58 protein-coding genes, 1 tRNA gene and 1 pseudogene (2 of these 60 only partly in view) are annotated in these 56,285 nt (G+C 67.1%); 30 read left to right on the forward strand and 30 right to left on the reverse strand.

Features of this window, described 5'->3' with window-relative positions; translation table 11 throughout:
* Positions 1-442, forward strand: the 3' portion of a protein-coding gene (locus PYV00_RS09460; protein WP_275228019.1) for an alpha/beta hydrolase. Its footprint begins 215 nt before the window's first position; the window shows 442 of its 657 coding nt (coding positions 216-657); its start codon lies beyond the left edge, outside the window; it ends in the stop codon at positions 440-442.
* Positions 443-477: 35 nt separating this feature from the next.
* Here the strand turns inward: PYV00_RS09460 and PYV00_RS09465 are convergent, their stop codons facing one another.
* From PYV00_RS09465 to PYV00_RS09500, 8 genes are all read right to left on the reverse strand, one after another.
* The gene (locus PYV00_RS09465) at positions 478-885 is read right to left on the reverse strand and encodes an META domain-containing protein (RefSeq protein WP_275228020.1); all 408 of its coding nucleotides are present in this window, start codon (positions 883-885) and stop codon (positions 478-480) included.
* 46 nt (positions 886-931) lie between these two features.
* Complete coding sequence (locus PYV00_RS09470; RefSeq protein WP_275228021.1) at positions 932-1,741, reverse strand: TrmH family RNA methyltransferase; 810 nt, start codon at positions 1,739-1,741, stop codon at positions 932-934.
* A gap of 4 nt (positions 1,742-1,745) precedes the next feature.
* Entirely contained in the window at positions 1,746-2,018 is a 273-nt protein-coding gene (locus PYV00_RS09475; RefSeq protein WP_275228022.1) for an HPr family phosphocarrier protein, read from the reverse strand.
* A gap of 3 nt (positions 2,019-2,021) precedes the next feature.
* Complete coding sequence (locus PYV00_RS09480) at positions 2,022-2,426, reverse strand: PTS sugar transporter subunit IIA (RefSeq protein ID WP_275228023.1); 405 nt, start codon at positions 2,424-2,426, stop codon at positions 2,022-2,024.
* Positions 2,427-2,474: 48 nt separating this feature from the next.
* Positions 2,475-3,449, reverse strand: a complete 975-nt coding sequence (rapZ, locus tag PYV00_RS09485) for an RNase adapter RapZ (protein ID WP_275228024.1) — start codon at positions 3,447-3,449, stop codon at positions 2,475-2,477.
* Between the two features lie 92 nt (positions 3,450-3,541).
* Complete coding sequence (locus PYV00_RS09490) at positions 3,542-3,961, reverse strand: HPr kinase/phosphorylase (protein ID WP_275228025.1); 420 nt, start codon at positions 3,959-3,961, stop codon at positions 3,542-3,544.
* Positions 3,961-5,526: a HAMP domain-containing sensor histidine kinase gene (locus PYV00_RS09495; protein WP_275228026.1), complete on the reverse strand. Its 1,566-nt coding sequence runs from the start codon at positions 5,524-5,526 to the stop codon at positions 3,961-3,963. The genes PYV00_RS09490 and PYV00_RS09495 overlap by 1 nt, the downstream gene beginning before the upstream one ends.
* On the reverse strand, positions 5,519-6,280 hold the full coding sequence (locus tag PYV00_RS09500; protein ID WP_275228027.1) for a response regulator transcription factor: 762 nt from the start codon (positions 6,278-6,280) through the stop codon (positions 5,519-5,521). The genes PYV00_RS09495 and PYV00_RS09500 overlap by 8 nt, the downstream gene beginning before the upstream one ends.
* A 248-nt stretch (positions 6,281-6,528) precedes the next feature.
* Here PYV00_RS09500 and PYV00_RS09505 point away from each other — a divergent pair, with 248 nt between their 5' ends.
* Positions 6,529-8,145, forward strand: a complete 1,617-nt coding sequence (locus tag PYV00_RS09505) for a phosphoenolpyruvate carboxykinase (protein ID WP_275228243.1) — start codon at positions 6,529-6,531, stop codon at positions 8,143-8,145.
* Between the two features lie 84 nt (positions 8,146-8,229).
* Positions 8,230-8,580: a hypothetical protein gene (locus tag PYV00_RS09510; RefSeq protein WP_275228028.1), complete on the forward strand. Its 351-nt coding sequence runs from the start codon at positions 8,230-8,232 to the stop codon at positions 8,578-8,580.
* Positions 8,581-8,645: 65 nt separating this feature from the next.
* Here the strand turns inward: PYV00_RS09510 and PYV00_RS09515 are convergent, their stop codons facing one another.
* Entirely contained in the window at positions 8,646-9,038 is a 393-nt protein-coding gene (locus tag PYV00_RS09515; protein WP_275228029.1) for a DUF3597 domain-containing protein, read from the reverse strand.
* Positions 9,039-9,162: 124 nt separating this feature from the next.
* Positions 9,163-10,998, reverse strand: a complete 1,836-nt coding sequence (locus PYV00_RS09520; RefSeq protein WP_275228030.1) for a DUF885 domain-containing protein — start codon at positions 10,996-10,998, stop codon at positions 9,163-9,165.
* Positions 10,999-11,107: 109 nt separating this feature from the next.
* On the opposite strand from PYV00_RS09520, the gene PYV00_RS09525 reads away from it, so the two are divergent.
* On the forward strand, positions 11,108-11,305 hold the full coding sequence (locus PYV00_RS09525) for a hypothetical protein (protein ID WP_275228031.1): 198 nt from the start codon (positions 11,108-11,110) through the stop codon (positions 11,303-11,305).
* A gap of 4 nt (positions 11,306-11,309) precedes the next feature.
* Here the strand turns inward: PYV00_RS09525 and PYV00_RS09530 are convergent, their stop codons facing one another.
* The 4 genes from PYV00_RS09530 to recR all read right to left on the reverse strand — a co-directional run bounded on the left by PYV00_RS09530 (position 11,310) and on the right by recR (position 14,833).
* A complete protein-coding gene (locus PYV00_RS09530; protein WP_275228032.1) occupies positions 11,310-12,020 on the reverse strand; it encodes a hypothetical protein in 711 nt (236 codons plus the stop codon).
* A gap of 35 nt (positions 12,021-12,055) precedes the next feature.
* Positions 12,056-13,522, reverse strand: coding sequence for a DNA recombination protein RmuC (rmuC, locus tag PYV00_RS09535; RefSeq protein ID WP_275228033.1), 1,467 nt, complete (start codon positions 13,520-13,522; stop codon positions 12,056-12,058).
* A gap of 71 nt (positions 13,523-13,593) precedes the next feature.
* A complete protein-coding gene (gene def, locus PYV00_RS09540; RefSeq protein WP_275228034.1) occupies positions 13,594-14,163 on the reverse strand; it encodes a peptide deformylase in 570 nt (189 codons plus the stop codon).
* Positions 14,164-14,236: 73 nt separating this feature from the next.
* Positions 14,237-14,833, reverse strand: a complete 597-nt coding sequence (gene recR / locus PYV00_RS09545; RefSeq protein ID WP_275228036.1) for a recombination mediator RecR — start codon at positions 14,831-14,833, stop codon at positions 14,237-14,239.
* A 47-nt stretch (positions 14,834-14,880) separates the two neighbouring features.
* Here recR and fmt point away from each other — a divergent pair, with 47 nt between their 5' ends.
* The 3 genes from fmt to PYV00_RS09560 are packed head-to-tail and all read left to right on the forward strand — an operon-like array spanning position 14,881 to position 19,037.
* Complete coding sequence (gene fmt, locus PYV00_RS09550) at positions 14,881-15,801, forward strand: methionyl-tRNA formyltransferase (RefSeq protein WP_275228037.1); 921 nt, start codon at positions 14,881-14,883, stop codon at positions 15,799-15,801.
* Complete coding sequence (gene truA / locus PYV00_RS09555; protein ID WP_275228038.1) at positions 15,798-16,547, forward strand: tRNA pseudouridine(38-40) synthase TruA; 750 nt, start codon at positions 15,798-15,800, stop codon at positions 16,545-16,547. The genes fmt and truA overlap by 4 nt, the downstream gene beginning before the upstream one ends.
* Before the next feature lie 54 nt (positions 16,548-16,601).
* On the forward strand, positions 16,602-19,037 hold the full coding sequence (locus PYV00_RS09560) for a putative bifunctional diguanylate cyclase/phosphodiesterase (protein ID WP_275228039.1): 2,436 nt from the start codon (positions 16,602-16,604) through the stop codon (positions 19,035-19,037).
* Positions 19,038-19,102: 65 nt separating this feature from the next.
* On the opposite strand, the gene cobS is transcribed toward PYV00_RS09560, so the two are convergent.
* Together cobS and PYV00_RS09570 are read right to left on the reverse strand one after the other, a co-directional pair.
* Entirely contained in the window at positions 19,103-20,095 is a 993-nt protein-coding gene (gene cobS, locus PYV00_RS09565) for a cobaltochelatase subunit CobS (RefSeq protein ID WP_275228040.1), read from the reverse strand.
* A 56-nt stretch (positions 20,096-20,151) separates the two neighbouring features.
* Positions 20,152-20,862 carry a winged helix-turn-helix transcriptional regulator gene (locus PYV00_RS09570; RefSeq protein WP_275228041.1) on the reverse strand — a complete coding sequence of 237 codons (711 nt, stop codon included), beginning with the start codon at positions 20,860-20,862 and terminating at the stop codon, positions 20,152-20,154.
* A gap of 91 nt (positions 20,863-20,953) precedes the next feature.
* On the opposite strand from PYV00_RS09570, the gene PYV00_RS09575 reads away from it, so the two are divergent.
* The 9 genes and pseudogenes from PYV00_RS09575 (at position 20,954) to PYV00_RS09615 (ending at position 26,050) form a co-directional block, all read left to right on the forward strand.
* Entirely contained in the window at positions 20,954-21,382 is a 429-nt protein-coding gene (locus tag PYV00_RS09575; RefSeq protein WP_275228042.1) for a VOC family protein, read from the forward strand.
* A gap of 16 nt (positions 21,383-21,398) precedes the next feature.
* Entirely contained in the window at positions 21,399-22,079 is a 681-nt protein-coding gene (locus tag PYV00_RS09580; protein WP_275228043.1) for a glutathione S-transferase family protein, read from the forward strand.
* A gap of 4 nt (positions 22,080-22,083) precedes the next feature.
* Positions 22,084-22,449, forward strand: a pseudogene (locus tag PYV00_RS09585) (DUF1428 domain-containing protein); the annotation flags it as partial.
* The gene (locus PYV00_RS09590; RefSeq protein ID WP_275228244.1) at positions 22,438-22,824 is read left to right on the forward strand and encodes a DUF1428 domain-containing protein; all 387 of its coding nucleotides are present in this window, start codon (positions 22,438-22,440) and stop codon (positions 22,822-22,824) included. The pseudogene PYV00_RS09585 and the gene PYV00_RS09590, both read left to right, overlap by 12 nt.
* Before the next feature lie 2 nt (positions 22,825-22,826).
* The gene (locus PYV00_RS09595; protein ID WP_275228044.1) at positions 22,827-23,627 is read left to right on the forward strand and encodes a VOC family protein; all 801 of its coding nucleotides are present in this window, start codon (positions 22,827-22,829) and stop codon (positions 23,625-23,627) included.
* Between the two features lie 59 nt (positions 23,628-23,686).
* A complete protein-coding gene (locus PYV00_RS09600; protein WP_275228045.1) occupies positions 23,687-24,313 on the forward strand; it encodes a glutathione S-transferase family protein in 627 nt (208 codons plus the stop codon).
* Complete coding sequence (locus PYV00_RS09605) at positions 24,310-24,801, forward strand: VOC family protein (protein WP_275228046.1); 492 nt, start codon at positions 24,310-24,312, stop codon at positions 24,799-24,801. The genes PYV00_RS09600 and PYV00_RS09605 overlap by 4 nt, the downstream gene beginning before the upstream one ends.
* Positions 24,802-24,910: 109 nt before the next feature.
* The gene (locus PYV00_RS09610) at positions 24,911-25,576 is read left to right on the forward strand and encodes a glutathione S-transferase family protein (protein ID WP_275228047.1); all 666 of its coding nucleotides are present in this window, start codon (positions 24,911-24,913) and stop codon (positions 25,574-25,576) included.
* Between the two features lie 12 nt (positions 25,577-25,588).
* Positions 25,589-26,050 (forward strand): SRPBCC domain-containing protein, encoded by a 462-nt coding sequence (locus tag PYV00_RS09615; protein WP_275228048.1) that lies wholly within the window; start codon positions 25,589-25,591, stop codon positions 26,048-26,050.
* A 3-nt stretch (positions 26,051-26,053) separates the two neighbouring features.
* On the opposite strand, the gene PYV00_RS09620 is transcribed toward PYV00_RS09615, so the two are convergent.
* Positions 26,054-26,644: a J domain-containing protein gene (locus tag PYV00_RS09620; RefSeq protein WP_275228049.1), complete on the reverse strand. Its 591-nt coding sequence runs from the start codon at positions 26,642-26,644 to the stop codon at positions 26,054-26,056.
* Positions 26,645-26,683: 39 nt separating this feature from the next.
* Here PYV00_RS09620 and PYV00_RS09625 point away from each other — a divergent pair, with 39 nt between their 5' ends.
* Complete coding sequence (locus tag PYV00_RS09625; RefSeq protein WP_275228245.1) at positions 26,684-26,956, forward strand: BolA family protein; 273 nt, start codon at positions 26,684-26,686, stop codon at positions 26,954-26,956.
* A gap of 81 nt (positions 26,957-27,037) precedes the next feature.
* On the opposite strand, the gene PYV00_RS09630 is transcribed toward PYV00_RS09625, so the two are convergent.
* Positions 27,038-28,099, reverse strand: a complete 1,062-nt coding sequence (locus tag PYV00_RS09630; protein ID WP_275228050.1) for a DUF2332 domain-containing protein — start codon at positions 28,097-28,099, stop codon at positions 27,038-27,040.
* 56 nt (positions 28,100-28,155) lie between these two features.
* Here PYV00_RS09630 and hisG point away from each other — a divergent pair, with 56 nt between their 5' ends.
* The 7 genes from hisG (at position 28,156) to PYV00_RS09665 (ending at position 35,912) form a co-directional block, all read left to right on the forward strand.
* Positions 28,156-28,812 carry an ATP phosphoribosyltransferase gene (gene hisG / locus PYV00_RS09635; protein WP_275228051.1) on the forward strand — a complete coding sequence of 219 codons (657 nt, stop codon included), beginning with the start codon at positions 28,156-28,158 and terminating at the stop codon, positions 28,810-28,812.
* Entirely contained in the window at positions 28,812-30,104 is a 1,293-nt protein-coding gene (gene hisD, locus PYV00_RS09640; protein ID WP_275228052.1) for a histidinol dehydrogenase, read from the forward strand. Before hisG ends, hisD begins: the two co-directional genes overlap by 1 nt.
* Positions 30,101-30,544 (forward strand): transcription antitermination factor NusB, encoded by a 444-nt coding sequence (gene nusB / locus PYV00_RS09645; RefSeq protein WP_275228053.1) that lies wholly within the window; start codon positions 30,101-30,103, stop codon positions 30,542-30,544. Before hisD ends, nusB begins: the two co-directional genes overlap by 4 nt.
* Positions 30,545-30,570: 26 nt before the next feature.
* Positions 30,571-31,413 carry a thiamine-phosphate kinase gene (gene thiL, locus PYV00_RS09650; protein WP_275228054.1) on the forward strand — a complete coding sequence of 281 codons (843 nt, stop codon included), beginning with the start codon at positions 30,571-30,573 and terminating at the stop codon, positions 31,411-31,413.
* Positions 31,414-31,595: 182 nt separating this feature from the next.
* Positions 31,596-33,758 (forward strand): sodium-translocating pyrophosphatase, encoded by a 2,163-nt coding sequence (locus PYV00_RS09655; protein WP_275228055.1) that lies wholly within the window; start codon positions 31,596-31,598, stop codon positions 33,756-33,758.
* Positions 33,759-33,906: 148 nt separating this feature from the next.
* Positions 33,907-35,076 (forward strand): GNAT family N-acetyltransferase, encoded by a 1,170-nt coding sequence (locus PYV00_RS09660; RefSeq protein ID WP_275228056.1) that lies wholly within the window; start codon positions 33,907-33,909, stop codon positions 35,074-35,076.
* Entirely contained in the window at positions 35,073-35,912 is an 840-nt protein-coding gene (locus PYV00_RS09665; protein WP_275228057.1) for a transcriptional regulator, read from the forward strand. The genes PYV00_RS09660 and PYV00_RS09665 overlap by 4 nt, the downstream gene beginning before the upstream one ends.
* Positions 35,913-35,922: 10 nt before the next feature.
* On the opposite strand, the gene uvrC is transcribed toward PYV00_RS09665, so the two are convergent.
* Both uvrC and PYV00_RS09675 read right to left on the reverse strand, forming a co-directional pair.
* Complete coding sequence (gene uvrC, locus PYV00_RS09670; protein ID WP_275228058.1) at positions 35,923-37,866, reverse strand: excinuclease ABC subunit UvrC; 1,944 nt, start codon at positions 37,864-37,866, stop codon at positions 35,923-35,925.
* A gap of 53 nt (positions 37,867-37,919) precedes the next feature.
* Entirely contained in the window at positions 37,920-40,391 is a 2,472-nt protein-coding gene (locus tag PYV00_RS09675) for a TonB-dependent receptor domain-containing protein (RefSeq protein WP_275228059.1), read from the reverse strand.
* Between the two features lie 206 nt (positions 40,392-40,597).
* On the opposite strand from PYV00_RS09675, the gene infA reads away from it, so the two are divergent.
* The 5 genes from infA to PYV00_RS09700 all read left to right on the forward strand — a co-directional run bounded on the left by infA (position 40,598) and on the right by PYV00_RS09700 (position 42,747).
* Positions 40,598-40,843 (forward strand): translation initiation factor IF-1, encoded by a 246-nt coding sequence (gene infA / locus PYV00_RS09680; protein ID WP_058735963.1) that lies wholly within the window; start codon positions 40,598-40,600, stop codon positions 40,841-40,843.
* 52 nt (positions 40,844-40,895) lie between these two features.
* Positions 40,896-41,456, forward strand: a complete 561-nt coding sequence (locus tag PYV00_RS09685; protein ID WP_342803802.1) for a Maf family protein — start codon at positions 40,896-40,898, stop codon at positions 41,454-41,456.
* Positions 41,449-42,423 (forward strand): ribonuclease, encoded by a 975-nt coding sequence (locus tag PYV00_RS09690; protein WP_275228061.1) that lies wholly within the window; start codon positions 41,449-41,451, stop codon positions 42,421-42,423. The genes PYV00_RS09685 and PYV00_RS09690 overlap by 8 nt, the downstream gene beginning before the upstream one ends.
* Complete coding sequence (gene yacG, locus PYV00_RS09695; protein ID WP_275228062.1) at positions 42,420-42,587, forward strand: DNA gyrase inhibitor YacG; 168 nt, start codon at positions 42,420-42,422, stop codon at positions 42,585-42,587. Before PYV00_RS09690 ends, yacG begins: the two co-directional genes overlap by 4 nt.
* An 84-nt stretch (positions 42,588-42,671) precedes the next feature.
* A tRNA-Phe gene (locus PYV00_RS09700) sits at positions 42,672-42,747 on the forward strand.
* Between the two features lie 131 nt (positions 42,748-42,878).
* Here PYV00_RS09700 and PYV00_RS09705 read toward each other — a convergent pair.
* The gene (locus PYV00_RS09705) at positions 42,879-43,880 is read right to left on the reverse strand and encodes an alpha/beta hydrolase fold domain-containing protein (protein WP_275228063.1); all 1,002 of its coding nucleotides are present in this window, start codon (positions 43,878-43,880) and stop codon (positions 42,879-42,881) included.
* Between the two features lie 351 nt (positions 43,881-44,231).
* Between PYV00_RS09705 and PYV00_RS09710 the strand changes: the two genes are divergently transcribed.
* A complete protein-coding gene (locus tag PYV00_RS09710) occupies positions 44,232-45,929 on the forward strand; it encodes an FAD-binding protein (RefSeq protein ID WP_275228064.1) in 1,698 nt (565 codons plus the stop codon).
* Positions 45,930-45,951: 22 nt separating this feature from the next.
* Here PYV00_RS09710 and PYV00_RS09715 read toward each other — a convergent pair whose 3' ends face one another.
* From PYV00_RS09715 to PYV00_RS09755, 9 genes are all read right to left on the reverse strand, one after another.
* Positions 45,952-47,229, reverse strand: a complete 1,278-nt coding sequence (locus tag PYV00_RS09715; protein ID WP_275228065.1) for an MFS transporter — start codon at positions 47,227-47,229, stop codon at positions 45,952-45,954.
* 112 nt (positions 47,230-47,341) lie between these two features.
* Positions 47,342-49,933: a TonB-dependent receptor gene (locus PYV00_RS09720; RefSeq protein ID WP_275228066.1), complete on the reverse strand. Its 2,592-nt coding sequence runs from the start codon at positions 49,931-49,933 to the stop codon at positions 47,342-47,344.
* A gap of 82 nt (positions 49,934-50,015) precedes the next feature.
* Positions 50,016-51,455 (reverse strand): acyl-CoA reductase, encoded by a 1,440-nt coding sequence (locus PYV00_RS09725; protein WP_275228067.1) that lies wholly within the window; start codon positions 51,453-51,455, stop codon positions 50,016-50,018.
* Positions 51,452-52,825: a hypothetical protein gene (locus PYV00_RS09730; protein ID WP_275228068.1), complete on the reverse strand. Its 1,374-nt coding sequence runs from the start codon at positions 52,823-52,825 to the stop codon at positions 51,452-51,454. Before PYV00_RS09730 ends, PYV00_RS09725 begins: the two co-directional genes overlap by 4 nt.
* Before the next feature lie 195 nt (positions 52,826-53,020).
* Entirely contained in the window at positions 53,021-53,626 is a 606-nt protein-coding gene (locus tag PYV00_RS09735; RefSeq protein WP_275228069.1) for a TetR/AcrR family transcriptional regulator, read from the reverse strand.
* A gap of 141 nt (positions 53,627-53,767) precedes the next feature.
* Entirely contained in the window at positions 53,768-54,133 is a 366-nt protein-coding gene (locus tag PYV00_RS09740) for a hypothetical protein (RefSeq protein WP_275228070.1), read from the reverse strand.
* A 12-nt stretch (positions 54,134-54,145) separates the two neighbouring features.
* A complete protein-coding gene (locus tag PYV00_RS09745) occupies positions 54,146-55,399 on the reverse strand; it encodes an aromatic ring-hydroxylating oxygenase subunit alpha (RefSeq protein WP_275228071.1) in 1,254 nt (417 codons plus the stop codon).
* A 40-nt stretch (positions 55,400-55,439) separates the two neighbouring features.
* On the reverse strand, positions 55,440-55,925 hold the full coding sequence (locus PYV00_RS09750; RefSeq protein WP_275228072.1) for a nuclear transport factor 2 family protein: 486 nt from the start codon (positions 55,923-55,925) through the stop codon (positions 55,440-55,442).
* A gap of 56 nt (positions 55,926-55,981) precedes the next feature.
* Positions 55,982-56,285, reverse strand: partial view of a TonB-dependent receptor gene (locus PYV00_RS09755; RefSeq protein WP_275228073.1) — the 3' portion only. 2,135 nt of this gene lie beyond the right edge of the window; 304 of the gene's 2,439 nt are visible here — the last part of the coding sequence; its start codon lies beyond the right edge, outside the window; the stop codon is at positions 55,982-55,984.

Genomic DNA, 56,285 nt, shown 5'->3' on the forward strand with positions numbered 1-56,285 from the left:
GGGCAGCTTCGACAACGGCGTGGGCGAGCTTTCGGACGCCGCCGCCGCGCTCGACTGGGTGCAAACGATCCATCCCGAAGCGACCACAACCTGGATCGCCGGCTACAGCTTCGGCGCGCTGATCGGAATGCAGTTGCTGATGCGCCGCCCGGAAATCCGGGGCTTCATCTCGGTCGCCCCGCCAGCAAACATGTATGATTTCAGCTTCCTGGCGCCCTGCCCGGCCTCGGGCATCATCGTCCAGGGCACGGCCGATACGGTGGTGACGCCGAACGCGGTGCAGAAGCTGGTCGACAAGCTGCGCACGCAAAAGCACATCACGATCCACCATGACGAGATCCCGCGCGCCAACCACTTCTTCGAGAACGAGATGCCGGACCTGATGCGCTCGGTCGACAACTACCTCGACATGCGCCTCTCGCCCGATTGCCCGATCAAGTAAGCACCGGATAAGGCCGCCCGCGAAAGCCGGCGGCCTTATCCTTCGCCGGGGCCGCCCTTGCGGCGCAGCTCGGCGGTATGGCCGTTCGATTTCAACACCATGGTATCGCCCCGGATCGCAAAGCGCGGCGCGGCGACCAGCAGCGCGCCGACGGCCTTTTCCTGACCCCAGACCCGGCCATCGCAGAACGTCGCGCCTTTTTCGAGCGGCCCGGCGATCAGGCGATCGTTCTCGATCCGCCAGGGTCCGCCCATGCCGTTGCAGCCGACATTGGCGCCAAGTAGCGCGCCATCGAACACCAGTTGCGCGTCCCGCGCGGCGGGCCGCGCCCCGTCGATCTCGGTAAAGCGCCAGGTGCTGTCGGCAAGGTCGGTCGCTTCGTGCTGCGCGGTGCAGGCGCCAAGGGCCATGACGGACAGGAGAGCGACACATCCCTGTTTCATGATGACAAGTATACCAGATGCGCCTTGTTTGCGGATGAACGGCCGCTCAGGTTTTCCCCAGTTGCGCGAGCGCTTCGTAAGCCAGCACCGCCCCGGCGACGGCCGCGTTCAGGCTGTCGGCCCGGCCCAGCATCGGGATCGTCACCCTGAGATCGCATTGTGCCTCGTAAGCCTCTGGCAAGCCTTGCGATTCGTTGCCCACCAGCAAGAAGCACGGCGCCGCGTATGGCGCCGCGCGATAATCCATCGGATCGCGCAACGAGGCGGCAACAAGCTGGCCGGGGCCACTCCGCAGCCAGGCGATGAACTCATCCCAGCGGGCCATGGCCAGCTTCTGGGTGAAGATCGCGCCCATGCTGGCGCGCACTGCCTCGACCGAGAAGGGATCGGCGCAATCGTCGATCAGGATCAGCCCGCCCGCGCCCACGGCATCGCCAGTGCGCAGCATCGTGCCGAGATTGCCCGGATCGCGCAGCGCCTGCGCCACCAGCCAGATCGGCGCAGCGGCGCGATCAAGGCCGGCCAGACGCGTGTCGAACTCGGCGAAGACACCCGCGACGGCTTGCGGATTGTCCTTGCCGGTGACTTTGGCGAGGATATCCAGATCCATCTCGACCACGTCGCCGCCCGCCGCCGCCACGGCGTCTTCCAGCGTATCGAGCAGCGGATGCGCCTCACGCCCGGTGGCCATGACCAGGATTTCGGGCAGCACGCCGCATTCGCGTGCGTCGGTCAGCAGGCGCAGCCCTTCGGCCAGGAACCGCGCTTCGCGCTTGCGGTGCTTCTTGTCGCGCAGCGAGCGGAGGAACTTGACCAGCGGATTGGAAAAGCCGGTGATGGTGCGGCGTGCCGCCACGCGCTCACTCCTCGCCGAAGCCGTCCCGCACGAGATCGGCCAGCTTGGCCAGCGCCGCGTCCGCGTCATCGCCCGCGACGCTGATCTCGATGGTGTCACCCTTGGCGGCGCCCAGCATCATCAGGCCCAGGATCGACCCGCCCGCCGCCTCAACCCCGTCCTTGCACACGCGCACCGCCACGGTTCCGGGCAATTCGCTGACATAGCTGACGAACTTGGCGCTGGCGCGGGCGTGCAACCCGCGCTGGTTCACGATCGTCACCAGTTCGCTGCCCATGCCTCAGGCTTCCTGCCCGAGATATTCCGAGGCGATCGTGATGTAGTTGCGCCCGGCATCGCGCGCGGCGGCCACCGCCTCGCGCACGCCCATGCAATCGCGCGCCTTGGCCAGACGGATCAGCATCGGCAGGTTGATGCCGGCGATCACTTCCACCTTGCCCGCCTGCATCAGCGAGATCGCCAGGTTCGATGGCGTGCCACCGAACAGGTCGGTCAGGATGATGACGCCTTCGCCGCTGTCGACCGCCTTGATCGCGTCGGCAATCTCGCCGCGACGGCGTTCCATGTCGTCATTGGGGCCGATGCACACCGTCGCCACCGCCTCCTGATCGCCCACGACATGCTCCATGGCATGGACGAATTCCTCGGCGAGGTTGCCGTGGGTGACCAGGATCATACCGATCATGCTGGAAGTAAGCTCCGAAAATCCTGCGACAGCTCCCGGAGCGAATTGCTATTTTTCACGGTGGAGACCTCCCTCGGGAAGATCAGCGGCCCGTGAGCCCAGGTTGCGGTGCAGCAATGTGGGGGAAAATCCCGAATCGCGCAAGGCCGCTGCGATCTGTTCGGCCATGAAAACCGAACGATGGCGCCCGCCGGTACAGCCAAAAGCGATGTGAACATAAGCCTTTCCCTGCTCCCGATAGCGCGGAAGCAGGAACAGCACGAGATCGCGGATCCGCGTGAAAGCCTCGGCAAAGGCCGGGTCCGCGCGGATATGCTCACCCACCGGCGCATCCAGCCCGGTGAGCGGACGCAGCACGGGGTTCCAGTGTGGATTGTCGAGAAAGCGCATGTCGAACACCAGATCGGCCACGGGCGGCATCCCGCGCGAAAAGCCGAAGCTGGAGACGGTGATGGTCAATTCCTCGCCCACCGAAGACGCGAACTTCTCGCGAATCACCTTCTGCAGATCGTTGGTGGAATATTCGGTGGTGTCGATCAGCATGTCGGCCCAGCGCCGCAGCGGCGCGAGCAACTCGCGCTCGGCCCGGATGCCGGTGGCCGCAGGCGTGCCGGCGGCAAGCGGATGGCGCCGCCGCGTCTCGTTATAGCGCCGCTCCAGCTCGCGGCTGGCGCAATCGAGGAACAGCGTGGTGATCTGCAGGTCGCCGCGTTCGCTAAGCTGCTTCACCCGCTTGATGATGCGGTGCGGATCGAACCCGCGCGTGCGCGAATCGAAGCCGATGGCCAGCGGGCCGCGCGGCCCGCCATCCTTGGCATCGGGCGTTTCGATCAGCCGATCGAGCAGGCGGACGGGGAAATTGTCGATGATCTCCCAGCCCAGGTCCTCCAGCACGCGCAGCGCCGTGGTCTTGCCCGCGCCCAGCATCCCGGTGACGAGCAGCAATTGCTGTCGGTCGCCGGCCTCGCCGTCGCCGGCCGCCTTGTCGCCGATAGGGCCCGCCTGATCCGATTCCTCTTGCATGAACGCGCTGTTTGCGCCCGCCGCCGGGGAAAGGGAAGAGGGCATACGGCCCCTTGCCCCCTGCCCCGTCCCCATGTCCCAGAAGGGACCGTTCAGGCGGTCAGGCCATAATGGGCCAGCGCCAGTTCGGCCTTGAGCGGCAGGATGAAGCTGTCCGGGCGAAGGCGGATGCGGGGCAGCACGATGTCCGCGATGGTCAGTGGTTCGGGCGCCTCGATGAAGCGCGGCGCGGCCTCATCCAGCAGGATCGCCAGGCACAGCGGCACGGCATCGGCCACCGGCAGCGGCAGCAGGCCCAGGTTGCGCACCTCGATCAGCCCGCGCGTGTTGGGATGAGGGCCGGCGATCAGGCGGCCGTCGCGCGGTTCCAGCACCAGTCCGTCATCGCCGATCAGCATCGCGCCGCGATCGACCAGCGCCAGCGCCAGCGCCGACTTGCCCGAGCCCACCGGCCCCTCGATCATCACCCCGCGCCCGCCGATGGCCACGCCGGTCGCCTGCCGCGCGACCATCAATAAGCCTCCCAGGCGGGCAGCGTGACGACGAGCCGGGCCCCCGGCGCGCCATCCTTGCGGTCGGTCGCGGTGAGCTGGCCGAAATGCGCATTGATGATAGTGCGCGCGATCGCCAGGCCAAGGCCGCTGTGCTTGCCGAATTCCTCGCTGTCCGGCCGCAGCGAATGGAATCGCTCGAACACCTTCTCGCGTGCGTCGAGTGCGATCCCCGGCCCGTGATCGGATACCGCCACCGCGACTTGCCCGCCATCGTGCGACAGCTCGATCTCGATGCCCGCGCCATCGGGCGAGAACGAGACGGCGTTGTCGATCAGGTTGTGGAACACGCGTTCGAGCCGGGGCGGCGAGCCGGCGACGATCATGTCCTCGCTCCCCTGCCGCGAGACGATCACCCGGCAATCGCCGTTGACCCCGCGCTGGTCGCGCTCGGCGGCCAGCGCCATCACCAGCTTGAACATGTCCACCGGCTCGAACGTGGCGCGGCTCAGTTCCGCGTCGATCCGGCTGGCGTCGGCGATCTCGGTGACGAGGAAGTCCACCCGGCGCACGTCCTCCTTGGCGATGCCCAGAAGCTGGCCGCGCACTACCGGATCATCGACCCGCTCGATCGTTTCCAGCGCGCTGCGCAGCGAAGTGAGCGGGTTCTTCAGCTCGTGCGCGACATCGGCGGCGAAGCTTTCCACCGCGTCCATCCGCTCGCGCAGCGCGCCGGTCATGTCGGAGATGGCGCGGGCGAGCAGGCCGATCTCGTCACCGCGCTCGGGCAGGCGCGGGACGACCACTTGCCGGTCGCGCCCCAGCCGCACCCGCACCGCCGCGCGCACCAGGTTGCGCAGCGGCTCGACGATGGTGCGCGCCAGGAACAGCGAAAGCAGGATCGAGACGATCAGCGCGGTGCCCACGATGATCGCCAGCGTCTGGCGCGCATCGCGCACGTTCTGCGTGATGTCGCGGGCATTGCGCGTGACCAGCAGCGCCTCGCCCTTCTCGCCCACCGGCGTCGCCGAAGTGATCACCGGCGTGCGATCGGGCGCGTTGCGCTGGCGGATCACGGTGGTACCGGTGGCGAGCGCTTCGGCGATCTCGGGCCAGGCGGAGGCATCGGGCTTTTCCGGGTCGGCATAGTCGGGGATCGGCGGGGTGCCCAGGGCCAGGTCCATGCCCTGGTCCAGCCGGCGAGCGGCCTGCTGGTACCAGGGCTCGGTCACGGGATCGAGCAGGGTATAGGAGGGTTCGGCCAGCTCGAAGCTGTCGGCCACCATCTCGCCGTCCTTGCCATAGAGCCGCAGCCGCAACTCCAGCCCGGTGCCGATCTGGACCATGAGATCGCGCCGCTTCTTGCGCGTCAGCTTGTCGAGCGCGTGCGCGGTGATCTCGCCTTCGGACACGGCCAGGCGGAACCGCTCGGCCAGCAGTTCCTTGCGATAGCTGTCGATGTAGAACAGGCTGCCGGCCAGGAGCGCGAGCGCGATGATGTTGACCGCCAGGATACGGGTGGTGAGCGAAACGCGCCAGGGCCACCCATACTCATCGGCGGGCAGGCCGGCAGGCAGTTCATCCATCGGCAAAGCAATAGCCCGCGCCGTAAAGCGTATCGATGGCGGAAAATTCGGGATCGAGCGCGCGAAACTTGCGGCGCAGGCGCTTGATGTGGCTGTCGATCGTGCGATCGTCGACGAAGATGTCCTCGCTATAGGCCGCGTCCATCAACTGGTTGCGGCTCTTCACCACGCCGGGGCGAATCGCCATGGCTTCGAGGATGAGGAATTCGGTGACGGTGAGCGAGACCGGCTCGCCGTTCCAGGTGACGCGGTGGCGCGCGGGATCGAGCGCCAGCCGGCCGCGCACGATCGGCTCGGGCAGGCCCTCGGGCACCGCCTCGTCGGGCTCGGCGCGCACCAGTTCGGTCCGCCGCAGGATAGCGCGGATGCGCGCGATCAGCAGCCGCTGGCTGAACGGCTTGGTGATATAGTCGTCCGCGCCGAGCGCGAGGCCCAGCGCCTCGTCCGGCTCCTCGTCCTTGGAGGTCAGGAAGATCACCGGCAGGCTCGATTGCTCGCGCAGCAATTGCAGCAGGCGCAGCCCGTCCATGCGCGGCATCTTGATATCGAAGATCGCCAGATCCGGCGGATTTTCCAGCAACGCGCGCAGCGCCGCCTCGCCATCGGTATAGACCCGCGTAGCGAAACCTTCGGCCTGCAGCCCGATCGAGACGGTGGTCAGGATATGGCGATCATCATCGACCAGGGCGATGCATTGCCGCCTGCCGGAACCGGACGCGGGATCGGCGTCGGGACGGATGGGCGCTTCGGCCATGGGCGGACGGCTCTCTGTTACGGGGCGGTATCGGGCGAACGGCTGTTCGCTGACTAGCCGCTTGACCGGCGCCTGACAACGCGTGGCGCGGCAAGGCGTGCAGTCGCGCGCGGTTCGTGCTAAAATACTGAAATCGGAATCGGCAATTTGACGGAGATCAGGGCCTCGATTATGCGCCCGGCGTATCTTGCGCAGGAATTCCCCAGGTTGCCGTGCAGTTGCTTGCTGCGCTCACCTTACAGATGGAGATGACTTTGACTGCTTCCCTCAGCTATCCGCTTGACCGCCAGGGCATCGCCACGAAGGCAACCATCTTCGCGAACCTGAGCACCGCGCCTCTGGTCGAGCACGCGGTGCGCAACGGTGAGGGACTGCTGGCCGCCGAAGGGCCGTTCGTCGTCGCCACGGGGAAGCACACCGGCCGTTCGGCGCAGGACAAGTTCATCGTCCGCGATGGCGAGACCGAGGACACCGTGTGGTGGGGCGATGTCAATCGCGGCATGACGCCCGAGCATTTCGCCGCGCTCAAGGCCGATTTCCTCGCCGCCGTCGCCGACCAGGAAAAGCTCTACGTGGCTGACCTGTTCGGCGGTTCGCAGCCCGAGCATCGCGTCAAGGTGCGCGTCATCAGCGAGCTTGCCTGGCACAGTCTGTTCGTCCGCACGCTGCTGGTACGCCCCGAGGCGAGCGAGCTGGAAGGCTTCGTGCCTGACTACACGATCATCGACCTGCCGAGCTTCCGCGCCGATCCCGCGCGCCACGGCTGCCGCACCGAAACGGTGATCGCGGTCAACTTCACCGAGAAGCTGATCCTGATCGGCGGCACCGCCTATGCCGGCGAAATGAAGAAGGGCGTCTTCGGCATCCTCAACTACCTGCTGCCGACCGAAGGCGTGATGCCGATGCACTGCTCGGCCAATATCGGGCCCGACGGCCGCACCGCCGTGTTCTTCGGCCTTTCGGGCACGGGCAAGACCACGCTCTCGGCCGATGCCAGCCGCACGCTGATCGGCGATGACGAGCATGGCTGGTCGGACACCGCCGTGTTCAACTTCGAAGGCGGCTGCTACGCCAAGATGATCCGCCTCTCGCCTGAGGCCGAGCCGGAAATCTACGCGACCACCAAGCGCTTCGGCACCGTGCTGGAAAACGTGGTGATCGATCCCGAAACCCGGCTGCTCGATCTTGACGACAATTCGCTCGCCGAAAATTCGCGGGGTGCCTACCCGATCGACTTCATTCCGAACGCCTCGGAAAAGAACATGGGCCCGGTGCCGGCGAACATCATCATGCTGACGGCCGATGCCTTCGGCGTGCTGCCGCCGATCGCCCGCCTCACGCCCGACCAGGCGATGTACCACTTCCTTTCGGGCTACACCGCCAAGGTCGCCGGCACCGAGATCGGCGTGACCGAACCGCAGGCGACCTTCTCGACCTGCTTCGGCGCGCCGTTCATGCCGCGCCATCCCTCGGTCTACGGCAACCTGCTGAAGGACCGCATCGCCAAGGGCGGCGTGAAGTGCTGGCTGGTGAACACCGGCTGGTTCGGCGGCAAGGCGACGATGGAAGGCATCAAGCGGATGCCGATCAAGGCGACCCGCGCGCTGCTGAACGCCGCGCTCGACGGCAGCCTCAACGACGTCGAGTTCCGCGAGGACGAGAACTTCGGCTTCGAAGTCCCGGTCTCGGTGCCCGGCGTCGACCAGCATCTGCTCGATCCGCGCGCGGCCTGGGCCGACGCGGCCGAATACGATGCGACCGCGCAGTCGCTGGTGCGCCAGTTCATCGACAATTTCGCCCAGTTCGAGGCGCATGTCGACGAAGGCGTGCGCAATGCGGCCCCGGCGGCCAAGCTTTCGGCCTGATCCGGCGCGGATTGTCCTTGTTCTGTCAGCGCGGGCGTGCATGGGTTCCGGCATCGCGCAAGTGCGTACTAAGGAGATTGGCACATGGGCATTTTTGACGAAGTTCTGAGCCAGGTCAGCGGCCATACCGATGTGGCCAATCTGGCCGCGAAGATCGGCATCGATCCGGCAATGGCGGAAAAGGCCATTGCCGCGCTCGGCATGGCGCATCAGGAGCCGGGTGACACCGTCACTCTGGCGGCGGAAAAGACCGGCCTTGGCGCCGGCACGCTGACCCAGATCGTCGAGCAGATCGGCGGCGAGGGCTCGCTGACCGAGTTCGCCGGCATGATCGCCAAGAACCCGGCGGTGCTTTCGCTGCTCGATCGCGATGGTGACGGCAATCCGATCAACGACGTGATCGGCATGGCTTCGGGCCTGTTCGGCAAGAAGTAATGCCCGGATAACGAAAAAGGCCCCGTCCGCCACGCGCGGGCGGGGCCTTTTTTTGTCTCTCGATGTCAGTCGAGCATGTCGGCGGGAACTTTGCCGCCGTTCTTCGCCAGTTCCTGCATCGTCGCCTTGTGCAGCCAGATGTTCATTTCGGCCGAGCCGTCGAGCGCGCCGGTGTAGCCCAGTTCGTGCGCCAGTTCCTTGCGGTTCTCCAGGCTGGAATCGATCCCGAGCAGCTTCATCAGATCGACGATCGAAGTCCGCCAGTTCAACTCATGGCCTTCGGCAAGGCTGGCGAGACGGGCTTCGACGTCCACTTCACTGATCGCGACGGGCGCGGCCGGAACCGGCGCGGCGGCCGGCGTGGCCACGGGAGCAGCCGGAGCGGCGGCGGCCGGCGGCGGCGCGGCTTCCGGCTTGTGGCCGAAGATCTTGTCCTTGATCGTGCTGAAAATCGACATTCCCGGTGTCTCCTTGCTTGGCGGCAAAGCTGCCTCCTTGCCGCCCTGGCCCCTGCCTTCGCCATGCTAGCAGCGGATTATGGCAGTTGCGGCGGCGCTCCCGGCAAAGGCGGGCCCGGCAGGATCAGGACCGCGAACCGGCGATATAGCGCGTGATGTTGTCCGCCAGCACATCCAGCGGCACGTTGCCGCCATCGACCACCGCCTGATCGAAATCGCGCAAGTCATAGGCCGGGCCCAACTCCGCCTTCGCGCGCTCGCGCTGGCGATTGATCTCGCTGTGGCCCACCTTGTAGCCGCAGGCCTGCCCGGGCCAGCTGCAATAGCGATCGACCTCGTTCTCCACTTCCTGCCGCTTGTTGCCGTTCTTCTCCATGAAGAAGCGGATCGCCTGCTCGCGGCTCCAGCCCCGCGAATGCAGCCCGGTGTCCACCACCATGCGGCAGGCGCGAAAGGCGATCGACTGAAGATAGCCGAGCCGGCCCACCGGATCGTCGTCATAAGCGCCCAGCTCGTCGGCAAGCTGCTCGCCATAAAGCGCCCAGCCCTCGCTATAGGCGTTGAACGCCAGGATCGAACGGATCAGCGGCAGCTTGTTGGCATATTCGCCTTGCCAGACATGGCCGGGGATCGATTCGTGATGCACCAGCGTGGGCAAGTCATATTTGCGGTGCAGTTCGGTGGTCCGCAGGTTGATCCACATCTTGCCGGGAATCGAACCATCGATTGATCCCGCGCCGCCATAAGCGGTCGGCGCGCCGGGTTCCTCGGCCAGCGGCAGGCGCCGCACCTCGACATTGCCGGGCACCAATGTGCGGAAGGCGCGCGGCATCTGCCCCTTGATCCAGGTGATGTGCTTGCGGATGAAGTCCATGATCTCGGCCCGGCCCGGATCGCCATCGGCGAACATGAAGCGCCTGTCCGCGCCCAACGCGCTCATGCGCTCACCGACGGAGCCCTGCGCATAGCCGAGCGAGCGCAGGATCGGGTCCATGCGCGCGTGCAGCGCCGCCAGTTCCTGCTGGCCGCGTTCGTGGATCTCATCGGCAGTGAGCGGCGTGGTGGTGCTGGCGCGCAAGGCCCAGGCATAGAATTCGCTGCCGCCGGGCCGCTCGCGCATACCCGGCGCCCCGCTGGCCAGCGCGCGCTGGCGCTTGAGCTCGGCAAGCTGGCGCTCCAGCGCGGGCACGACTTCGTCCGCGACGATCGCGCGCGCCCGCCGATCCCACTGGCCGGCAATCGCCTGCGTGCGCTGGGTCAGCGAAGTGACCAGCCCGCCGCCGCCGGCGCGCGCATCGGCGATCGTGCTGGTCATTTGCGCGATCGTCTTGTCGAGCAGGAAATCGGGCGGGATCAGGCCATGGTCCGCCGCCGCCCGCATCCGCGCGAGTTCACCATCGAGCTGCGCGTCCATCTGTGCGAGGCGCGCGAGATAGGCATCGGCGTCGGCCGCGTCGCGCACCGGGTGATCGGCATCAAGGAAGCGCGGCGTATCGAGATAAGCGCCGACATTCTGGATCACGACATAAGGCGTGTTGCGCCAGCCGCCGACCGCGACATCGCCGTAAGGCAGCGCCAGACCATCAAGCGCAGTGCGATAAGCGCTTCTCACCACGGCAAGGCTGGTGCGCGTCGCGGCATCGAGGCCAGCGGCATCCACCGCCTCGACCGCCTTGAGATCGGCCCGCAGCGTTTCGGCCAGTTTCGCGACCCCGGCTGGAGAGCTGTCCCCCAGGCGAGCGCGCAAGCCCGCGTGCGCGCCGATATCGAGGCCAAGGCCAGTGGCGCCGGTGGGCGACAGCTCGAGCAGGCGCCAGGCGATCGCGTCGAGCAGTTCGGCGGCCGATTGCGGCGGCGGGGCGGAGGCGACCGACCGCGCGCATGCGGGCAATGTCAGCGTGGCGGTGCCGGCGGCGAGCAAGTGGAGCGCCCTGCGGCGCGACATCGGAAGCGTTTGCATGGCCAAGTCTTGGCGGCGGCCCCCGGCCGAGTCAAATCCCGGCGAGTCGCACCCGGTTCGGCGAACGCACCCCCTCGCCTCCACCGCGCACATCGATTAGAGGCGGTGCATGGCCACCGCGCTTTCGCTGCTTGTCCTGACCACAATCGCGCTCGTGCTGGGCGGCATCTACCTGCTGCGGCGCGGCGGCGCGCGCCGACAAGCGCTGCTGATGTTCGCGCTGGCCGCCGTCATGGCCATCAATGTCGCGATCTGGACCTTGCCCGATTCGGGGGGAAAGTCGCTGATCTCAGCAACCGGCCGATGAGCCTTCAGTCGCCCGCGACGAAGGCCGCGACGCGCCATTTTCCGCCACTTCGTTCAGCGACCAGGCGATAATCGATCGGGCTGCGCAACCGTTCCCGTGGCACGAAACCGCGCACGCCATCGCGGGTGGTGACTTCGGCCTGACGACTGCTTTCGTCCGCATCGGACAGCGGCGTAACATAGTCCCACGAGAGCCGGGCCAGCACCGGCGAGGCGGGATCGGCCGAGCGATGCAGCGCCACCGCTTCGCCCGTCACCAGCATGACTTCGAACACATCGGCATCGCCCAGATCCTGATCGAAGGACCACGGCATGGCCATGCCGCCTTCACCGTTGACCGCGCAGCCGAGCCGCAGAACCCGTTCCAGTTCGACAAAGAGTGCGCCATCGGGCTGCCGCAGCCCGGCAAGGAACCGCTCGCGCCCATCATCGCCGCCAAAGCCAAGCTGGATGCCAGGCGCCGCCAGCGCGGCGACAGCAGACGCATCGCGACGCAGCACCGCCCGGGCCAGTGCCTCGCGAAACGCGCGCGCGCCGGGCAACGCGGCACACTCGTCACGCGGGGCGAAGCGGCCTGGCTGGCGGGGCGAAACCTGCGCGTCGAGCAGCGTGGCCACCTTGCGGGACAATGCATCCGGCGGCGCGGCGATAGCGCCGGCTGACCCGGCCAGCACCACAAGCCATGCCGCGAAGATGCGCCATGCCGTCGTCGCCATGCCTGCCCGCGTTTCGGGCCGGCGCCGGCTCGCGCTCACTCGGCCGCTTCCGCGACCGATCCCTCGCCATAGCGCGGCATCGATTCGATCTGCGGCACATCCTCGATCTCGCGCTTGCCGATCTCGATATGCTTGTCACGCAGGCGCCGGCCGGACGACAGCACATTGCGTTCGAAGCTGCCGACGAACTTGTTGTAATTGTTCACCGCGGTCTCAAGCCCCGCACCCACGCGCTTCATATGCTCGGCGGCGGTGGCGAGCCGATCGTAGAGTTCGCCGCCCATCCGCCCGATCTCGCGCGCTTCCTTGGCGAGCCCGTCCTGTCGCCAGACTTGCGCGACGGTGCGGGCGATGGCGACAAGGTTGGTCGGGCTCGCCAACAGCACGCGGCGCTCGAACGCGAAGTTCCACAGGCCCGGATCGTGTTCGAGCGCGGCCGCGATGAAATGCTCGCCCGGCACGAACATCAGCACATAGTCGGGCGCTTCCTCGAACTGGCTCTGATAGCTCTTGGCGCCCAGCGTCTGGATATGATTGCGCATCGATGCGGCGTGCTGATCGAGAAACGCCTCGCGCGCGGCATCGCCATCGGCGTGGAAGGCGTCCTGATAGGCATTGAGCGAAACCTTGGCGTCAATCACCAGCAGCTTGTTTCCGGGAATCCGCACGATCGCATCGGGCCGCAGGCGCCCTTCGTCCGTATCGATCGAATGCTCGGTGACGAAATCGGTATGCTCGGCCAGGCCGCACTGTTCGAGCACGTTCTTCAACTGCTGCTCGCCCCAGCGGCCGCGCGCCTTGGGCGCGTTGCGCAGCGAATTGCCGAGCCGCTGCGCTTCCTCGCGCACTTTTTCCTGCCCTTCGCGCATCGACTGGATCAGCCCGGTAAGCTGGCCGAACGAATCGACGCGCTTGGCCTCCAGCGCCGAAACCTGTTCCTCATAGCTCTTGAGCCGCGCGCCGACCGGCTCAAGCAGAGTGCGAATGCGCTCGGCATTGGCCTTCTCGCTCTCTTCGAAGCGCGCGCCGGCGCGGCGCAGGAACGCCTCCTGCGCGCCTTCGAGCACTTTGGCGCCGGCATTCTCGAACGTCTTCTTCAGCTCTTCCTGTGCTTGCAGCAGCAGGCGCTTCTGCTCATCGAAATTCGCCGTCTTTTCGCGCAAGGTGGCCAGCTCGGACGCGAGTTCGCGCTGTTCGGCGCGCAGGGCATCGAGCGTGGCGGCATGATCGGCGCGGGCCCGCTCCAGCACCTGGGCATGTTCGCTCCGCGTCCGGTCAAGCGCCGTGGCGAGATCGTCGGCGCGGCTGGCCCGCTCGCTCGCCCCGGCCAGATCGCGGATCGCGGCGCGGAACTTCTCGTCAAGCTCGCGCGCCTCACGGTCACGCGCCTCGAATCGTTCCCGCCATTCGGCAACGGGCCGCGACGCGAACAACCAGCCGGCGAAAAGGCCACCGGCGAGTCCGGCGACGAGCAGAACGATGGCGAGAACAACAGGATCCATCACCACAGTCTATACGGAACATTCAGGGAACGCCAGCCCCGCCGGCGGATTTTCCACCGACGGTGGTGAAATCACGCGGCCTTGCGCAGCTTTTCCAGCTTTTTCAGCGCCATCTGCCGCTTGAGCCGCGAGAGATGATCGATGAACAGGATGCCTTCAAGGTGGTCGATCTCATGCTGCAGGCAGGTTGCCAGCAGGCCGTCCATCGCTTCCTCGTGCACCGTGCCGTCCAGATCCTGCCAGCGGGCGCGGATCGCGGCGGGGCGTTCCACCTCGGCGTAGATCTCCGGGACCGACAGACAGCCTTCGGAATAGACCGAATAGTCCTCGGAAGGATCGAGGATTTCCGGGTTGATGAAGACCCTCGGCTCCCGCCTGGTCGGCTGGTGGGTGTGGTGATGATCGCCATGCGCGGTGCACACTTCGGGCTCCGCATCCGGGTCTTCGGGTTGCAGGTCGATCACCAGCACGCGCAGCGGCACGCCCACCTGGATGGCGGCAAGGCCGATGCCGGGCGCTTCGTACATCGTCTCGAACATGTCGGCGACGAGCGTTTTCAACTCCTCGTCAAAGGTTTCGACGGGGGCGGAGACCTGCTTCAGGCGCGGGTCGGGAACTTCGAGGATTTCGCGGATGGCCATGGTGCCCAGATAATCGCGCCGCCGCATTTTCGCAATAATGCGCGCGCGGGCGAATTCGCGATCGGCAAAACCCTCACCCCACCGGCCGCCGCGCCCGGATCGCCTGGGCTAGCGTGCCTTCGTCAAGGTAGTCCAGTTCCCCGCCCACCGGCAGCCCGTGGGCGAGCTGGGTGACGCGCACCGGCCAGGCTTCCAGCCGTTCGGCGATGTAATGCGCGGTGGTCTGGCCTTCGAGCGTGGCGTTCATCGCCAGCACCACTTCGTCGATCCCACCGGCCGCGACACGGGCGAGCAGGCGGTCGATCGCCAGATCTTCCGGCCGCACGCCGTCCAGCGCCGAAAGCCGGCCGCCCAGCACATGATAGCGCCCGGTGAACAGCCGCGCCCGATCCAGCGCCCAGAGATCGGCGACATCCTCCACCACGCAGAGCGAGCGCGCGTCGCGGCGCGGATCGGCGCAGATGGCGCAAGGGTTGGTGGTGTCGATATTGCCGCAAGTGCCGCATTCGACGAGCCTGTCGCGCACCGCGCCCAGCGCTTCGAGCAATTGCACCAGCGATGTCTCGCGCCGCTTGATCAGCCACAGCACGGCGCGCCGGGCCGAGCGCGGCCCCAGCCCCGGGAGCCGCGACAGGGCGGACGTCAGCGCCTCGATCTCTTGCGATGCCATGCCCTGGCAGATAGGGCTTGCGGCCCGCCAGAGGAAGCCCGAACCACATGCGCATCATCTTCATGGGAACGCCCGAATTCGCCGTGCCGGCGCTGATCGCGCTGGTCGAGGCGGGGCACGAGGTCGTCGCGGCCTATACGCAGCCGCCGCGCCCCGGCGGCCGGCGCGGGCGCGAGCTAACGCCCTCGCCCGTGCAGCGCGAGGCCGAGGCGCGCGGGATCGCGGTGCGCCATCCGGTCTCGCTCAAGAGCGCCGACGAGCAGGCCGCCTTCGCCGCGCTGGCGGCGGATATCGCGGTGGTCGCCGCTTATGGCCTGATCCTGCCGCAAGCGATCCTGGACGGCACGCGGCTGGGCTGCCTCAACATCCATGCCTCGATCCTGCCGCGCTGGCGCGGCGCGGCGCCGATCCAGCGCGCGATCCTGGCCGGCGATCCGACCACCGGCGTCACCATCATGCGCATGGAGGCCGGGCTCGATACCGGGCCGATGCTGGCGACGCTGCGCACGCCGATCGCGCGCAAGACCGCCGGCGAGCTGACCGGGGAACTGGCGACGCGCGGCGCCGTGCTGCTGATCGACACGCTGCGCCATCTGGCGCTGCACCGCCCGATCGCGCAGCCCGAGGAAGGCGTGACTTACGCCAGGAAGATCGACAAGGCCGAGGCGCGGCTCGATTTCTCGGGCGAGGCCGCGCAGGCCGAGCGGCAGGTACGCGCTTTCGCCCCTGCCCCCGGCGCGTTCTTCGCGTTCGAGGGGGAGCGCTACAAGGTGCTCGCCGCCGAGGTGGTCGAGGCTTCGGGCGAGCCCGGCACGGTGATCGACGATCGCCTGACGATCGCGTGCGGCAGCCGCGCGCTGCGCCCCACGCTGGTGCAGCGCGCCGGCCGGCCGGCAATGGCGAGCGAGGCCATGCTGCGCGGCAAGCCGATCCCGGCGGGCACCCGGCTGGACGCCGGACCGGCGTGACTCGCTTCGCCCTCACGCTCGAATTCGATGGCGGCCCGTTCATGGGCCTGCAGCGGCAGCCGCATGGCCCATCGGTGCAGCAAGCGGTGGAGGATGCCGCCTTCGCGATCACGGGCGCGCGCGCGATCATGCACGCGGCCGGGCGCACCGACGCGGGCGTGCACGCGCTGGCGATGCGCGCGCATCTGGACATCGCCAAGCCGCTGACCGCGTTCCGCCTGATGGAAGCGCTCAACGCGCGGCTGCGGCCCGCGCCGGTCGCGGTGATCGCGTGCGAGGCGGTGGCGGACGACTGGCACGCGCGCTTTTCCTGCACGGGGCGCGCCTATCTCTATCGCATCGCCAATCGCCGCGCGCCGCTGGCGCTGGAGCGCGGGCGCGCCTGGCATGTGCCGCAGCCGCTCGATGCCCAGGCCATGCATCGCGCCGCGCGGGCACTGGTCGGCCGGCACGATTTCACCACTTTCCGCTCGGCCCATTGCCAGGCGCAAAGCCCGCTCAAGACGCTCGACCGGCTGGACGTGAGCCGCGCGGGCGAGAGCGTGCGGATCGAGGCCGAGGCGCGCAGCTTCCTGCATCATCAGGTGCGTTCGATGGTGGGCTGCCTCGTGCTGGTCGGGCTTGGCCGCTGGGATGAGCACCGCGTCGCGCAGGCGCTGGAGGCGCGCGACCGGCAGGCGCTGGGGCTCAATGCCCCGCCCGAAGGGCTCTACTTCGTGAGCGCGACGTATCCCTCCGATGCCTGAGATTCGCGCATACGGCCGCGGCTTGCCTTCGCAACGCTTAATGCATACTCTGACGTGTCGTTCATAGATCGCTGGCGCGACGGCTGGTGGGGGAACGGATTGAGGACGCTGGTTCAGCAACGATGGTTGCACCGGCTGGGCCAATGGCCCGGTTTCCGGCTTGACCTCGTCCGGCATGACGTGCCCGAGCGGGATCGGCAGTGGTACGCGCGATGCCGGCTCCAGCAGTTCGAGCTGTTTCCCTGGATCAGCGCCGACATCGTCCGTGCGCTCATCGCGATCTGGTGCATTCGCGACACGCCGGCGCATCTGTGGGCCATCGCGGTCGCCGCGCTGATCGTGATCTCCACGGGCGAGGCGATCATCGGCCATCGCTTCCGCACGGTCGAGAAGGATGCGCTGCGGCGGCTCGATACAGTGCGTGTCTTCCTGTTCGTGCGTGCACTGGTCTGGGCTTACGTGATCTGGGTCGCGGTGCGCCATGCAGACGCGGCCAGCATCGGCCCGATCATGTTCTTCGCCACGATCGCGGTCCTGTTCGACGTTCTCAGCACGATCTCGCTGCCGCTGGTCGGCCTTGCGGCGAATATGATCGTCGTGCTCGGCATGGCGATCGGGCTGATGGCCCTGCCGGGGATCGATCGCGGCCAGATCGCCTTCATGACCGTGCTGTTCCTGCTGGGCATCCATTACGCGCTGTTCAATCTCCACTATCTTTTCGCCACTCGCCGGCTGCGCACGCGCAACCTGAAAGTGGCCAACGAGACCATCCAGCTCCTGCTCAACCAGTATGACGAGCATGGCAGCGACTGGCTGGTGGAACTCGATACCGAAGGCCGGCTACTGCGTCCCTCGCAGCGGCTATGCGAAGTGCTGGGCATCGCGGCGGAACAGCTTGAAGGCGTCCACGCCGCCGACTTGTTCGAGCATGGCCCGGAACTGGCCAACATGCTGGCGGTGGCGCGCAGCCTCAGCCGGTTCCGCGACCATACCGTGCCGATCAGGATCGACGGCGAACGGCGCTGGTGGTCGATTTCGGGTTGCGCGACGTTCGGCCCGGATGGCGAGCATACCGGCTACCGCGGCTTCGTGCAGGACATCACCGAGCGCCGCGCCGCCGAGCAGCGCGTGCGCACGATGGCCACGCGGGACAACCTGACCGGCCTGGTCAATCGCGGCGTCTTCACCACCCGGCTCGACGCGCTGTTCGCCGGCGGGAGCGAGCCACCGCGCTGCGCGATCCTCTACATAGACCTCGACGGGTTCAAGCTGGTCAACGACAGCCTCGGCCACGGCATGGGCGACATGGTGCTGATCGAGGCGGCGCAGCGCATCGCCGCGCTGACGATGCCGGGCGACACCGTCGCGCGGATCGGCGGCGACGAATTCGCCGTGCTGGTCGAATCCCCGGACTGCGTGGCCAGAGTGATGGATTTCGCGCGCAGGCTCGTCACCGCGCTGGCGACGCCGGCGCGGATCGACGGGCGGTCGATACCCGTGGGCGCCAGCATCGGCGTGGCCGTGGCGCCCGATCACGGCGCGATCGGCGACGCGCTGCTGCGCGCGGCCGACCTTGCGCTGTATGAAGCGAAGCTCACCGGGCGCGGCCGCTGCATCGAATACCATCCCGAACTGCTGGCCGAGCGGCAGGACCGCCGCAACCTGGAGATGGACTTGCGCCACGCGATCGAGCGCGACGAATTCCACCTCGAATACCAGCCGCTGTATCATATCGAATCGCGCCGGATCACCGGATACGAAGCGCTGCTGCGCTGGCAGCACCCGACGCGCGGGCTGGTGCCGCCGGAAATCTTCATTCCGCTGGCCGAAAAGAGCGAGCTTATCATCCATATCGGCGACTGGGTGCTGCGCGAGGCGTTGGCGCAGGCCGCGACGTGGAACGAGAACCTGACCATCGCGGTCAACGTCTCGCCCGCGCAGATGCGCGGCGAAATGCTGCTGGGCCAGATCATCGGCGCGCTGGCGACCAGCGGTGTCTCGCCCGGGCGGCTGGAGATCGAGATCACCGAGACGCTGCTGATGCACGAATGCGACATGCACTTGCGCACGCTCCACCGCCTGCGCGCGCATGGCGTGCGCATCGCGCTGGATGATTTCGGCACCGGCTATTCCTCGCTGAACTACTTGCGCCGCTTCCCGTTCGACAAGCTCAAAATCGATCAGTCCTTCGTGCAGGACTTGCCGGTAAACGCGGAAAGCCGCGCGATCGTCGACATCGTGCTCACGCTGGCGCGCCGGTTCAGGATGGAGACCATCGCCGAGGGCGTGGAGGAAGAGGCGCAACTGACAACGCTGGCCGAAATGGGCTGCCAGCAGGTTCAGGGCTATCTCATCGCGCGGCCAATGCCCGCGCACAAGATCCCCGCGGAACACCGACGCTCCCGCGCGACGGCAGGCCGGCGGCTGGCCGGCGACGGCACGGTGCCGCCGGGCAAGGATGGCCCCTCCCGCATTCGATCACGCAAGTAAGCGGGGTGGGGAGCGGGCCGGCGCCGCCACGAAATGCGCCCTTCCGCGCATTTCGCAACCGACTCTCAGGCCTTGGCGACGACGCTTTCGGGCAGTTCGGTGCCGAACACGCGCTGGTAGTATTCGGCCACCAGCATCCGCTCGGTCTCGTCGCACTTGTTGAGGAACGAGAGGCGGAAGGCGAAGCCGGGATCCTTGAAGATGCCGGTGTTCTGCGCCCAAGTGATCACCGTGCGCGGGCTCATCACCGTGGAGATATCGCCATTGATGAAGCCCTGCCGGGTGAGATCGGCGACCTTGACCATGTCGGCGATCATCTTGGGATCGATCCCCGGCACTTTGGCACCGACGATCTGGTTCTCGACATCGGCGGGCAGGTAATTGAGCCCGACGACGATGTTCCAGCGGTCCATCTGCCCCTGGTTGATCGCCTGCGTGCCGTGATAGAGCCCCGAGGTATCGCCGAGCCCCACGGTGTTGGCCGTGGCGAACAGGCGGAAGAAGGGGTTGGGGCGGATCACCCGGTTCTGGTCGAGCAGCGTCAGCTTGCCTTCGGTTTCCAGCACGCGCTGGATCACGAACATCACGTCCGGCCGGCCCGCGTCGTATTCGTCGAACACCAGCGCGACCGGGTGCTGCAGCGCCCAGGGCAGCAGCCCCTCGCGGAATTCGGTGACTTGCAGGCCATCGCGCAGCACGATCGCGTCACGCCCGATCAGGTCGATACGGCTGATATGCGCGTCCAGGTTGATGCGGATGCACGGCCACTTCAGCCGCGCGGCCACCTGTTCGATATGCGTGGACTTGCCGGTGCCGTGATAGCCCTGCACCATGACGCGGCGATTGAAGGCGAAGCCCGCCAGGATGGCCAGCGTCGTATCCGGGTCGAACACATAGGTCGTGTCCAGATCGGGCACGCGTTCGTCCGCCTCGCTGAAGGCGGGCACCTTCATGTCGATATCGATGCCGAACGTCTCGCGAACGTCGAGTTCGATGTCGGGAGCGGCAAGGACAGTGGCGTCGCGGTTCTGCGTCTGAAGGTTCGGAGTGTCGTTCATGGCCTGCACCGCCTACAGGCGGGCGCGTTGCGCTGCAATAAGCTTTGCGGATCGGATCAAGCGACGATGCAGCCGTGCGAATGCTTGGGCGGCAGCCGGAAAAGATCGAGGAACCGGCCGGCCAGCGCGCGATCGCCCGTGATCTCCAGCCGCAGGCCCGGCGTTTCGGGGGGCTGCTTGCCATAGAACACCGGCAGGAAATCGCCCGCCGCCGGCGCGCGGAAACCCACGTCGGCGGCCACCGCTTCGGGCCCGATCCGCTCGATCGCCAGTTCCCCATCGCCCAGCCGGCCCAGGAAGCGCGTCTCGCCCACCTCGAACAGCACGGTCATCGCCAGGCCCCCGGCGGCATCGCTATCGAACATCGTGCGCATCGACAGCATCAGCGAGACCGGCGTGAGCGGCAGGCGCGGGTTGTGCATCGGCGATTGCACCGCCCAGCGGCCCAGTTCCTGCAGCACCGGCTCCATCGCCCGGCCCCAGTCGGTCAGCGCATAGATCTGGACCGAAGCCGGCGGCCCGGACCGGGCGCGCATCACGATCCCCGCGCTTTCCAGCGTCGCCAGCCGCTCGGCCAGCACTTTGGCGCTGATACCGGGCAGGCTGGCCCGAATGTCACTGAAACGCCTTCCCCCCAGCATTAGCTCGCGCACGACGAGGATCGACCAGCGCTCGCCCACCAGTTCCATCGCGAAAGCCGCGCCGCAGGCGTCGTCATACCATTTACCGTGCGTTCGACTTTCCTCAGTTTCATTTCGTAACTTCATGGTTGCTTTTTGTAACTCACGTTGCCAGCCTTGTTCAAGACGATTCGCCCCCAGCCGTGAACCGGGCGGACAGGATAGAGGAGAAGCGGAAATGAATCGGATGATCTTCGTCAACCTGCCGGTCGTGGATCTGGGCAAGTCGATGCGCTTCTACGAAGCGCTCGGCTTCGTGAACGAGCCGAAATTCAGCGACGAAACCGCCGCCTGCATGGTCTGGTCGGAAAACATCTTCGTGATGATCCTGACCCATCCCAAATGGGCCACCTTCACCGACCGGCCGATCCCCGACACCGGATCGAGCGAAGTCGCGCTTTGCCTGAGCTGCGAGAGCCGCGACGAAGTCAACGCCATGGCCGAAGCGGCGGGCAAGGCCGGCGGCATCATCGACGTCAACCCGGTACAGGAGCACGGCTTCATGATGAGCCGCAGCTTCGCCGACCCGGACGGCCACGTCTGGGAACCGATGTGGATGGACCCCGCCGCCGCCGAAAGCGGACCGCCGGCCGAAGCCGCGGCATAATCGGGGAGAGGCCGATATGCCGATCGATCCCGACGCGACAATCGAGATCACCGCGTTCGACTGGGTTCCACCCTTCGCGCAAGGGTTCGTGCGGGACCTGAGGCCGCGCTGGGCCTGCGAGGAACTGGGCCTGGCCTATCGCGAACGCCTGATCAGCGCAGTGCAGCGCCCCGAATGGTACTTCGGCGATCAGCCCTGGGGCCAGGTGCCGCACTTGCGCGACGGCGATATCGCCATCTTCGAAAGCGGCGCCACGCTGATCCATCTGGGCGAAAAGGGCGCGCGCCTGCTCCCGTCGAGCGGCCAGGGCCGCGCTTCGGTGCTGAGCTGGCTGCTGGCGGCGCTGAACAGCATCGAGCCTTCGGTGTTCGAGCTGAGCAATGTCGATATCTTCTCCCGCAAGGAGGAATGGGCCGCGCTGCGCCGCCCCTCGCTGATCGCGATGCTGGGCCAGCGGCTCGATCGGCTCGCCGCCGCGCTGGGCCAGGGCGACTGGCTGGCGGGCTCCTTCTCGATCGCGGATATCGCCATGGCCACGGTGCTGCGCGAGGCGGCCAAGGGCGGCTTGCTGGATGAGCGCCCGACGCTTGCCGCCTACCTCGAACGCTGCACCGCCCGCCCCGCCTTCCAGACCGCGCTCGCGGCGCAGCTTGCGCCTTTCGCCACCCATGCGCCGCCGGCGCCCGCAGGAGTATGATGCCATGAGCTATATCGAAGGCTTCGTGATCGCCGTGCCGACCGCGAACAAGGATGCGTTCATCGAGCACGCGCGGATGATCGACGCCATCTTCATGGAGCATGGCGCCACCCGCATCCTGGAATGCTGGGCCGAGGACGTGCCGCACGGCCAGCAGACCGATTTCTACCGCGCGGTCCAGGCCACCGATAGCGAAAGCGTGGTGTTCAGCTGGATCGAATGGCCCGACAAGGCCACGCGCGAAAGCGGATCGGCCGCCGTGATGGCCGCGATGGAAACCGATCCGCGGATGGACCCCGCGGCCAACCCGATGCCGTTCGATGGCAAGCGCATGATCTATGGCGGCTTCGAGCCGATCGTGGAGGAAGGCCCGCGATCGGCGGCGCCCTATGTCCAGGGCTTCATCGTGCCGGTGCCTCACGCTAGGCGCGAGGATTACCGCAAGATGGCCCAGGACGCCTGGCCGATGTTCGAAGGCTATGGCGCGATCCGCGTGATCGAGGCCTGGGGCGATGATGTGCCCGCCGGAAAGATCACCGATTTCGCCCGCTCGGTCGAAGCCGGCGAGGAGGAGAACGTCGTGTTCTCCTACATCGAATGGCCCTCGCGCGAAGTATGTGACGCGGCCGCCGAAAAGATGCAATCCGATGAGAGCATGATGCCGCCCGAGGGCTTCGTGATGCCGTTCGACGGCAAGCGCATGGTCTATGGCGGCTTCACGCCCATCGTCACTCTGGGAGAATGAACATGGCCAATCCCGTGGGCGCCTTCATCTGGTATGAACTGATGACGCCCGATCCCGATGCGGCGGCGCGATTCTACGGCGCCGTCGTCGGCTGGACGATCGCGGCCGAGCCCGATCCCGGCGCGGGCGGCATGGATTACCGCATGATCACGCGCAGCGATGGCGGCCATGCCGGCGGCGTGCTGGGGTTGACCGAGGCGATGACCAGCGGCGGCGCCCGGCCGTGCTGGATGCCCTATCTCCATGTCTCCGATGTCGATGCAGCGATCGCCGCGATCGAGGCCGAAGGCGGCAAGGTGCAGATGCCGGCGATGGACCTGCCGGTCGGCCGCATCGCCATGCTGACCGATCCGCAAGGCGTGCCGATCTACATCATGGACCCGACCCCGCCGCCAGGCCAGGGGGACATGGCCAGCGACGTCTTTTCCGAGGACGAGCCCCAGCGCGTGCGCTGGAACGAGTTGGCCAGCCCCGACCAGGCCGGCTCCATGGCCTTCTATGCCCGCCATTTCGACTTCGCGTTCAACGACAAGATGCCGATGGGCGCGATGGGCGACTATTGCTTCATCGACCATCACGGCGTCCGGTTCGGCGCGATCATGCCGCGCCAGAACGAGGAGCAGCCGGCGGTCTGGCTGTTCTATTTCGGCGTCCCCTCGATCGCCGAGGCGCAGCGCGCGGTCGAGGCCAACGGCGGCAAGGTGCTGATGGGCCCGATGGAAGTGCCCACGGGCGACTGGATCATCGTCTGCCTCGATCCGCAAGGCGCGGGCTTTGGCCTGGTCGGCGCGAAAGGCGATTGACGCGGGACATTTGTTCCTTAAATGTTCCGGCTATCGCGCATTTCGGGGGAGAGTGATTCATGGCCGACTACACCTTCTACACCAATCCCATGTCACGCGGGCAGATCGCGCGCTGGGCACTGCATGAGGCCGGCGCGGGTTATGAGCAGGTGCTGGTCGACCTGAAGGCCAAACCGGCCGCGTTCCTCACGGTCAATCCCATGGGCAAGGTGCCGACCATCGTGCACCATGCCGATGGCGGCGATCGGATCGTGACCGAGGCGGCGGCGATCTGCCTCTATCTGGCCGAGATGCATCCCGAGGCCGGCCTGCTGCCGAACGACGCCGAAACCGCCGACTACTTCCGCTGGACCCTGTTCGCCGCCGGCCCGATCGAACAGGCGATCACATCGCGCGCGCTGCATTTCGAGCCCGCGCCCGATCAGGAGGCGATGGCCGGCTGGGGCAGCTTCGAACGCGCGATCGCAACGCTCGACGGCTTCCTCAAAGGTCGCACCTGGGTCTGCGGCGAACGCTTCACCATGGCGGACGTCTATGTCGGCAGCACGGTGGATTGGGGGCTGACGTTCGGCATCATTCCGCCGCTCGAGGCCTTCGTCGCCTATGCCGAGCGATTGCAGGCCCGCGCCGCCTACAAGGCGGCCAAGGCGGTGGACAACGCCTTGATCGAGGAAATGCGCAAATGACCCTCCCCAAAAACCGCATCTGCCTGTGGTATGAAGGCACTGCCGAGGAAGCCGCGCTTTTCTACGCCTCGGTCTTTCCCGATACCGCAGTCACCGCCGTGCAGCGCTCCCCGTCGGACTATCCCGACGGCAAGGAAGGGGACGTGCTCGTCGTCGAGTTCACCGTCATGGGCATTGCCTGCATCGGCCTCAACGGCGGTCCGACGTTTCCGCAAAGCGAGGCCTTCTCATTCCAGATCGCGACCGAGGACCAGGCGGAAACCGACCGCTACTGGGATGCGATCGTCGGCAATGGCGGGCAGGAAAGCCAGTGCGGCTGGTGCAAGGACAAGTGGGGCCTGTCCTGGCAGATCACCCCCCGCGCGCTCAGCGAGGCGATGTCCGACCCCGATCGCGATGCCGCGCGGCGCGCGATGGAAGCGATGATGACAATGCGCAAGATCGACATCGCCACGATCGAAGCGGCGCGCAAGGGCGTGGCCGGGTGAGCGTCACGCTGAACCACATGATCATCCGGTGCGGCAGTCGCGGCGTCCATTTCGAAGACCGCGATGGCCATTTTCCCGAAGCATTGACCGTGCCCGATGGAGGCCAAACTTGAACGACACATCGCCCCTGCAACTCTATGGCCATCCCTTCTCGTCCTATACCTGGAAAGCGCTGATCGCGCTTTACGCGGCCGAAGTGCCGTTCACGTTCCAGATCGTCGACCCGGACCACCCGGAGAATATCTCGGTCGTCCAGTCGGCCGGGCCGCTCGGCAAGTTCCCGGTGCTCGCCGACGGAGAGAACCTGCTGTTCGAAGCGACGACGATCATCGAATATCTCGCCAGCCATCAGGCGGCCAGGCAGATGCTCATTCCCGGCGATCCCGACGCGGCGACGGGAATGCGGATGCTGGACCGGGTGTTCGACAATTACGTCATGAACGCCATGCAGGACATCGTCGGGGCCTATCTGCGCGACCGGGAGAACCCGGACATGGCCCTCGTTACCGAGGCGCGCGAACGGCTGGAACGCAGCTATGCCTGGCTCGAAGGCTGGTTGCGGTTCTATCCGCCAAGCGACCACGTCACGCTGATCGAATGCGCCGCCGCGCCCGCGCTGTTCTATGCCGATTGGGTGCACCCGATCGCGGACCAGTTCCCGCGCCTGCGCCAGTGGCGCGCCCATCTGCTGAGCCTGCCGCCGGTCGCGCGCTGTGTCGAGGATGCGCGCCCCTATCGCGCCGGCTTCCCGCTCGGCGCGCCCGATCGCGATTGAGGGAGAGCAACGATGTCTGATGAAACGCCCAACCAACTTTCGGTCACGCGCTATATCGCCGCCCCGCCCGCCAAGGTGTGGGACGTCATGGCCCATCGGCAGGAGGAATGGTGGTGCCCGGTGCCCTGGCGCGTCGAGATCGACGAACAGGATCGCCGGCCGGGCGGCGCCTGCCGCATGACGATGTACGGCCCCAACGGCGAAGTCGCGCCGCAGGACGGCATTTTCCTGGCCTATGACGAAGGCCGCCGCTTCGTCACCACCGATGCCATTGTCGGCGATTTCCAGCCCGCCGGCCCTTTCATGATCGGCATCTGGGAAATCGCGCCCGAAGGCGAAGGCACGCGCTACACCGCCTCGGCCCGCCACTGGCGCGAGGAAAACCGCAAGACCCACGAGCAGATGGGCTTCGTCGATGGCTGGGCGGCCTGCGCCGCGCAGCTCGCGGCTATCTGCGAGAATGAACGCGCCTGAGCCTCAGGCGAAAGCGCGGGCCTTGCGCAGCAGCTGATAGGCTTCCACCACGCGGCGCAGGCGGTCTTCAAGGCTGCGGTCGCCGCCATTGTGATCGGGATGATATTGCCGCACCAGCCGGGTGTAGCACATGCGCAGCGCCCGCCGGTCGGTATCGCCATCCAGCCCCAGCGTTTCGAGCGCGCGGCGTTCGGCCGGGGTGAAGCGGGCGACGCCCGCGTGCAGATCGGCGCGCTTGCGGTTCACATGCGCCCGTGCCCGCGCGGAAATCGCTTCGAGCGGATCGGAGAAGTCAGCCCAGCGCGGCATCCGGTCGACCGCCGCGTCGGCCCGGAAGGCCCGGCTCTGGCTGTCCCAGCCATGCAGCGGCGATTGCGCGTCGAGGATTTCCTCCGCGCTCATCCCGTCGAAATAGTCGTAGCCCGAATTGAACTGCCGCACATGATCCAGGCAGAACCAGCGATAGTCGCCCGGCCCGTCGAAGCCCGATGGCCGCACGCCAGGCGCGCGGAATTCCCCGGCCGCATCGCAGCCGGGCCATCCGCACATCCTTCCGTCCGATTCGTGCCGCCCGTGAAATCTATTATTGCTCACCGGCTTCAAGATGGCGCGCGCATGGCGTAAATGGAAGGTATGAACGGACCAATAGCTCAGGAAATGCGGCGGCTGCTGACCGACGCCCTTGCCCCCACCCGCCTCGAGATCATCAATGACAGCGCGCGCCACCATGGCCACGCCGGGCATGACGGCAGCGGCGAATCGCATTTCACGATCGAGATCGAAAGCGCTGCGTTCGCCGGAATCTCGCGCCTCCAGCGCCAGCGCCTGGTCAATGCCTCGCTGGGCGACATTCCCGGCCAGCGCGTGCACGCCCTGGCGATCAAGGCCCGCGCGCCCGGCGAATAGGGGATTCGTCTGGAAATGCGCGGAAGAGCGCATTTCGCTGCGGCACCGGCCCGCTCCAAAACACGCATTTCACGACGCCTCTCAGCCGCGCCAGTCGATCCACGCGCCGTGGGCATGGGCGGCCGCGATCAGCCGCGGCTCCTCGCCGCCCGGCCAGTAGCGCACGGTCAGCCCGTGATGGAGCAGCTCGCGATTCGCCTCCAGCGCGATCCACGCCAGCGCCCGATCGCCGGTCGCGCTTCGGCCCGCCGCTTCCATCGCCTCGGTAATCCGCCGTTTCTCGTCCTCGGGCAGATATTGCCAGACGATCGAGTGCATCAGCACCCGCGTCGTCCCCGCCGCTTGCGGCCGGGCAAGCTGCTTCTCGACGAAATCCGCCGCGCGCATCGCCACCAGATCGGGCGGGCGCCGCCGCGCCGCGGCGATCGCCGCTTCCAGCCGGGCAAAACGCACCGCGTGCTCGGGCCAGATATAGGCGCGCAAGCGCAGGGCCTGCTCCGGGTCGGCCAGATCGACTGGCGCGACGTCACAGCCTTTCAGCGAGGCGATCGCGATCGGCCCTGGCGGGGGCGGAGGCCCGCGCCATTCCGGCGCGAAGGCGATCACCGGCTGCTCCGGCCCCACGATAATTCCGCCCAGATCATAGCGATAGCGATCAATCATCAGATTGATCCCCGCGCTCGATCCGATTTCGAAACATTCGAAGCGCGCGGGCAGCCCTTGCGCCGCCAGCCACAACATGCCGGCGATGAAGTTGGACGAGCGCCCGGCCTCGTTGGTCTGGGGCGGACCGTCAAGCCAGGGCAGCAATGCCGCGCCTTGCCGACGCACCGCATCGCGCACGATCCGCACATCGTCCGCCAGCTCGCCCGCATAGATCGCCGCCAATGCCGGTTCGCGGCCGGTCAGATGCAGCGAATGGAGCGCGCCGGCCGTACGCAACGGCAGCCCGTCCGCCAGCGGCGCGCCCGGCCAGTCGCGGATGCGGGCCAGCAGCGGCCCGGCATCGGCATCGTCAAGCAGCGCGCCCAGCGCCGCGACGATGCGCGCGGTCACGTTCGCGCCATTGCTTTGGCAGTAAGCGACCTGATTGGCGAAGGCCAGCGCCACCGCCTGTGCCCCCGTGCTTGCCACATCGTCCATCCGCGCCGCCCTTTCGTCGTTGCCCTTTGGCCTTTGGCTGCCTAAATGCGCGCTCCATGCCCAATCCGCTGACCTTCGCCGTGCCCAAGGGGCGCATTCTCGACGAGGCGCTGCCGCTGATGGCACGCGCCGGGGTCGTGCCCGAAGCGGAGTTCCACGACAAGAAATCCCGCGCGCTGTCGTTTGCCTGCGAGGATTCGGACATGCGCCTGATCCGCGTGCGCGCGTTCGACGTGGCCACGTTCGTGGCGCACGGCGCCGCGCAAGTCGGCATCGTCGGGTCCGACGTGGTCGAGGAATTCGCCTATCCCGATCTCTACGCGCCCGTGGATCTCGCCATCGGCCATTGCCGGCTCTCGGTCGCCGGGCCGGCCGGCGCCGATGGCGGAGCGATGCCCAGCCACTTGCGCATCGCCAGCAAGTACCCCAACCTCACGCGCCGCCACTTCGAAAGCCTGGGCATCCAGGCCGAGGTGGTGAAGCTCAACGGCGCGATGGAACTGGCGCCGAGCCTTGGCCTGTCGAGCCGGATCGTCGATCTGGTCTCGACCGGGCGCACGCTCAAGGAGAACGGGCTGGTGGAAACGAGCACGATCCTTGAAATCTCTGCGCGCCTCATCGTCAACCGCGCCGCGCTCAAGACCGACGAGCGGGTCGGCGAACTGGTCGAACGGTTCCGCGCGCTGGTCAGCGAAGCGCGAGTGGCGGCCTGATGCTGCGGCTCTCCACCAAAGATTCCGGCTTCGCGCAAGCCTTCCGCCGCCTGGTGCGCGACCGGCGCGAAAGCGACGAGGATGTCGCGCGCGACGTCGCGCTGATCCTGGCCGACGTGCGCAATCGCGGCGACGAAGCGGTGGCCGAGCTGACCCGCCGGTTCGATGGGCACTCGCTGTCCGACGATGCCGCCTGGCGGATCGAGCGGGCCGAATGCCGCGAGGCGTTCGAAGCGCTCAAGCCCGATCTGCGCGCCGCGCTGGAACTCGCCGCGCAGCGCATCCGCGCCTTCCACGAAGCGCAAAAGCCGGAAAACCGCGACTATGTCGACGACGCCGGCATCCGCCTGGGCGCGGTGTGGCGGCCGGTCGATGCGGCCGGGCTCTATGTGCCAGGCGGCCGGGCGGCTTATCCCTCCTCGCTGCTGATGAACGCGATTCCCGCCAAGGTCGCCGGGGTCGAGCGGCTGGTGGTGACGACGCCCACGCCCAGGGGCGAGACCAATCCGCTGGTCATGGCCGCCGCCTATCTGGCCGGCGTGGACGAGCTGTGGCGCGTGGGCGGCGCCCAGGCGGTGGCCGCGCTCGCCTATGGCACGCAGCGTATCCGTGCGGTCGATGTCGTCACCGGGCCGGGCAATGCCTGGGTGGCGGAGGCCAAGCGCCAGCTTTACGGCGTCGTCGGCATCGACATGGTCGCCGGGCCCAGCGAGATCCTGGTCATCGCCGATGCCAACAACGATCCCGAATGGATCGCCACCGACCTGCTCAGCCAGGCCGAGCACGATCCGGCCGCGCAATCCATCCTGATCACCGACGATGCGCTGTTCGCCGATACGGTGGCCGATCGGGTGGGCGTGGAAATCGCCATGCTCGAAACCGCGCGGGTCGCCGATCAGAGCTGGAACCGACACGGCGTGATCATCGAGGTGGAAAGCCTCGACGAAGCCCCCGCGCTCGCCAATGCGCTGGCCGCCGAGCACGTCGAGATCGCCACCGACGACCCCGAGGCGCTGTTCGCGCGGATACGCCACGCCGGCAGCGTGTTCCTGGGCCGCCACACCCCCGAAGCGGTGGGCGATTATATCGCCGGCCCCAACCACGTTCTTCCCACCGGCCGCCGCGCGCGCTTCGCCTCGGGCCTTTCGGTGCTCGATTTCATGAAGCGCACCAGCTTCATCCAGCTGGACCAGGCGGCGCTTGCCGCGATCGGTCCGGCGGCGATCGCGCTGGCCGATGCCGAAGGGCTTCCCGCGCACGCGCGCTCGATCGAAGTGAGACTCGGCCTGTGAAAGCCCGTTCCAAGGCCCGCGCCGCCGCGCGCCTCGCCGCCGTCCAGGCGCTCTACCAGCACGATATGGAGGCGACGCCGCAACCCCAGTTGCTTGACGAATTCCACCGCCACCGCCTGGGCGCCGAGATCGACGACGACCAGTACGCCGATGCCGAGGTCGCCTTCTTCGACGATGTGGTGAAAGGCACGCTGGCCCGGCGTGACGAGATCGACGCGCTGATCGCCGGCAAGCTGGCCGAGGGCTGGTCGCTGCAACGGCTCGACAAGACCATGCTGCAGATCCTGCGCGCGGGCACATATGAACTGCTCGCCCGGCCGGACATCACCACCGGCACCGCGATCAGCGAATACCTCGACGTCGCGCACGCCTTCTTCGACGCGCGCGAGGCGAAATTCGTCAACGGCGTGCTCGATGCCGTGGCCAAGGCGGTTCGCTGACCAGCGAGCATGCCTTCATCGCGGCGTTGCGCGCGATCGCCTGGCATCCGGCGGCGCGCGGTCTGGCCGATGATGCCGCGGTGCTCGAAGTGGGCGGCGAAACGCTGGTGCTGACGCATGATGCCATGGTCGAAGGGGTGCACTTCCTGCCCGGACAGGACGCGGCCGACGTGGCCTGGAAGCTGGTGGCGACGAACATGTCGGACCTGGCCGCCAAAGGCGCCGAGCCGGTGGGCGTGCTGCTGGGCTATACGCTGGGCGGGGATGACGACGCGCGGTTCGTGGAAGGGCTGGACGCGGCGCTGGCGCATTACGGCGCGTCGCTGCTGGGGGGCGACACGGTTGCCGGCAACGGCGCGCGCGTTCTGGGCCTTACCGCGATCGGCCGGGCGACGTATCGGCCGGTTCCGGGGCGCGATGGCGCATGGCCGGGCGAGGCGCTGTGGATCACCGGCCCGGTCGGCGCGGCGATGATGGGCTTCGAGGCGCTGCGCGACGGCACTGGCGGCGATTCGCTGGCCTATCGCCGCCCCGTCGCGCTGCTGGGCCAGGGGCAGGCGCTCGCCCCGCATGTCAGCGCGATGATGGACGTTTCGGACGGCCTGCTGCTCGATGCCTGGCGCCTCGCGCGCGCCAGCGGCGTGAGCATCGACATCGCGCGCATGGCCGTGCCCATCGCCGCGCCCGAGGCGCGGCGTGACGACGCGCTGCGCTGGGGCGACGATTACCAGTTGCTGTTCACCGCGCCGCCCGAGGCCGCCCTGCCCGTCCCGGCAACGCGAATCGGCCTGCTCGCGCCGCCGGGCGCCGCGCCGCTGACGCTCGACGGGATCGACGTGGGCGAAGCCGGGCTCGGCTACGAACACTGAAAGCCGGCCCCGCAGCGAGCGGGGGCCGCGAGCACGGCAAGCCGCTGCTGGCAGTATCGCCCTTCATGACCGGCAAAAGACCGGGAATTGTGCTTGCCTCGGCCAGGGCTTGGCCTTAGCCCTTCCTCTTGTGCGGCAGAAATAGCCGTGACAAACACAAGATAAGCAGGAGGGGGCGTTCTGTGAATCTGATCACGATCGCGATTGGTCTGGGGCTTCTGGCCCTCGTTTACGGCCTTGTCACCAGCCGTCAGGTGCTCAGTGCATCGGCCGGCAACGAAAAAATGCAGGAAATCGCCGCGGCCATCCAGGAAGGCGCGCAGGCCTATCTGAAACGGCAATATACCACCATCGCGATCGTCGGCGTGGTCGTCGCGGTGGTCATCCTGGCGACGCTGGGGCACATTTCGGCGATCGGCTTCGTGATCGGCGCGATCCTTTCGGGCGTGGCCGGCTTCATCGGCATGAACATTTCGGTCCGCGCCAACGTGCGCACCGCCGCCGCCGCGCAGAAAGGCCTGCAGCAAGGGCTGACGCTGGCGTTCCGCGCCGGCGCCATCACGGGCCTGCTGGTGGCCGGCCTCGCGCTGCTCGCGATCTCGGTGTTCTTCTGGTACCTGACCGGGCCGGGCGGCTACACCGTCGGCGGCGAGGACCGCACCGTGGTCGAGGCGCTGACCGCGCTGGCCTTCGGCGCCTCGCTGATCTCCATCTTCGCGCGTCTGGGCGGCGGCATCTTCACCAAGGCGGCCGACGTGGGCGCGGACCTTGTCGGCAAAGTCGAGGCCGGGATTCCCGAGGACGATCCGCGCAATCCGGCGGTGATCGCCGACAACGTGGGCGACAACGTGGGCGACTGCGCCGGCATGGCCGCCGACCTGTTCGAGACTTACGTCGTCACCGTCGGCGCCACCATGGTGCTCACCGCGCTGCTGATGAAGGGCGCGGACAACCTGATGGGGCTGATGAGCCTGCCGCTGCTGATCGGCGGCGCCTGCATCGTCACTTCGATCATCGGCACCTATTTCGTCCGCCTGGGCGGCGGCAAGAACATCATGGGCGCGATGTACAAGGGCTTCCTCGTCACCGCGATCCTCTCGATCCCGGCGATCTGGTACATGACGCAGCTGGCGCTGGGCGACATGAACACCGTGATCGGCGGCGCCGGGCCGGGCGATCTGGCGCCGCTGAGCGGCGATGCGGCTGACCTGCCGGTGGTATCCGATACGATCGGCGGCTTCACCGGCATGGACCTGTTCTGGTGCTCCATGCTCGGCCTCGTCATCACCGGGCTGATCATCTGGATCACCGAATACTACACCGGCACGAACTTCCGCCCGGTGAAGTCGATCGCCAAGGCTTCGGAAACCGGCCACGGCACCAATGTCATCCAGGGCCTTGCGATCAGCCTTGAGGCGACCGCGCTGCCCACGCTGGTGATCGTCGCGGGCATCATCATCGCCTACCAGCTCGCGGGCCTGATCGGCATCGCCTATGCGGCCACCGCCATGCTGGCGCTGGCGGGCATGGTCGTCGCGCTCGATGCCTATGGCCCCGTCACCGACAATGCCGGCGGCATTGCCGAGATGGCCGGCCTGGATGACAGCGTGCGCGAGAAGACCGACGCGCTCGACGCAGTGGGCAACACCACCAAGGCCGTGACCAAGGGCTATGCGATCGGATCGGCCGGCCTGGCCGCGCTGGTGCTGTTCGCCGCCTATACCACCGATCTTGGCGTGTTCTTCCCCGATCTCGAGGTCGATTTCAGCCTGGAGAACCCCTACGTCATCGTCGGCCTGCTGCTGGGTGCGTTGCTGCCTTACCTGTTCGGCTCGATGGGCATGACCGCCGTGGGCCGCGCGGCGGGTGACGTGGTGAAGGACGTGCGCGACCAGTTCGCCGCCGATCCGGGGATCATGGCCGGCACCTCGCGGCCGAACTACGCCCGGACGGTCGACCTGGTGACCAAGGCGGCGATCAAGGAAATGATCGTGCCCTCGCTGCTGCCAGTGCTCGCGCCGATCGTGGTCTATTTCGTGATCTCGTGGGTCGCCGGGCCGGAGAACGGCTTCGCCGCGCTGGGCGCGCTGCTGCTGGGCGTGATCGTCGGCGGCCTGTTCGTGGCGCTTTCGATGACCTCGGGTGGCGGCGCGTGGGACAATGCGAAGAAATACATCGAGGACGGCCATCACGGCGGCAAGGGCTCCGAAGCCCACAAGGCGGCCGTGACGGGCGATACCGTGGGCGATCCCTACAAGGACACCGCGGGCCCCGCCGTGAACCCGATGATCAAGATCACCAACATCGTCGCGCTGCTGCTGCTGGCCGCGCTGGCGACTGGCTGACCCCATCCCGTGTGGAACCGGGAAAGCCCCGTCCGGTTCATGCCGGGCGGGGCTTTTCATTTGCCGCCAACCATTAGCATTTCGTTGAGCAACCGCTGCTAGACCCGATCCTGCGGCATCGTAAGCCGCGTGGTGCGAAGGTTAACGGGTGGCGACCAGGGCGCAGTTCCAGCTCCGACCCGCCGGGCAAGCGGCCCCGGCGCGCGGCGCGCTGCCTGCCGGGCGGATCACCTGCGTGCCCTGGCGCGACCTGGCCGGCGAGATCGAGGCCTGGGATGCCCTGGCCGCGCGCGCCAGCGAGCCCAATCCCTTCTTCGAAAGCTGGTACCTGCTCCCCTCGCTCACGCATCTCGCCCGCGAAGGCGAAGTGGCGATACTGCGCTATGAGGAGGACGGGCGGCTGGCGGGGCTGCTGCCGATCGTGCGATCGGCGCGCTATTACCGCTGGCCAGTGCCGAACATTGCCAACTGGCTCCATGCCAATTGCTTCTGCGGCGTGCCGCTGGTGGCGCAAGGCAGCGAAGTGCCGTTCTGGCAAGCACTGCTGCGCTGGGCCGATCGCGCGCCCGGCCTCGCGCTGTTCCTGCACTTGCGCGGCATCCCGCTGGGCGGGCCGATGCACGCCGCGCTCGAAGGCGTGCTGGCCGGCGAGTGGCGGCAGGCCGAGATCGTCCATCGCGAAAGCCGCGCGATGCTCTCGTCGGACCTGGCGCCCGACGCTTATCTGGAAGCCTCGCTCTCGGGCAAGAAGCGCAAGGAATTGCGCCGCCAGGCCAATCGGCTGGCCGAGGAAGGCTCGGTCGAAATCACGCGCCATACCGACGATGCCGATCTGCGCCACTGGATCGATTCGTTCCTGGCGCTGGAGGAATCGGGCTGGAAAGGCAAGGCGGGCTCCGCCCTCGCCTCGAACCTGGCCACCACCGCGCTGTTCCGCGAGGCTTTGACCGGGGCCGCCGAGCGCGGCCGGCTTGAACGCCTCAGCCTTTCGCTCAACGGCTGGCCGCTGGCCATGCTGGCCACCTTCGTCACGCCGCCCGGCGCCTATTCGTTCAAGACCGCGTTCGACGAGGACTATGCCCGCTTCTCGCCCGGCGTGCTGCTGCAGCGCGAGAACCTGGCGATGCTCGAACACGCCGATGTCGACTGGAGCGATAGCTGCGCCGCCGCCGACCATCCGATGATCGACCATTTCTGGCGCGAGCGCCGCGCCGTCGGCCGGCTTTCGATCGCCATCGGCGGGCGCTTGCGGCGCGCGCTGTTCGGCCTGTTCGTCCACGCCGAAATCGCTCGCAACCCCGCAGGACAGGACCCATGAGCATCTTTCCACCCGAAGCCCGAGAGGCGTTTTCCGCCGCCTATCCCGAGGTTCCCCACAAACTCGTCCACAGGCTGGATCACCATCCGCTGATGGAGCTGGACGCGCTGGCGACCCTGGCGGAAACGCTGCCCGAAGCCTCGATCGAATACAATTTCGCCGACCAGCCCATCGGCATCGACGGCAAGCCGACGCCCACCGGCATCCCGATCGGCGAGACGATCCGCAATATCGAGCGCAGCAACAGCTGGGCCGCGCTCAAGAACATCGAGCAGGTGCCCGCCTATGCCGGCCTGCTGGCCGAACTGCTTGACGAGCTTCGCCCCGCGATCGAAGCGCGCACCGGCAAGATGCTGAAGACGCAGGGCTTCGTCTTCGTCACATCACCCAACGGGGTGACGCCCTATCACTTCGATCCCGAGCACAACATCCTGCTGCAGATCCGCGGATCGAAAGTCATGACCCAGTTTCCCGCCGGCGATGCGCTCTACGCGCCCGACGAAGTGCACGAGACCTACCACACCGGCGGCGGACGCGAACTGCACTGGCGCGACGAACTGGCGGCCGGCGGCCGCGAATTCGCCATCGGCCCGGGGGAGGCGCTGTTCGTGCCGGTGATGGCGCCGCATTTCGTGCGCAACGGGCCGGCGCCCTCGATCTCGCTGTCGATCACCTGGCGGTCCGAATGGAGCTTCGCCGAAGCCGATGCCCGCGCGTTCAACAGCGTGCTGCGCCGCATCGGCCTCAAACCCGCGAGCACCGGCCGCTGGCCGCACCGCAATCTGGCCAAGGCCTATGGCTGGCGCCTGCTGCGCAAGGTGGGCGCGACCGGATAAGGCGCGGCATTCACCCGCCGGGGTGATAGAAATCGTAGACCGTCTGCGCTACCGCCACCGAGATTCCGGGCGCGCGCTGCAAATCCTCCAGGCTGGCCGCGCGCACTTTGCCCGCCGTACCGAAATGCAGCAAAAGCGCGCGCTTGCGGGCCGGGCCAATGCCGGGAATCTCGTCGAGCGGACTGGCGGTGATGGCACGGCTGCGCTTCTCGCGATGCGCGCCGATGGCAAAGCGGTGGACCTCGTCGCGCAAGCGCTGAAGATAGAACAGCAGCGGCGAATTGACCGGCAGCATCTTTTCGCGCCCGTCGGGGAAATGGAACACCTCGCGCCCTTCGCGGCCGTGGTGCGGCCCCTTGGCGATGGCGATCAGCGGCACATCCTCAATGCCGAGTTCCTCGACAGCCTCGCGCACCGCGCTCATCTGTCCCTTGCCGCCGTCGATCAGCACGAGATCGGGCCAGGTGCCGGCATCGCGATCGGGATCTTCCTCGATCGCGCGGCCGAACCGGCGCGTCATGACTTCGCGCATCATCGCGAAATCGTCGTTGGACTGCGCCGCCTTGATGTTGAACTTGCGGTACTGGTTCCTGAGGAAGCCCTCGGGCCCGGCGACGACCATCGCCCCCACCGCCTTGGTGCCCTGGATATGGCTGTTGTCGTAGATCTCGATGCGCCGGGGCGGCTCGGCCAGTTCCAGGAATTCGGCCAGTTCGGCCATGATCCTGGCCTGCGTGCCGCGTTCGGCCAGCCGGCGGTCCAGCGCCTCCACCGCATTGCGCGTCGCCTGCGCGATCAGCCGGCGCCGCGCGCCGCGCTGCGGCACCGAGATTTCCACCTTGCCCCCCGCCATCGCGCGCAGCGCCTCGGCCAGCAGCGCGCTTTCGGGCAAGTCGCGATCGACCAGGATGCAGCGCGCGGGCGGCACTTCCTCATAGAACTGGGCCAGGAAGCTTTGCAGCACTTCCCCTTCGGGCAAGTCCTCGGTGTGGGTGGGGAAGAACGCGCGATGGCCCCAGTTCTGCCCGCCGCGAATGAAGAAGGCCTGGATGCCGATCTGCCCGCCCTTGCTGGCCATCGCGAAGATATCGGCATTGGCCAGCCCCTCGGCATTGATCGCCTGGCTGCCCTGGATGAAAGTCGCGGCCCGCAGCCGGTCGCGCAGCATGGCCGCGCGCTCGAAATCGAGCGCCTGTGCGGCCTGGGCCATCTGCTCCTCGATCTTGCGCTGCACCGCGCTCGATTTGCCGCCCAGGAAGTCCTTCGCCTCGCGCACCAGCTCGGCATAGCCCGCTTCGTCGATCCGGCCGACGCAAGGCGCCGAGCAGCGCTTGATCTGATAGAGCAGGCAGGGTCGATCGCGCCGCGCGAAGAAACTGTCGGTGCACGAGCGCAGCAAAAACAGCTTTTGCAAGGCGTTGATCGTGGTGTTCACCGATCCCGCGCTGGCGAACGGGCCATAGTAATCGCCCTTCGCCTTGCGCGCGCCGCGATGCTTCATGATGCGCGGAAAGGCATGATCGGCGCGCAGCAAAATGAACGGGAACGATTTGTCGTCGCGCAGCAAAACATTGTACGGCGGGCGAAAGCGCTTGATGAACTGCGCTTCCAGCAGCAGCGCCTCGGCTTCCGAATTGGTGGTGACGATCGTCATGCTGCGCGTCTGGCTGACCATGCGCTGCAACCGGCCGGGCAGGCGATCGACCTGCGTGTAATTCGCCACGCGGTTCTTCAGCGCGCGCGCCTTGCCGACATAGAGCACTTCACCGCGCGCGTCCTGCATCCGATAGACGCCGGGTGTGGGCGGCAGCGTGCGCACCGTGTCGCGGATCACTTCGCAGCCCCTGGCCAGATCAGGCTGGTCGGACCCGCGCACGGTGTAGGTAGCGCGATCCTCGTGGAAGCGCTCCTGCCCCTGGGGGTGATCGGGTGTGCCGGCCGGCGTGCGAGACATTCCCGCCAGATAGGCGATACGCGCCCGGTTGGGGAGCCCCGCCGGCCGGCGGTTCAGAACATCTTGCGCAAATCGATGCCGATCACCCGGCCTTGCGGGTCGCGATAGCCGCGCTGGTAAGCCAGCGGCACCTGCCCGTTGTCGTCCGTCACCTTCTGACGCGAATCGAGCAGGTTATCCACGGTGAACGACAGCCGCGCGCCCTTCAGGAACGGCATTTTCTCGACCAGGCCCTTGCGCTGGCCCAGATCGACGAACAGCCGTGCATCGACATTGAACACGCTGCCGAAGCGCAAGTCCGAACTGTCGGGCAGACCATTGCCGCGCACGGTTGCGGGCGCCGTCCAGCTTCCGTTGAGCCGCAGGCCCATGCCGTTCTTGAACAGCCCGCCTTCGAATTCCAACGCATGGCGCGCGACGCCGCCCGCCGCGATCGCATCGCCTTTCAGCGCATCGAGCACCGGACCGCCGGCCGCGATCGTCACGCGGTCGGTAAAGCGCCAGGTGTGATAGATCGACATGTTCCAGCGGCCCGCGCCGCCACCGGGCGGGCCGAATCCGGGGCCGCCCATCATGCCGGGGCCGCCGGGGCCGCCGCGCCCGCCCGCGCGCCCGCCGCCGCCGGCCGGCTGCGGGCCCAGGCTGCCCGAAAGGTTGAAGCCCCAGCGCATATGCGCGCTTTCGATCTTGTCGAACGTCACCGCGCGGCGATCGATCGCGATCAGCCGGCCCTCGCCATCGCGCGTCACGCGGTCGGGGAACGCGGCCTCGATCGCGGGCGTCAGCAGCGGAAAAGCCTGCGTCACGTCGGACGAACTGTTGCGGAAATATTCGACGATCATGTTCGAGCGTTGCAGGAACGGCAGTTCCCAGTTCGCCGAGATCTTGACGTCGCGCTGCTTTTCCTTGCGCAGATCGGGATTGCCGCCCGAAGTCACGGTGACGAGCGCCGCCTCTCCCCGGATGAAATCGTAGATCGGCACGTTGAAAGTCTGCACTTGCGGCGCGCCCAGCTGCGCCAGCGTGGGCGCGGCCTCGTCGGTCAGGTAGCTGGCCTGGAGGCTGAGCTTCTCGGTCGGCTTCCAGGTCAGCCCGGCGCTCCAGTCGAACAGCGAACCGAAGTCCGACAAGTGATCGATCCCGCCGCTGAAATTGAGGGAGACGTCGCCCGCCCCGCCCAGCACGCCGTCGCGGCGGCTGGTGAGCGGCAGCGACAGGTTCAGGCCGGCCGAGGCATCGCTGCGATCGAACACCACGCTGCCCATCGCGGTGCGCGTGTCGTTGCTGTTGCTGCGGTTGTAATCGAAGCCGCCGCGCAGCGTCAGCGCGGCATCGCCCGCCGGCAGCGAGAACGGCTTGCCCGATACCGTCACCAGCGAGCCGACCGTCAGCGTCTTCGAACGCGCGCGATCATAGCCGGCATCGGCCACCGCCGGCAGCGCGCCGGCGATGTCAAGATCGCCAGCGGCGGCGGCATCGACCAGTGCGCGGGTGTCGGCCCGCCGGTCCACCCGGGTCAACGCATCGGCATAGCTGCCATCGGCCGTGGCGGTAAGCTGCCAGGAACCAAGCGGCTTGTTCAGCGCCAGCCCGCCTTCGAACGTATCGCTGCCCGAGCGGCGCGCCAGCGGATCGCCCAGGCTGCGCAGCTCGCTGGCGCCATCGAGGTCGGTCAGCCGCACGGTATCGAGCCCGGAAAGCGAGCGGCTGTCGCTGCGCGTATAGGCGGCACTGGCGGTGAGCGAGCCGCCCAGCCCACCCTTGCCGATGCCCTTGGCCCAGGAGCCGTTGAGCGTGATCTCCCGGCTTGAATCGATCAGGCTGCGATAATCGGCCGGATCGGGATCGGTCGCCACCGTCGGAATGGCGTCCGCTTCCTGCTTGATGTGACGTTCGGCCTCGGTCAGCATCGAGCTTTCGGTGACTTTGGCCTCAAGGTTGATCCGGGCCGCGCCCTCCACGCGGAACAGGCTGCCTTCCAGTTCGTAATTGTCATAGCCGCCGCGCGTGGGCAGGTTGTACTCGCCGGCCGCCTGCTTGCTGGAGAACTTGTCCTTGAGGATGAAATTGACCACGCGCTGGTTGGGCGGATAGCCGAAGCGCAGCGCCACTTCCTCGGGCAGCACTTCCACGCGCCGGATCGCTTCGGGCGGAACGCTGCGCATTTCGCGGAAGTTCGCGATCCGCTGGCCGTTCAGCAGCACCACCGGGCGTCCCGCGCCCCGGCCGCGCCCACTGGAGGTCTGCGGCGCGATCGCGTCGAGCAGTTCGCTGATCGAGGACACGCCATAGGAGGCGACATCTTCCTCGTCCAGCGTCAGGATCGGGGGCTGCGCGGTATCGACCTGGCCCTTGATGCGATCGGCGATGACGAGAATCTCGTTGCCGATCGCCGTGATGTCCTGATCGTGCTGCGGCGCGTCATCGGTGCCCGTGGCCGGCGCCGCGGGCGCGCCGGTTTCCTGCGCCGCGAGAGCGGCGGGAGAAGCGGCGGCAATGAGGGAAACGAGGAAGAGAGAACGCAAAATATGATCTCCAAAGCGCCGAAAACTGCCCTTTCCTTCCCGAGCGCCGAAATGACCGGCGGCGGGCGGAGAGGCAAGGGCGGTTCGGGTATTAATTTGTCGCAAGGCGGTTTACGCACAGATGAACCGCCGAGGCTTCCAATTTGGCGCGGCGATGGCTATGTCGCGCCGCAATGAACAAAGAACCCAACGGAAACTGATCGCCAATGGCGAAAGAAGAACTCCTCGAGATGCGTGGGAAGGTGGTCGAACTCCTTCCCAACGCGATGTTCCGCGTAGAGCTGGAGAACGGTCACGAAATCCTCGGTCACACTGCCGGCAAGATGCGCAAGAACCGCATCCGCGTGCTGGTGGGTGACGAAGTGCTCGTCGAACTCACGCCTTATGACCTGACCAAGGGGCGCATCACGTACCGCTTCATGCCCGGTCGTGGCGGCCCCGGCTCGTATTGACGCCTTGCCGCCAAGCAGTGGCCCGCCCGAAGGCGGACAACCCGCCCCCCGATTGATCCTCGCCTCGGCCAGCCCGCGCCGACGCGAACTGATCGCCCGGCTGGGCCTGGTCCCGGTGGATATCCGGGCAGCCGACATCGATGAAACGCCCCGCCCGCGCGAGGTGCCGCGCGATTATGCCCGGCGCATGGCGCGGGAAAAGGCGCTGGCCGTACCCGGCGAAGGCGCGCACGTGCTGGCGGGCGACACCGTGGTCGCGGCCGGCCGCCGCATTCTGCCCAAGACGGAAGACGCGGCGACCGCGCGGCAATGCCTGGCGCTGCTCTCGGGCCGGCGCCACCGCGTGCTTTCAGCGATCGCGCTCAAGGCGCCCGACGGTTCGCTGCACGAGCGCCTGTCCGAAACGATCGTGCGGTTCAAGCCGCTCTCGCAAGCCGAGATCGCCGACTACATCGCCAGCGGCGAATGGGCGGGCAAGGCGGGGGGCTATGCCATCCAGGGGGCTGCCGAAGGGCTGATCGCGTGGATTTCCGGCAGCCACTCGGGCGTCGTCGGCCTGCCGCTGTTCGAAACGCGCGCGCTGCTCAAGGCGGCGGGCTTCGCAATTGGCTGAGTGGCTGGTCGAACAGGGGATTGGCGAGGATCGCGCGATCCTGCTGGATGGCGGCGCAGTCATCGCCGCACGGCTTGACTGGCCGGGGCGCCTCGCGCCCGGCGAAATCGCCGATGCCGTGCTGGTCGCGCGGCGCGCCGGATCGAGCCGGGGCACGCTGCGCTTCCCCGGCGGCGAGGAAGCGCTGATCGACAACCTCCCGCGCGAAGCCAGCGAAGGCGCGCCGCTCCGTGCCGAAGTCACGCGCGCCGCGATCGCCGAAACGGGCCGCCACAAGCGCGCGCAAGCCCGGCTGACCGATGCCCCGCCTCGCCCCGCGCCCACCCTTGCGGCCGCGCTGGCGGCTCAGGGGAACGCGGTGCGCGTGGTCCGGCGCTTTCCCGACGATCCCTGGCCCGAGCTGTTCACCGATGCCTGGGACGGCCAGATCGCGTTCGAGAGCGGCGGCCTCATCGTCAGCCCCACCCCGGCCATGACGCTGATCGACATCGACGGCACGCTGCCGCCGCGCGCCTTGTCGCTCGCCGCGATACCGGCGCTGGCGCGGGCGATCCGCCAGTTCGATCTGGGCGGCGCCATCGGCATCGATTTCCCCTCGCTCGAACGCCGGGAGGATCGCCGCGCGGTGGACGAGGCGCTGGCCTTGGCGCTGGCCGACTGGCCGCACCAGCGCACGGCGATGAACGGCTTCGGCTTCGTCCAGCTTGTCGCCCGGCTGGAACGGCCCTCGCTGGTCCACCGGCTGGCGCGCGATCGCGTGGCCGCCGCCGCGCGCCTGCTGCTGCGCCTGGCCGAGCGCGTGGACATGCCGGGAACGCTGGAACTCACCGCCAATCCGGCGGTCCGCGCCGCCGTCACGCCTAAATGGGAAGTGGAACTGGCCCGCCGCACCGGCCGCGCGATCGCCTGGCGCGAAGACGCGGGCCTTGCGATCGCGGCCGGTTTCGCGCAGGCCATCGCATCATGACTCGCTCCGAACGCAAATGCCCGATCTGCGGCAAGCCCCGCGTGGCCGAACACAGCCCGTTCTGCTCGCAGCGCTGCCGCGACCGCGACCTGGTGCGCTGGCTCGACGATGGCTATGCCCTGCCCGGTCCCGCGCTGCCGCCCGATATCGACCCGGACGATTGATTGGGGGCTTGCCAAGCCCGCCCGGCTTCGCCATAGGCGCTGCTCCATCGCTCGCCGGTCCTTCGGGGCCGCCGCCGAAGCGACGCCCGGGTAGCTCAGTTGGTAGAGCACATGACTGAAAATCATGGTGTCGGCGGTTCGATTCCGTCCCCGGGCACCATTCTCGCTTTGCTCGAACGCTGCTGCAGGCATTGTTTGTGGTTCGGACTTCGTCCGATTGGGGGCACCACCTTCCAGTTCACCGGGGATCACCCCGAAAGTACCCTCCGAAGTCGCTGACCCGATTGCCTGTCAGCCGATCCGCAGCTTTCTTCGGATAAAGTCCGCCTCTGCCAGCAGAACCTCGCCGTCCTCCGGCGCACCGAAGAAGCCGCCGTGCGGCATCGCCTCCCAGACGTGCAGTTCCGCCTCGCATCCCGCGCGCAGAAGGGCGCGATGCAAGATCACCGTGTTGGAGAGGAACAGGTCGCGCGTCCCGGAGACCAGCATTGTCGGCGGAAAGCCCTTGCCGAAATCGCCGAACACGGCCGAGAGATAGGGATCGCGAAGATCGTGACCGTTGGCATAGAGCGCGATGGTTTGCGTCAGCCGGTGCTTGAGCACAACGTCGATCGTGTCGTTCGTCTCGAAGGTGTCGCCGCTTTCGGTGAGATCGGCTTCGGGCGTGGCCAGCACGCAAGCGCCGGCCAGCGGCAGGCCCAGGTCGCGAGCTTTCAGCATGAACGAGGCGGCCAGGCCACCCCCGGCGGAACCGCCGACAACGACGACATTGCGTGCATCAAAGCGTTCGAGCAGCCACCGGTATGCCTCGACCGTATCATCAAGGCCAGTTGGGAAGGGGTGATCGGGCGGCATCCGGTAATCGATCGAAAATGCCCTGACTTGCGCCATGGTCGTGAGTGGCAGGGCCATATGGGCGGCCGCCAGGCCCGACCCGTGCACATAGGCACCGCCATGGAGATAGAAAATGGCGCGATCGGCCGTATCGGGTGCCATGCCCTGCGGCACGACCTCGTAGACCGGCACCGCGCCGACCTGGTGCGTGATGATCTGCGCCGGGAATCGCTCGACGTTGACGGCCATTGCCGCGCTGAGCATCGCATCGGCGGCCTCAAGGCAGGCCCGCCACGCCTCCTTGTCGTTGAGATCGGACGGATGGCCCTCGCCCATCATGGGCGGGCTGGACAGGAACGCCTGCGCCTCAACGCTCACGGTTGACGGGGCGGGTATCGTGCGGGCCGGAACGTGCACGCCTCCCTCGGTCGCGGTTCCCGTGATGTTGCCAACGCCCATGCCCGTCTCCTCCTTGTCCTTCGCGGTCTTTTGTATGGTCCCGGTTTCTTCGGTGCCGCGCCGGCATCCTCTACCAGCCTGGCGATATCCGCAACCTCCCAAAGCCGATTGCTCACGCCGGTGGACGAGTATCCGCACGGTTAGCCTCGGGCGCTCGCCATCGCTGGTCGAGATGGGCACAGCAGCGGGCGTGCCTTCGCTGCTGCGTACACGAATGCCAGCGCGGCGCGGCTATAACTTGACAGCCCGGCCGTTCGCCAACAGCCTGACGAACAAAGCCACGGATCGGCCCCGGCCAGGTGCCGCGACCGTTCGCGATGGCGGGTTTGGTCACAGGGAGAGTGCCGCGCGATGATTACCAACTTGCCCGGGCAATGGGATCTGGAAGTCGATTTCGTCTCGATCGGTTCGGGGATCGGCGGCCTGGCCGCCGCGATCACGGCCCATGACAGGGGCGCGAGCGCGCTGGTGCTGGAAAAGTCCGGGCAAGTGGGCGGCGTCACCGCGCTGTCGATGGGCGAGGTCTGGGTGGCGGGCAATCACCTGGCCGCCGCAGCCGGCCTTGCGGACTCGGTGGAAGAGGGTTTCCTTTATCTCAAGACGCTGTCGATGGGCTATGGCAGCGATCTGGCCATCCTCAACAAGGTGATCCACGCGCGCCACGCGCTGAAGTATTTCGAGGAGCGGATCGGCCTGCGCATGACGGTCATCCGCGATTGCCCGGACTATTATTATCGCCATAACGACCACGCCGTCGCCGAAGGCCGTATGCTCGAATGCGTCCCCTTCCCCGGCGCCGAGCTGGGCGAGTGGCAGCCCCACACGCGGCTTTCGCCGCAGATGCCCTATGGCATGACGCATCATGACATGTTCGCGGCGGGCGGCACGGCCAACATGATGAAGTGGGATTTCGCGCTGATGGGCGAACGCCTGACGCGCGACGAGCGCTGCCTGGGGCCCGGCCTCGCGGCCTATTTCGTCAAGGGCGTGCTCGATCGCGGCATCCCGATGTGGACCGGCGCCAGTGCCGAGGAACTGATCGCCGATGGCCATCGTGTGGTCGGCGTGCGCGTCAGCCGCGATGGCCGGGATCTGTTCGTCCGGGCGGACAAGGGCGTCCTCGTCGCGGTCAGCAGCTTCGAGCGGCGGCAGGATTACAACAGGACGCTGGGCCAGCAGCTTGAATTGGGGTCGATGGTGTTCTCCACGGTCGATGGCGCCAATTTCCGGCTGGCCGGCCCGCTGGGCGCGCGGATCGCGCGGGTGCCGGACATCACTTCGCTGGGCTTCGTCATTCCCGGCGAGGAGGACGAGGAAGGGATGCCGCTGTGGCGCACCGCGCTGCCGGTGATCGGCCAGCCCCACGCGATCGTGGTCAACCGCAAGGGCAGGCGCTTTGGCAACGAGGCGTTCTACCGCTCGTTCTACTACACGATCGACGTGATCGACGGCGGCGACCAGTCGCATCCCAATTTTCCCTGCTGGCTGATCATCGACAGCCAGTCGCGCGAGAAATACCCGCTCATGTCGATCATGCCGGGGCAGGACTGGCCGGAGGGCTTCGGCGCGCAGGCCGATACCCTGGCGGGACTGGCGGCGAAGATCGGCGTCGATCCGGCCGGGCTGGAGCACACCGTCGCCCGGTTCAACGAGCACGCCGCCAGGGGCGAGGACCCCGATTTCGGGCGCGGCACGCATCCGTGGAGCGCCTGGATGTGCGGCGATCCGTTCAACCAGCCGCATCCGAACCTGGGCACGATCGCCAAGGGCCCGTTCTACGCCGTCGAGCTGAAGCGCATGGGCGGCACGGCCATCCCCTCCACCGGCCTGCTCACCGATCCGCACGGGTGCGTGCTGGGCTGGGACGACCAACCGATCGCGGGGCTCTATGCGGCGGGCAATTCGGCCGCGCGGATGGAGACTGGCGCGGTCATGCAAAGCGGCATTTCCAACGCGCGCGGCATGACCGGCGGCTGGCTGGCCGCGCGCCACGCAATGGGCGAGCCCAGCCGCCTGCTGGAACAGGAAGTTGCGCGGCTGGGGCTGTAAGCACGGGAGGCGGTGGCGCGTTCTACGCCGGCGCCGCCTCGTGCGCCTGCCAGTCGGGATAGCGCGGCAGCGTCAGGATCAGCAGCCCGCACAGCGCGCAGCCGATGCCGCCCGCGGCGAGGAACGGGCCGTAGCTGCCGGCCAGATCGTAGACCAGCCCCGCCGCCATCGGCCCTATCCCGCCCGCCAGCGCGAGCAGGCCGCCCATCACGCCGTAGATCGCGCCGAAATTCCGCATCCCGCCATAGCCGGCGGTGAGGAAGCCGGCGATCTGCATCTTGGTGCCCGCCGCATAGCCATTGACCACCAGCGCCAGCACGATCAGCCCCGGTGAGCGGACATTGTCCATCAGCAGCAGGAACGATGCCGCGGCCGTGCCGAACGTGAGCGCGCCGATCCAGTTGGGGCGGAAGCGATCGAGCAGAACGCCGGTCAGCAGCTTGCCGGCGATGGCCGCGATCCCGCCCAGCGATGTCAGCCAGGCGGCATTGGCCCGCGATACGCCGGCCTGTGTCAGGATCGGGAAGAGATGGATGGCCAGCCCGTTGGTGAGCGCCATCACGACCAGATTGGAAATCCCGATGCGCCACAGCGCCGCGTTGCGCCAGGCCTGGCGGATCGTGAGGCCGGGCAGATCGAGCGTTGCCGAAGGCTCCTGCTCGCGCGTGGTGCCATTCTGCCGGCGTCGCTCCGCCTCGCGATCGTGAACGTCGAAGAAGAACAGCAGGCAGAACACCAGGGCGACCCCGCCCCAGCCCAGCGCCAGCCAGACATAGGCGGCGCGCCAGCCCAGCTCGGCGATCAGCCAGTTGCCCAGCGGCGGCAACAGGATCTGCGACAAGGCAAGGCCCGACATCATCAGGCCCAGCGCAAGCCCGCGCGATCCCGTGAACACCCCCAGCACCGCCGCCGTCCAGGCGGTGGACTTGAGGCTGGTGGAAACGATGCCGTAAACCACCCACAAGGCCAGCCATTGCCAGGCCGCGCCGGTGACGAGGCCGAAGGCGGCCATCGTGATGATCGTCAGGACCAGCCCTGGCAGCACCAGCCGCCGCGTGCCGACCCGGTCGATCAGGGTGCCGAAGAAGGGCGAGAGGATCGCGGTGATCACTGTCGCGATGCCCGGCCCGGAGGACAGCAGCGCCCGGCTCCAGCCGAACGCCTTGTCCAAGGGCTCCATGAACAGGCCGAGCCCGCCGATCATCACCGAATAGAACGAGTACCCGATCGCCGAGGCGAGCACGAGCGTCCAGCCGGATTTCCATTCGTTCAGGCCTGTCGCCTTGTCCGGGCTCACCATGATCTCTCCCGCGCGAAAAAAGGCCGGTCCGGCAATGGCTCGCCGGCGCCATGATGCGGGCCGGAAGGTCAGGCCACCACGGCCAGACCCTCCGGCGCGCGTGCCCGGTGCGTCAGTCGCCAAAGCGGTAGCGCAGGCGCATACCGTAGAAGCGCGGCTGGCCGACCACGGCCGACTCCAGGCCGCCGACGCCCAGGCCGGGGATATAGGTGTAGTACTTCTCCTTGGTCACGTTCGTGGCGAAGGCGGCCAGATCGATCGGCAGCCCGGCCACGCCGTTCCAGCTGAGGTTGAGGTTGACGAGGCTGGTGCTGCCCAGCAGGCCCAGATCGGCGCCGAACAGCGCGCCCAGATCGGGAGCGCCGGCAACGCTCGGCGGCAGATAGACGTAGTTGGTGCGTTGCTTCGCGGTGTAGGTATAGGTCGCGCCGATGCTGATGCGCCCGATGCTCTCGTCGATCGGCAGCGTATAAGTGCCGGTGGCGGTGAGGCGGTGCTTGGGCGACAGCGTCAGCTCCGAGCCCGCCTTGATCGCGGTGGCGGAGATCTGGTAATTGGGATCGTTCGTGGAGACCGCCGCGATTTCCCGGATCGTCGCGTTCAGATAGGAATAGCTGGTGTCGAGCGTCAGGCCGTCGAACGGCGTCAGCGATGCTTCCACCTCGACGCCGTAGATCCGCGAACGGCCGGCATTGATGATCGCGGTGGTGTTGGAAACCGGGGCCGGCACGCCGTTGATCACGCGCGGCGAGGCACCGAACTGCAATTGCTGGTTGGTAAAGTCGTTATAAAAGCCGCTGATGTTGAACGTGCCGCGCACCGCACCGCTGAAGCTGGATTTCAGGCCCAGTTCGTAGCTGTCGACCTTTTCCGGCTTGAAGCTGCGCAAGTCGCTGGGGGCATTGGTGAACACGCCGCCCGCCCGATAACCGCGCGCGTACTTGGCATAGAGCAGGATATCATTGGCCGGCTTGTAATCAAGGCTCAGCAGCCAGGTCGGCTTGTCGGACTTCGCGCGCTGGAATGCGCTGCAATCGGGCGCCGTCGCCGGATCGGTGCAGGCCCGGATCACCTGGCTGGTGAAGGCGGGGAAGCGATAGCCGATGCGCGTCGCCTCGTTCTCCTGACGATCCCAGGTGTAGCGCAGGCCGCCCGTCAGCTTGAGCTGGTCGGTCAGCGCATAAGTCATCTGCGTGTAGAGGCCGACATTGCGGAACGAGGTCTTGCCGCCGGTGAAATTGACCACGCCGACGTTGATCGGGGCGGGCAATGGCGGCAGCCCGGCCGCCGCGCGGCCGGCATTGGTGGCTGCGGTGAAAGCGGCGCCATAGACATCGGTGCAGACCAGATTGGCCAGATCCGCGCACTGGATCAGCTGGCTTGACTGGTTGCCGATCTCCGACAGCGGATTGCTGACTTCCAGATAGCCGCCCGCCTGATAGGTCAGGCGCCCGTCCAGCGCGCTGCCCTGCAGCTGCAATTCCTCGGTGAAGGTGGACTGCTCGGCGGAGTTGCGGCCGGGGATCGGGAAAATGCCCGTGAAGATCCGCGTCGCGCCCTGGAAGAAGAGCTGCGGATAGGGGGCGGGCAGATTGTCGGTCGTCCAGTTCGTGCCGAACAGGGCGGTGCGCTGGAAATTCTTGAGCTGGCCGTAGCTGATGATGTTCTTGATCGCCAGCGTGTCGCTGGCCTGCCAGGTCGTGGTGTTGATCACCTGCCAGGTTTCCAGCAGCGAGCGCGGATTGGCCACTGCCTGCTGCATGTCATAGAAGCCGAAACCGGCCGCCCGCTCGGCCGCGAGCTGCCCGCATGACAGGACGCCGATGAAGTTCCCCAGGCCCGTGGCGGGGTTGACCGGATCGTAGCCGGTGGGGTTGCAGCCGATCGCCTTCTGGACGCTGCCGTTCGTGTCCGAACGGTTGTAGGACACGATGAGGTAGTTCTCCAGATCGGGCGTGAGATCGACCACCAGGCTGGCGCGCAGCGCCAGATAGTCGACATCGTTGAAGTTGTCGGGCCCGATGCCCGAACGGTTGTGCAGCCAGCCATCGCGCTTCATGCGATCGGCGGCGAAGCGGACGCGGGCATCATCGCCCAGCGGCAGGTTGATCGCGCCCTGCAGGCGGCGCAGGCCGTAATTGCCCAGCGACCCTTCGACATAGCCTTCGAACTGCGCGGTCGGCTTCTTGGGCACGAACAGGATCGCGCCGCCGGTGGTGTTGCGGCCGAACAGCGTGCCTTGCGGGCCTTTCAGCACCTGCACGTTCTGCAGGTCGAAGAAGCTGCCCGGCCCGGCGCCGTCGCCCGCCTGGGTGCCCTGGGTCGGGCCGCGCAAGGCCACCACGTCCGCGAAATAGACGCCGACCGAGGGCGGCGTGCCCGCATCCTGGACGAAGCCACGAATGGCGAAGCTGGAATTCTCCTGGCCGAAGTTCGAATTGGTCGAAAGCGAAGGCGTGAACGTCGCAAGATCGGACGCGTTGACCACGTCACGACTGGAAAGCTGTTCCTGGTTGAACACCGTGATCGAGATGGGAACGTCCTGAAGCCGTTCCTCCACGCGCCGCGCCGTCACGATGATGTCGGCCCCCGCCGCGTGCTGCTCCCCGTCCTGCGGTGCCTGCGCGAAGGCCGGCGCCCCCATGCCGAAACCGAACGCAAGCGCCGTACCAGCCGCGAGAGCGGCCTTCCCCCCAATAGTCATGGCAATCGTCTCCTGAAAGTATCTTGTTGTACCCGGTGGCTTTGGCCCTTTGTCCGGGGTGCTTAGGTATTGACTTGGAAATTCATTCCGCTGCGAAAACAGGGTTGGATTCACCCACGATGATGTCGTCATCACCGATCCACTTCACGAAGCGTTCAAGCGGATACATCGCATCGTGCGGACCGCCCGATACGTGCAGGTTGGCCGTGCCCAGCCGACAGATCCGCTGGCCACCCGCCGCGGCCAGGCTGTCGCGCAAGGCGCCCTTGCGCTCGGGCGGCCAGATCCCGATCGTCTGCGTCGCCACGTTGACGTGGCGCACCGCATCCTCCAGCCGCTTGACCCGCACGACGTTGGACGTCTTGTTGCTGGGGTGGAAATCGACCGGCTCGTCGGACAGGATCACCATGCCTCGCCCGTCCTTGCCGCCCCAGACCTTCAATTCGCCCATTGCTTGCAGGATCTCCACTTCCTCGCCCGTTTCGAGGCTGAGCGGGGGCGCCATGGCAGAGGCATAGGCACGGTCCAGCGCCAGCCGCTCGGCGAGCTTCGCGCAGAACCGCTCGATATCGGCCTCCTCGCCTTCGGCGAAGATGAACCGGCTCGCCAGGCAGGCTTCCTGGTTGTAGACGGTGGTGTCCTGCGCCGCGCGCTCGGCCGCCTCGGCGATGCTGGCATCGCTGGCGAAAGTCTCGCGCCCGATCATCGAGATGGAGGACTTGGGATCGAACGATACGAGCTGGATGCCCGGCCCCAAGTAGCGGATCACGTTGTTGATGGCATCGCCGCCGCCCCAGGCGACGATCCTGTCGAAATACTGCGGCCGATAGAGGATGCCTTCGATCTGCGCATCGCCGCCGCGCCAGTAGATCGCGGACATGGACTTGACCACGGGATGCTCGGGATCAATCTCGGCCATCGTGCGCAGCACCGCCACGCAAGTGAACGGATCGCTCGACGGCATCTTGAACAGGTTCACCGCCTTGACGAGCGCGCCCTGCGCGATCGAGCTGATGCAGCCGGCCGGCGAATTGCCCGCCAGCATGTGGATCATGCGCGGGGGAAAGGCGCGTACGGCGCCCTGGTTGCCATTGGGATCGCTGCGCTTCACCCAGCCGTCCAGCGCCTCGGGCCGCGAAAAGTTGGATGCGATCATCCCTTCCAGCGCGGCGCGCGACATATAGTGCGGCGCCTCGCGATACAGGTTCTCGACCACGCGCAGCGGCAGCGGATTGGTTGCCGACAGCAGTTCCAGGCATTGCTGCAGATGGGGATTGCGCGACAGCGTGAGCCGTTCGCTCGTCTCCACCAGGAAGTCGATGATTTCCGACAGCTTGACGTCAAGCAGCGGCGGCAGTTCCGATCGCGGCGTGACGACGGCGTTCAGCTCGATCTCGGGCGTGGCGAAGTCGGCGCCCAGATCGCGCGAACGATGGCGCACCGCGCCGCCTTCAACCACCTGCCCGCGCACGAAGAAAGGCGCGGCCAGCACATCGGGCGCGACCGTATCCAGCACGCTCATGCCGCCCCCCGCACATAAGCGTCGATCGTGCCGGAGCAGCTGATCTTGTCCCCGCCCACCTGATCGGCATAGCGCACGATGTTGTCGCGGATCGAAGGGCTTTTCGCGCCGCAGGCGCAGGGGCCGTAATCGGCCATGATCTTGTCGCCGGAAATGACGCCGCCCCAGCGCCCGCGCACCGAGAAATCGAAGAAGGCGGCGCGCCCTTCCTGCTCGATACCCGGCGTCGGCTCGACCAGGGTCTCGCCCGGTTCGTCCAGCAGCAGCAGCATCACCCAGGGCGGGACGTGATAGCGCCCGGCCTGGCATCGCGGCAGCGCGGCGTTAATCTCCTGCATCCCGTACATGTGGAATTCGCGCTCGGGCGAGAGATTGAACGTCTCGGAGATGAACTGCCGGTAATCGGGAGGCAGGACCGCGCCTTTGAGGCCGCCGCCGACATAGAGGGCGTTGTCCGGGTGGAAATCCTTCGCACCATAGCCGCGTTCGCGCACGATCATCGCGACGCGGTGCAGCCCCGCCCACATGCCCAGGATGAACAGCTTGTCGCCGCGCGCCTCGATCAAGGCATCGGCGGTGATGTCATACGATGCCTCGACGGCTGCGGCGCGCGCGGCCGAGGTCTCCTCGAACGCGGCGATGTCGTCGGGCGAGGCGGTGCCCTCCCCGATCGCCTTGCGCATCGCCACCATGCCGGTGATCGCGCCGATCGTGATCGGCGGGACCGGCGGCTGGTAAGGCTCCACGTCGAGCCGGGAAAAGCCGCCGACGATGCCGTTCTTGGTCACGTTGTTGCGCGCCGAATGCGCCACTGCGCCAGTGCCGATCAGGCGCCGGTCCTGCGCCGCCTCGATATTGGCGCCCCAACTGATCGAGCGCACGACCTCGCGCTGGGCCCAGGCCAGATCCTGCGCGGTGGCATCCAGCATCGCGCACTTGCCGGTGGTGCCGCTGCTGCACGAAACGAAATGACCCGCGGCCTGCAACCGGCCCAGCCAATCGTCGATGTCGGTCACATCGGTCAGGTCGACGCCGGTCACGGGGGTGGCTGACACGGTTTCGAGCCACTTGCCCAGGCGATCCCACTTGCGCTCGGTCAGCCAGCTTTCGGGATAGCTCTTGTAGGCGGTGTGGGCGAACAGCAGCGGGACGATGTCGGCCGCGCTGCGGATGGCATCGACATTGCCGCTCCGGGCGCGATTGCCGAGCAGCTTGATCGCCTCCACCTGCTCCACGAACAGCGCCTGGGCAGCCTCGATCTGCAACGGCAGGATCGCTTCGTGCGCGGTGTCGTAAGCGTCCGGGGCATCCAGAAGCGCGGTAAGCTGTTCTACCGCGCTCTGCTTGCCAGACGTTGCCATCGTTGCCATCAAACCACCTCTTCCCAGCGGCGCGCATCGGCTGCGCACCCTATTTTCGTTACACGTATTACGGAAATAGGGTTCTGGCAAGCGAGCGATCGATAATTCGACGGCTGCGCGTTTTTACGGAGGATTTTTGGCTCGGCGCGGGCCTTGCGGAAAGGCCGGGCTATCGGAAATCCGGCTTCGGCCGGCCGCCGGTGGTCAGCCCAGCTCGCGCGCGATCAACAATGCCAGCCGATGGTTGGCGGGCTCTATCACAAAGGTGTCGAGCACGTGCTGGATGGTGGCAATGGGAAAGTCGTCGGGCTGGCGCAACCACCATCCCAGCGCTTCGAAGATCGCCCCGGAAACGATCGTGGCGGCCAGTTCCAGCGGCATCTCGGGCCGGCGCTGGCCGAACGTGCGCGCCGTTTCGATGCCCCTGCGGGCGAACCGCTCGCGCATCGTGGGCGAAGCGCCCGCCGCGAAGAGCGACTGCCAGATGACGCGGTTATCCATCAGGTAACGGCACATCTGCTCGCTGGAGGCATCGCCTTCATGAAAGCTCAGCATCGCGAATTCGAGCATCGCGTCCACTTCGGACACGGCGATGTCGTTGAAGATGTCCTCGATATTGCGGAACTGGCGGAAGAACACCGGATAGCTCACGCCCGCATGGCTGGTGATGTCCTTGATGGTGATCTGCTTGAACGGCCGCTCCGCCATCAGCGCCCTCAGCGATTGCCGCAAGGCTTCTTTCGAACGGATCGCGCGCGCATCGGGCCGCCGGGGCGCCGGCGCGATATCGGAAACTTCCTTGTTGCTCATCGCCCAATCCCGTCGTCGGCGCGGCGGCGGCGCCTGTCGAACATAGGGAATAGGGATGGGAAGCCGCGCATGGCAAGGCTTGCGCAACGAAAAGCGTGCCGGAAACGCGCGATCGCCCTTTCCGGCACGTCTTGCTTCGCGTCAGCGCAAGGCGGTGGACCAGGATGGCGTGTCGCCATGGCCGGGTACGAAGCGACGGGCGGAAAAGCTGTGCGGCACTTCGGCGCTGCCGCCGTAAAGCTCATGATGCGGCGCCGCTTCGGCGAAAGCGGCGGCCAGGCAGAACAGCCGGGTCTCGGCCGAGTCCATGCCATCGAGCGGGCAGCCTTCCAGCCGCGCCAGGACAGCGTCGAGCCGGGGCATCATCGCGGCGTGGAGCGCGGCGAAATCCTCGGCCGACGCGGTCCAGCGAATGGCGCTGCGGGCATTTTCGGTCGGCCGGGCCCAGCGGGCGGCCAGTTCGGCAAGGTCGGCGAAGCCCTCGGGCAAAGTCATGGTGGCGCTCATCATCGTCTCTCCTCAGGCCGCCAGATAGCTGTCGAGCGTGCGGGCGGCATGGCGGATGAGGAATTCCTGATCCATCAGCTGCATCTCGTCGATCGCGCCTGACCGGATGCCGGTGAAGGTGTCCTCCATCGTGGCGGTATCCTCCAGCCAGGCATTGCGGTGCAGCGCGTTGACGTGAAGCTGCGCCACCCGCTCGGCCGCATTGCGCGCCGGGCGAAAGTAATTGATCCCTTCCCACAAGGTGCGCCCGTGATCGAGCGGCCAGAACTGGTGGGTGAAATAGGCCATGCCCGGATAACCGCAGCCCGAGGCCAGGTGGATCAGCAGGTTGGGGAAGATGTTCGGCAGTTCGAACTGGAAATCGCTGCGCCCGGTGGGATTGATTCCCGGCGGCAGCAGATCGGGCCGGGGGCCGTGATCGGTGCCGGCGTGGAACAGCCCGGCGAAGCGCGCGGTCGATTCCGCCGCTTCCATGCCCAGGCCATAGATCGTCGATGAGGCGTGCGGCCCGATCAGCTTGAAATCGGCATGTTCGATGCCCCGGAAGCCGGGCAGCGATCCGGCATGGATGGTCGGCACGTGATAGCCTTCGGAAAAGGCATAGAGCGCGACTTTCCAGTTGCATTCCAGCACGGTGGAATAACGGAACGCGGTCGTCGCCTCTGCATAGGGATAGCCGCCGAACAGCGTGGCGAAATCGCCGAGATATTCGCGCAGGCTCTGCTCGGGCGGATCGGCGAAGTTGATGAAGACGAAGCCTTCCCAGCTTTCGCAGGCGATCTCGCGCAGGCCCAGGCACGCCTTGTCGAGCGTGCCGAAGCTGCCTTCCAGCGGCACCGAGCGCAACGGGCCGTCAGTGCCGAACACCCAGCCATGGAACCGGCAAGTGACGACATTGGCGCGCGCGCGGCCGAACGTCTCGAAATCGGATGTCGGCACCACCTTGTTGCCGCGATGGGTGCAGACATTGTGGAACGCGCGGATGCGATCGTCCTTGCCGCGCACGATGAGGACCGATGCGTCCGCCACCGGCAGTTCCTTCACCTTGTAGTCGCCGATCGCGGGAATCTCCCATGCGGTGGCGACCTTCAGCCAGGCGCGCCGGAAGATCTTCTCGCGCTCCAGCGCATAGATCGCCGGATCGCGGATCGCTTCCACCGAGACGGGATCGATGCCCAGTTCGGCGCGGATCGCCTCCACCGACCGGCCAAGGTGGCTGAGCGCTTCCGCGCCCGGACGCAGCCCGGTGCTGCCCAGATCGTTCATGTCGTTGCACTCCTTCGCATCGTTGTCCGTGGCGCGCGGCTCATGCCTCGGCCAGCGCGTCGGGCTTGGCATTCCAACCCTCGGGGTAATGGGAAATCAGGTCGGCCTTCAGCTCCAGCCGGGTGAAGCGCCACTCGGCGCCGTCCATGGAAACGGCCCGCGCCTCATAACGCCCGCCGATCCAGTAGGCCCTGCCGCTGGCCGCCGTCGCGACTTCCCAAAGGTAGAACTCGACATCGGCCGCCCGGTCGTCGGCAGCGAGTTCGACGCGCGGCGAGACGAGGTAGTGCAACGTCCAGCAAAAGCCGGTGTCGGCATTGCCCGCCACTCCCTCGGCGATCGCGTCGCGGCCTTCGAGCGTGCCGTAGCGGTCAATGACGAACCGCGCGTCGGGCGCGAACAGGCGCCGCAGCGCCGCCGCCGAGGGCCCCGTATCGAACGCGCGGCCCAGATCGCCGATCAGGCGATCGATCGCGCGCAACGCCTCCAGCCGGCGCACGCGCTGCTCCAGCGTGATCTCTGGCATGGTTTCCGTCTCCCGGCCGGGCGGGAAAGGGGCACGCCCCTCTCCCGCCCCCTCGCTCAGAACTTGTACTTGGCGCTCAGGTACCATTCGCGCGGGCGGCCATAGACGCCCTCGACAATGCCGCCGAACGAGTCGGCATAGCCCGAGCCGAGGTAGACCTCCTTGGTCAGGTTCTTGACGCCCAGCGTCAGCCCCCAGCGCTCGCTCTCGTCGTTGAAGGCGACCGAGGCGTTGACCAGGTGATAACCGTCCTGCACCAGCAGCGGCGTGTTGACCGCGTCGTTATAGACCTTCGAACGGTACGACCAGTCGACGCGCGGCTGAAAGCTGCCCAGGCCAGACGCGTCGATCGTGTAGGAT

The sequence above is a fragment of the Novosphingobium album (ex Liu et al. 2023) genome (assembly GCF_029076845.1).
Taxonomy (GTDB): Bacteria; Pseudomonadota; Alphaproteobacteria; order Sphingomonadales; family Sphingomonadaceae; genus Novosphingobium.

Coding starts and splice junctions, on each gene's coding strand:
- PYV00_RS09705 (WP_275228063.1), bottom strand. CDS start 43,880: ATGGGCGTTGGCAACATCACGGGAACCGCGACCGAGGGAGGCGTGCAC.
- cobS (WP_275228040.1), bottom strand. CDS start 20,095: ATGAACGACACTCCGAACCTTCAGACGCAGAACCGCGACGCCACTGTC.
- PYV00_RS09750 (WP_275228072.1), bottom strand. CDS start 55,925: ATGCCAGAGATCACGCTGGAGCAGCGCGTGCGCCGGCTGGAGGCGTTG.
- PYV00_RS09745 (WP_275228071.1), bottom strand. CDS start 55,399: ATGAACGATCTGGGCAGCACCGGGCTGCGTCCGGGCGCGGAAGCGCTC.
- PYV00_RS09595 (WP_275228044.1), top strand. CDS start 22,827: ATGGCCAATCCCGTGGGCGCCTTCATCTGGTATGAACTGATGACGCCC.
- uvrC (WP_275228058.1), bottom strand. CDS start 37,866: ATGTCTCGCACGCCGGCCGGCACACCCGATCACCCCCAGGGGCAGGAG.
- PYV00_RS09715 (WP_275228065.1), bottom strand. CDS start 47,229: ATGGTGAGCCCGGACAAGGCGACAGGCCTGAACGAATGGAAATCCGGC.
- PYV00_RS09720 (WP_275228066.1), bottom strand. CDS start 49,933: ATGACTATTGGGGGGAAGGCCGCTCTCGCGGCTGGTACGGCGCTTGCG.
- def (WP_275228034.1), bottom strand. CDS start 14,163: ATGGCCATCCGCGAAATCCTCGAAGTTCCCGACCCGCGCCTGAAGCAG.
- PYV00_RS09725 (WP_275228067.1), bottom strand. CDS start 51,455: ATGAGCGTGCTGGATACGGTCGCGCCCGATGTGCTGGCCGCGCCTTTC.
- hisG (WP_275228051.1), top strand. CDS start 28,156: ATGCCCAATCCGCTGACCTTCGCCGTGCCCAAGGGGCGCATTCTCGAC.
- fmt (WP_275228037.1), top strand. CDS start 14,881: ATGCGCATCATCTTCATGGGAACGCCCGAATTCGCCGTGCCGGCGCTG.
- infA (WP_058735963.1), top strand. CDS start 40,598: ATGGCGAAAGAAGAACTCCTCGAGATGCGTGGGAAGGTGGTCGAACTC.
- yacG (WP_275228062.1), top strand. CDS start 42,420: ATGACTCGCTCCGAACGCAAATGCCCGATCTGCGGCAAGCCCCGCGTG.
- PYV00_RS09580 (WP_275228043.1), top strand. CDS start 21,399: ATGCCGATCGATCCCGACGCGACAATCGAGATCACCGCGTTCGACTGG.
- PYV00_RS09600 (WP_275228045.1), top strand. CDS start 23,687: ATGGCCGACTACACCTTCTACACCAATCCCATGTCACGCGGGCAGATC.
- recR (WP_275228036.1), bottom strand. CDS start 14,833: ATGGCATCGCAAGAGATCGAGGCGCTGACGTCCGCCCTGTCGCGGCTC.
- PYV00_RS09475 (WP_275228022.1), bottom strand. CDS start 2,018: ATGGGCAGCGAACTGGTGACGATCGTGAACCAGCGCGGGTTGCACGCC.
- PYV00_RS09605 (WP_275228046.1), top strand. CDS start 24,310: ATGACCCTCCCCAAAAACCGCATCTGCCTGTGGTATGAAGGCACTGCC.
- PYV00_RS09515 (WP_275228029.1), bottom strand. CDS start 9,038: ATGTCGATTTTCAGCACGATCAAGGACAAGATCTTCGGCCACAAGCCG.
- PYV00_RS09665 (WP_275228057.1), top strand. CDS start 35,073: ATGAGCATCTTTCCACCCGAAGCCCGAGAGGCGTTTTCCGCCGCCTAT.
- PYV00_RS09615 (WP_275228048.1), top strand. CDS start 25,589: ATGTCTGATGAAACGCCCAACCAACTTTCGGTCACGCGCTATATCGCC.
- PYV00_RS09490 (WP_275228025.1), bottom strand. CDS start 3,961: ATGGTCGCGCGGCAGGCGACCGGCGTGGCCATCGGCGGGCGCGGGGTG.
- PYV00_RS09505 (WP_275228243.1), top strand. CDS start 6,529: ATGACTTTGACTGCTTCCCTCAGCTATCCGCTTGACCGCCAGGGCATC.
- rapZ (WP_275228024.1), bottom strand. CDS start 3,449: ATGCAAGAGGAATCGGATCAGGCGGGCCCTATCGGCGACAAGGCGGCC.
- PYV00_RS09710 (WP_275228064.1), top strand. CDS start 44,232: ATGATTACCAACTTGCCCGGGCAATGGGATCTGGAAGTCGATTTCGTC.
- rmuC (WP_275228033.1), bottom strand. CDS start 13,522: ATGGATCCTGTTGTTCTCGCCATCGTTCTGCTCGTCGCCGGACTCGCC.
- PYV00_RS09630 (WP_275228050.1), bottom strand. CDS start 28,099: ATGGACGATGTGGCAAGCACGGGGGCACAGGCGGTGGCGCTGGCCTTC.
- PYV00_RS09510 (WP_275228028.1), top strand. CDS start 8,230: ATGGGCATTTTTGACGAAGTTCTGAGCCAGGTCAGCGGCCATACCGAT.
- PYV00_RS09500 (WP_275228027.1), bottom strand. CDS start 6,280: ATGGCCGAAGCGCCCATCCGTCCCGACGCCGATCCCGCGTCCGGTTCC.
- PYV00_RS09530 (WP_275228032.1), bottom strand. CDS start 12,020: ATGGCGACGACGGCATGGCGCATCTTCGCGGCATGGCTTGTGGTGCTG.
- hisD (WP_275228052.1), top strand. CDS start 28,812: ATGCTGCGGCTCTCCACCAAAGATTCCGGCTTCGCGCAAGCCTTCCGC.
- PYV00_RS09465 (WP_275228020.1), bottom strand. CDS start 885: ATGAAACAGGGATGTGTCGCTCTCCTGTCCGTCATGGCCCTTGGCGCC.
- PYV00_RS09730 (WP_275228068.1), bottom strand. CDS start 52,825: ATGGCAACGATGGCAACGTCTGGCAAGCAGAGCGCGGTAGAACAGCTT.
- PYV00_RS09495 (WP_275228026.1), bottom strand. CDS start 5,526: ATGGATGAACTGCCTGCCGGCCTGCCCGCCGATGAGTATGGGTGGCCC.
- PYV00_RS09735 (WP_275228069.1), bottom strand. CDS start 53,626: ATGAGCAACAAGGAAGTTTCCGATATCGCGCCGGCGCCCCGGCGGCCC.
- PYV00_RS09575 (WP_275228042.1), top strand. CDS start 20,954: ATGAATCGGATGATCTTCGTCAACCTGCCGGTCGTGGATCTGGGCAAG.
- PYV00_RS09525 (WP_275228031.1), top strand. CDS start 11,108: ATGGCCACCGCGCTTTCGCTGCTTGTCCTGACCACAATCGCGCTCGTG.
- PYV00_RS09520 (WP_275228030.1), bottom strand. CDS start 10,998: ATGCAAACGCTTCCGATGTCGCGCCGCAGGGCGCTCCACTTGCTCGCC.
- PYV00_RS09570 (WP_275228041.1), bottom strand. CDS start 20,862: ATGAAGTTACGAAATGAAACTGAGGAAAGTCGAACGCACGGTAAATGG.
- PYV00_RS09740 (WP_275228070.1), bottom strand. CDS start 54,133: ATGAGCGCCACCATGACTTTGCCCGAGGGCTTCGCCGACCTTGCCGAA.
- PYV00_RS09625 (WP_275228245.1), top strand. CDS start 26,684: ATGAACGGACCAATAGCTCAGGAAATGCGGCGGCTGCTGACCGACGCC.
- PYV00_RS09480 (WP_275228023.1), bottom strand. CDS start 2,426: ATGATCGGTATGATCCTGGTCACCCACGGCAACCTCGCCGAGGAATTC.